The 56,227-nt window shown below is 59.0% G+C and carries 54 protein-coding genes (2 of these 54 running past the window's edge); 34 read left to right on the top strand and 20 right to left on the bottom strand.

All coding sequences use genetic code 11. The features are described from left to right. The 4 genes from GIR22_RS14660 to GIR22_RS14645 form a co-directional block, all read left to right on the top strand. On the top strand, positions 1-63 hold the 3' end of the coding sequence (locus GIR22_RS14660) for a TetR/AcrR family transcriptional regulator (RefSeq protein ID WP_154744025.1). Its footprint begins 639 nt before the window's first position; only the last 63 of its 702 coding nucleotides appear in the window; its start codon lies off the left edge, out of view; the stop codon is at positions 61-63. Between the two features lie 79 nt (positions 64-142). Next, entirely contained in the window at positions 143-1,420 is a 1,278-nt protein-coding gene (locus GIR22_RS14655) for a flavohemoglobin expression-modulating QEGLA motif protein (protein WP_178122258.1), read from the top strand. Between the two features lie 76 nt (positions 1,421-1,496). Next, positions 1,497-2,411, top strand: coding sequence for an alpha/beta hydrolase (locus tag GIR22_RS14650; RefSeq protein WP_154744024.1), 915 nt, complete (start codon positions 1,497-1,499; stop codon positions 2,409-2,411). After that, the gene (locus tag GIR22_RS14645) at positions 2,408-2,734 is read left to right on the top strand and encodes a PA3694 family proteiin (protein ID WP_154744023.1); all 327 of its coding nucleotides are present in this window, start codon (positions 2,408-2,410) and stop codon (positions 2,732-2,734) included. The genes GIR22_RS14650 and GIR22_RS14645 overlap by 4 nt, the downstream gene beginning before the upstream one ends. A gap of 85 nt (positions 2,735-2,819) precedes the next feature. Here the strand turns inward: GIR22_RS14645 and lptF are convergent, their stop codons facing one another. The 3 genes from lptF to GIR22_RS14630 all read right to left on the bottom strand — a co-directional run bounded on the left by lptF (position 2,820) and on the right by GIR22_RS14630 (position 4,713). Further along, positions 2,820-3,605: a lipotoxin F family OmpA-related lipoprotein LptF gene (lptF, locus tag GIR22_RS14640; protein WP_154744022.1), complete on the bottom strand. Its 786-nt coding sequence runs from the start codon at positions 3,603-3,605 to the stop codon at positions 2,820-2,822. Between the two features lie 56 nt (positions 3,606-3,661). Then, positions 3,662-4,084: a DUF4398 domain-containing protein gene (locus GIR22_RS14635; protein WP_154744021.1), complete on the bottom strand. Its 423-nt coding sequence runs from the start codon at positions 4,082-4,084 to the stop codon at positions 3,662-3,664. Positions 4,085-4,368: 284 nt separating this feature from the next. Beyond that, positions 4,369-4,713, bottom strand: a complete 345-nt coding sequence (locus GIR22_RS14630; protein WP_154744020.1) for a pilin assembly protein — start codon at positions 4,711-4,713, stop codon at positions 4,369-4,371. A gap of 197 nt (positions 4,714-4,910) precedes the next feature. Between GIR22_RS14630 and ppc the strand changes: the two genes are divergently transcribed. From ppc to GIR22_RS14595, 7 genes are all read left to right on the top strand, one after another. Then, positions 4,911-7,556: a phosphoenolpyruvate carboxylase gene (gene ppc / locus GIR22_RS14625; protein WP_154744019.1), complete on the top strand. Its 2,646-nt coding sequence runs from the start codon at positions 4,911-4,913 to the stop codon at positions 7,554-7,556. A 277-nt stretch (positions 7,557-7,833) separates the two neighbouring features. After that, on the top strand, positions 7,834-8,481 hold the full coding sequence (gene adk / locus GIR22_RS14620; protein WP_154744018.1) for an adenylate kinase: 648 nt from the start codon (positions 7,834-7,836) through the stop codon (positions 8,479-8,481). A 161-nt stretch (positions 8,482-8,642) separates the two neighbouring features. Next, the gene (gene tsaB, locus GIR22_RS14615) at positions 8,643-9,326 is read left to right on the top strand and encodes a tRNA (adenosine(37)-N6)-threonylcarbamoyltransferase complex dimerization subunit type 1 TsaB (RefSeq protein WP_154744017.1); all 684 of its coding nucleotides are present in this window, start codon (positions 8,643-8,645) and stop codon (positions 9,324-9,326) included. A gap of 162 nt (positions 9,327-9,488) precedes the next feature. Then, on the top strand, positions 9,489-9,809 hold the full coding sequence (locus GIR22_RS14610) for a hypothetical protein (protein ID WP_154744016.1): 321 nt from the start codon (positions 9,489-9,491) through the stop codon (positions 9,807-9,809). Next, positions 9,809-10,669, top strand: coding sequence for a DUF72 domain-containing protein (locus GIR22_RS14605; protein WP_154744015.1), 861 nt, complete (start codon positions 9,809-9,811; stop codon positions 10,667-10,669). Before GIR22_RS14610 ends, GIR22_RS14605 begins: the two co-directional genes overlap by 1 nt. Before the next feature lie 25 nt (positions 10,670-10,694). After that, positions 10,695-11,522, top strand: a complete 828-nt coding sequence (locus tag GIR22_RS14600) for an isocitrate lyase/PEP mutase family protein (RefSeq protein WP_154744014.1) — start codon at positions 10,695-10,697, stop codon at positions 11,520-11,522. Between the two features lie 3 nt (positions 11,523-11,525). Further along, the gene (locus tag GIR22_RS14595) at positions 11,526-12,224 is read left to right on the top strand and encodes an extensin family protein (protein WP_178122257.1); all 699 of its coding nucleotides are present in this window, start codon (positions 11,526-11,528) and stop codon (positions 12,222-12,224) included. 3 nt (positions 12,225-12,227) lie between these two features. Here GIR22_RS14595 and GIR22_RS14590 read toward each other — a convergent pair whose 3' ends face one another. Further along, positions 12,228-12,848, bottom strand: a complete 621-nt coding sequence (locus tag GIR22_RS14590; RefSeq protein WP_154744013.1) for an energy transducer TonB — start codon at positions 12,846-12,848, stop codon at positions 12,228-12,230. 95 nt (positions 12,849-12,943) lie between these two features. Between GIR22_RS14590 and GIR22_RS14585 the strand changes: the two genes are divergently transcribed. Next, positions 12,944-13,726 carry a class I SAM-dependent methyltransferase gene (locus GIR22_RS14585; RefSeq protein WP_154744012.1) on the top strand — a complete coding sequence of 261 codons (783 nt, stop codon included), beginning with the start codon at positions 12,944-12,946 and terminating at the stop codon, positions 13,724-13,726. A 165-nt stretch (positions 13,727-13,891) separates the two neighbouring features. Here the strand turns inward: GIR22_RS14585 and GIR22_RS14580 are convergent, their stop codons facing one another. Beyond that, on the bottom strand, positions 13,892-14,539 hold the full coding sequence (locus GIR22_RS14580) for a TetR/AcrR family transcriptional regulator (protein WP_154744011.1): 648 nt from the start codon (positions 14,537-14,539) through the stop codon (positions 13,892-13,894). A gap of 92 nt (positions 14,540-14,631) precedes the next feature. Here GIR22_RS14580 and GIR22_RS14575 point away from each other — a divergent pair, with 92 nt between their 5' ends. From GIR22_RS14575 to GIR22_RS14565, 3 genes are all read left to right on the top strand, one after another. Next, the gene (locus GIR22_RS14575; RefSeq protein WP_154744010.1) at positions 14,632-15,732 is read left to right on the top strand and encodes an efflux RND transporter periplasmic adaptor subunit; all 1,101 of its coding nucleotides are present in this window, start codon (positions 14,632-14,634) and stop codon (positions 15,730-15,732) included. A 6-nt stretch (positions 15,733-15,738) separates the two neighbouring features. Further along, positions 15,739-18,804, top strand: a complete 3,066-nt coding sequence (locus tag GIR22_RS14570) for an efflux RND transporter permease subunit (RefSeq protein WP_154744009.1) — start codon at positions 15,739-15,741, stop codon at positions 18,802-18,804. 211 nt (positions 18,805-19,015) lie between these two features. Beyond that, entirely contained in the window at positions 19,016-19,243 is a 228-nt protein-coding gene (locus GIR22_RS14565) for a type III secretion protein (protein ID WP_154744008.1), read from the top strand. A gap of 101 nt (positions 19,244-19,344) precedes the next feature. Here GIR22_RS14565 and GIR22_RS14560 read toward each other — a convergent pair whose 3' ends face one another. From GIR22_RS14560 to plsB, 3 genes are read right to left on the bottom strand one after another with little or no spacing between them, the layout of a single operon-like run. After that, positions 19,345-20,031 (bottom strand): DUF4197 domain-containing protein, encoded by a 687-nt coding sequence (locus tag GIR22_RS14560; RefSeq protein WP_154744007.1) that lies wholly within the window; start codon positions 20,029-20,031, stop codon positions 19,345-19,347. 37 nt (positions 20,032-20,068) lie between these two features. Next, entirely contained in the window at positions 20,069-20,470 is a 402-nt protein-coding gene (locus GIR22_RS14555; protein WP_154744006.1) for a YbaY family lipoprotein, read from the bottom strand. A gap of 51 nt (positions 20,471-20,521) precedes the next feature. Then, positions 20,522-23,026 carry a glycerol-3-phosphate 1-O-acyltransferase PlsB gene (gene plsB / locus GIR22_RS14550; protein ID WP_154744005.1) on the bottom strand — a complete coding sequence of 835 codons (2,505 nt, stop codon included), beginning with the start codon at positions 23,024-23,026 and terminating at the stop codon, positions 20,522-20,524. 179 nt (positions 23,027-23,205) lie between these two features. On the opposite strand from plsB, the gene GIR22_RS14545 reads away from it, so the two are divergent. After that, on the top strand, positions 23,206-23,415 hold the full coding sequence (locus GIR22_RS14545; protein ID WP_017844724.1) for a cold-shock protein: 210 nt from the start codon (positions 23,206-23,208) through the stop codon (positions 23,413-23,415). Positions 23,416-23,582: 167 nt separating this feature from the next. Here GIR22_RS14545 and GIR22_RS14540 read toward each other — a convergent pair whose 3' ends face one another. From GIR22_RS14540 to GIR22_RS14525, 4 genes are all read right to left on the bottom strand, one after another. Continuing rightward, a complete protein-coding gene (locus GIR22_RS14540) occupies positions 23,583-23,960 on the bottom strand; it encodes a hypothetical protein (RefSeq protein ID WP_154744004.1) in 378 nt (125 codons plus the stop codon). Between the two features lie 72 nt (positions 23,961-24,032). Further along, positions 24,033-24,842 carry a putative RNA methyltransferase gene (locus GIR22_RS14535; protein WP_154744003.1) on the bottom strand — a complete coding sequence of 270 codons (810 nt, stop codon included), beginning with the start codon at positions 24,840-24,842 and terminating at the stop codon, positions 24,033-24,035. Beyond that, on the bottom strand, positions 24,842-25,993 hold the full coding sequence (dapE, locus tag GIR22_RS14530) for a succinyl-diaminopimelate desuccinylase (protein WP_154744002.1): 1,152 nt from the start codon (positions 25,991-25,993) through the stop codon (positions 24,842-24,844). Before dapE ends, GIR22_RS14535 begins: the two co-directional genes overlap by 1 nt. Before the next feature lie 221 nt (positions 25,994-26,214). Continuing rightward, complete coding sequence (locus tag GIR22_RS14525) at positions 26,215-28,806, bottom strand: glycosyltransferase (RefSeq protein WP_154744001.1); 2,592 nt, start codon at positions 28,804-28,806, stop codon at positions 26,215-26,217. A gap of 218 nt (positions 28,807-29,024) precedes the next feature. On the opposite strand from GIR22_RS14525, the gene tcdA reads away from it, so the two are divergent. Further along, entirely contained in the window at positions 29,025-29,834 is an 810-nt protein-coding gene (tcdA, locus tag GIR22_RS14520) for a tRNA cyclic N6-threonylcarbamoyladenosine(37) synthase TcdA (protein ID WP_178122255.1), read from the top strand. Positions 29,835-29,869: 35 nt separating this feature from the next. Here tcdA and GIR22_RS14515 read toward each other — a convergent pair whose 3' ends face one another. From GIR22_RS14515 to GIR22_RS14500, 4 genes are all read right to left on the bottom strand, one after another. Next, the gene (locus GIR22_RS14515; RefSeq protein WP_154743999.1) at positions 29,870-30,280 is read right to left on the bottom strand and encodes a SufE family protein; all 411 of its coding nucleotides are present in this window, start codon (positions 30,278-30,280) and stop codon (positions 29,870-29,872) included. Then, positions 30,277-31,482, bottom strand: coding sequence for an aminotransferase class V-fold PLP-dependent enzyme (locus GIR22_RS14510; RefSeq protein WP_154743998.1), 1,206 nt, complete (start codon positions 31,480-31,482; stop codon positions 30,277-30,279). The genes GIR22_RS14515 and GIR22_RS14510 overlap by 4 nt, the downstream gene beginning before the upstream one ends. Before the next feature lie 70 nt (positions 31,483-31,552). Further along, a complete protein-coding gene (gene dapD / locus GIR22_RS14505) occupies positions 31,553-32,587 on the bottom strand; it encodes a 2,3,4,5-tetrahydropyridine-2,6-dicarboxylate N-succinyltransferase (RefSeq protein WP_154743997.1) in 1,035 nt (344 codons plus the stop codon). A gap of 33 nt (positions 32,588-32,620) precedes the next feature. Further along, the gene (locus GIR22_RS14500; protein WP_246208360.1) at positions 32,621-32,929 is read right to left on the bottom strand and encodes an arsenate reductase; all 309 of its coding nucleotides are present in this window, start codon (positions 32,927-32,929) and stop codon (positions 32,621-32,623) included. Positions 32,930-33,205: 276 nt separating this feature from the next. Between GIR22_RS14500 and GIR22_RS14495 the strand changes: the two genes are divergently transcribed. Next, positions 33,206-34,849 carry a Na+/H+ antiporter gene (locus GIR22_RS14495; protein WP_154743995.1) on the top strand — a complete coding sequence of 548 codons (1,644 nt, stop codon included), beginning with the start codon at positions 33,206-33,208 and terminating at the stop codon, positions 34,847-34,849. Between the two features lie 24 nt (positions 34,850-34,873). On the opposite strand, the gene GIR22_RS14490 is transcribed toward GIR22_RS14495, so the two are convergent. The 4 genes from GIR22_RS14490 to map form a co-directional block, all read right to left on the bottom strand. Next, positions 34,874-35,584, bottom strand: a complete 711-nt coding sequence (locus tag GIR22_RS14490; protein WP_154743994.1) for a M12 family metallopeptidase — start codon at positions 35,582-35,584, stop codon at positions 34,874-34,876. Between the two features lie 121 nt (positions 35,585-35,705). Continuing rightward, the gene (gene dapC / locus GIR22_RS14485; protein ID WP_154743993.1) at positions 35,706-36,905 is read right to left on the bottom strand and encodes a succinyldiaminopimelate transaminase; all 1,200 of its coding nucleotides are present in this window, start codon (positions 36,903-36,905) and stop codon (positions 35,706-35,708) included. A 60-nt stretch (positions 36,906-36,965) separates the two neighbouring features. Next, on the bottom strand, positions 36,966-39,668 hold the full coding sequence (locus GIR22_RS14480) for a [protein-PII] uridylyltransferase (RefSeq protein WP_154743992.1): 2,703 nt from the start codon (positions 39,666-39,668) through the stop codon (positions 36,966-36,968). A gap of 72 nt (positions 39,669-39,740) precedes the next feature. Beyond that, complete coding sequence (gene map, locus GIR22_RS14475; RefSeq protein WP_154743991.1) at positions 39,741-40,523, bottom strand: type I methionyl aminopeptidase; 783 nt, start codon at positions 40,521-40,523, stop codon at positions 39,741-39,743. Between the two features lie 388 nt (positions 40,524-40,911). Here map and rpsB point away from each other — a divergent pair, with 388 nt between their 5' ends. From rpsB to dnaE, 16 genes are all read left to right on the top strand, one after another. Continuing rightward, positions 40,912-41,649, top strand: a complete 738-nt coding sequence (rpsB, locus tag GIR22_RS14470) for a 30S ribosomal protein S2 (protein ID WP_154743990.1) — start codon at positions 40,912-40,914, stop codon at positions 41,647-41,649. Positions 41,650-41,852: 203 nt separating this feature from the next. Continuing rightward, positions 41,853-42,716, top strand: coding sequence for a translation elongation factor Ts (gene tsf, locus GIR22_RS14465; RefSeq protein ID WP_154743989.1), 864 nt, complete (start codon positions 41,853-41,855; stop codon positions 42,714-42,716). Between the two features lie 211 nt (positions 42,717-42,927). Then, positions 42,928-43,671 (top strand): UMP kinase, encoded by a 744-nt coding sequence (pyrH, locus tag GIR22_RS14460; protein ID WP_019692086.1) that lies wholly within the window; start codon positions 42,928-42,930, stop codon positions 43,669-43,671. Beyond that, positions 43,668-44,225 carry a ribosome recycling factor gene (frr, locus tag GIR22_RS14455; protein ID WP_154743988.1) on the top strand — a complete coding sequence of 186 codons (558 nt, stop codon included), beginning with the start codon at positions 43,668-43,670 and terminating at the stop codon, positions 44,223-44,225. The genes pyrH and frr overlap by 4 nt, the downstream gene beginning before the upstream one ends. Positions 44,226-44,241: 16 nt before the next feature. Then, complete coding sequence (gene uppS, locus GIR22_RS14450) at positions 44,242-44,997, top strand: polyprenyl diphosphate synthase (protein ID WP_154743987.1); 756 nt, start codon at positions 44,242-44,244, stop codon at positions 44,995-44,997. Continuing rightward, positions 44,997-45,803 (top strand): phosphatidate cytidylyltransferase, encoded by an 807-nt coding sequence (locus tag GIR22_RS14445; RefSeq protein ID WP_154743986.1) that lies wholly within the window; start codon positions 44,997-44,999, stop codon positions 45,801-45,803. The genes uppS and GIR22_RS14445 overlap by 1 nt, the downstream gene beginning before the upstream one ends. After that, positions 45,800-46,990: a 1-deoxy-D-xylulose-5-phosphate reductoisomerase gene (gene ispC, locus GIR22_RS14440; RefSeq protein ID WP_178122254.1), complete on the top strand. Its 1,191-nt coding sequence runs from the start codon at positions 45,800-45,802 to the stop codon at positions 46,988-46,990. The genes GIR22_RS14445 and ispC overlap by 4 nt, the downstream gene beginning before the upstream one ends. A gap of 54 nt (positions 46,991-47,044) precedes the next feature. Then, a complete protein-coding gene (rseP, locus tag GIR22_RS14435) occupies positions 47,045-48,397 on the top strand; it encodes a sigma E protease regulator RseP (RefSeq protein WP_154743985.1) in 1,353 nt (450 codons plus the stop codon). Between the two features lie 74 nt (positions 48,398-48,471). Then, on the top strand, positions 48,472-50,859 hold the full coding sequence (gene bamA, locus GIR22_RS14430) for an outer membrane protein assembly factor BamA (protein ID WP_154743984.1): 2,388 nt from the start codon (positions 48,472-48,474) through the stop codon (positions 50,857-50,859). 45 nt (positions 50,860-50,904) lie between these two features. After that, positions 50,905-51,408 (top strand): OmpH family outer membrane protein, encoded by a 504-nt coding sequence (locus GIR22_RS14425; protein ID WP_178122253.1) that lies wholly within the window; start codon positions 50,905-50,907, stop codon positions 51,406-51,408. 3 nt (positions 51,409-51,411) lie between these two features. Continuing rightward, a complete protein-coding gene (lpxD, locus tag GIR22_RS14420; RefSeq protein ID WP_154743983.1) occupies positions 51,412-52,467 on the top strand; it encodes a UDP-3-O-(3-hydroxymyristoyl)glucosamine N-acyltransferase in 1,056 nt (351 codons plus the stop codon). A 109-nt stretch (positions 52,468-52,576) separates the two neighbouring features. Further along, on the top strand, positions 52,577-53,017 hold the full coding sequence (gene fabZ, locus GIR22_RS14415) for a 3-hydroxyacyl-ACP dehydratase FabZ (RefSeq protein WP_154743982.1): 441 nt from the start codon (positions 52,577-52,579) through the stop codon (positions 53,015-53,017). Beyond that, complete coding sequence (gene lpxA, locus GIR22_RS14410) at positions 53,014-53,790, top strand: acyl-ACP--UDP-N-acetylglucosamine O-acyltransferase (protein ID WP_154743981.1); 777 nt, start codon at positions 53,014-53,016, stop codon at positions 53,788-53,790. The genes fabZ and lpxA overlap by 4 nt, the downstream gene beginning before the upstream one ends. Before the next feature lie 2 nt (positions 53,791-53,792). Further along, the gene (gene lpxB, locus GIR22_RS14405; protein WP_154743980.1) at positions 53,793-54,932 is read left to right on the top strand and encodes a lipid-A-disaccharide synthase; all 1,140 of its coding nucleotides are present in this window, start codon (positions 53,793-53,795) and stop codon (positions 54,930-54,932) included. Then, positions 54,929-55,561: a ribonuclease HII gene (gene rnhB / locus GIR22_RS14400; protein WP_154743979.1), complete on the top strand. Its 633-nt coding sequence runs from the start codon at positions 54,929-54,931 to the stop codon at positions 55,559-55,561. Before lpxB ends, rnhB begins: the two co-directional genes overlap by 4 nt. 77 nt (positions 55,562-55,638) lie before the next feature. Next, positions 55,639-56,227 carry the 5' end (the start) of a DNA polymerase III subunit alpha gene (gene dnaE / locus GIR22_RS14395; protein ID WP_154743978.1) on the top strand. The gene runs 2,933 nt beyond the window's last position, so only the first 589 of its 3,522 coding nucleotides appear in the window; it begins with the start codon at positions 55,639-55,641; its stop codon lies off the right edge, out of view.

Genomic DNA, 56,227 nt, shown 5'->3' with positions numbered 1-56,227 from the left:
ACCGCAGAGGAAATGCTGGAAATCCTCAAGCGTTACATGCACCTGGTACTGGCTTCGGTGTAACGATTGGGCAAAAGGTACTACCGTTGAGCCCATGCTCGAGCGGCACGCGGGCACATAACGCTTAAAGAGGGAACACCGGGTGGACGATTACCAGCAGACGATACGCACCTTGTCTGATCGCATTGTGCTGGCGCAAACACCGATTCGTGTTCTTGATGCGGTGAAGTGGGACGAGAATATCCGTATGGGTTTTCTCAAGGCCAAGGGCAAGGAAATGCCAGCGGTGGGCCGCGACTATTACCTGAACCGTCCGCTGTCGTTCGATCCTGGTGCGGTGAAGCTGGAGTTCCAGAACATCGAGCGCGACATCACCCGTACCCTCGGCCAGTTCAACCCGGTGGGGCAGATCATGCGGCGCATGTGCAAGGAATACCGCATGGTAGTGCGCATGCTCGAGGCCCGCGGCACCGCTGATTTCGGCCTGATCTCCCAGGAACTGTATGGCGCCGCCTCCGATGCGTTCCACGCCGGTGATCCCACCCTGGCCGACTTGGGCCTGATGCTCTCCGATTACCTGAACAACATCGACGGCCGTGGCGATCTCAAGGACGAAGCCAAGACCTTGACCGCCAAGGACGCCGTCAGCCTGCTGCAAAGTCGTCTGAACAAAGTGTTTGGCGAGGCCGAGGAGACCATCCGGGTATTTGAGTCCGACGGTATTGTCGCCGATGCGGCGGCAGGAGCCGACTACATCAAGATTCGCGCCGATGCGATGTTCAACAATCGCGACGTGCGAGCGCTGGAAGTCCATGAGGGCCTGGTGCATGTGGGCACAACCCTCAATGGCCAGAATCAGCCGATCTGCACCTTCCTTTCAAAAGGCCCGCCGTCGTCTACCGTCACCCAGGAAGGCCTGGCGATCCTGATGGAGATCATTACCTTCGCCTCCTACCCGAGCCGTCTGCGCAAGTTGACCAACCGCACCCGCGCCATTCATATGGTGGAGGAGGGGGCCGACTTCCTGCAGATCTATGAGTTCTTCCGTGAGCAGGGTTTTGAAATGGCCGAAAGCTACGGCAATGCCAGCCGGGTGTTCCGGGGTTCCGTGCCCGATGGCCTGCCGTTCACCAAGGACCTGTCCTACCTCAAGGGCTTTATCATGGTCTACAACTACATCCAGCTGGCGGTGCGCAAAGGCAAGCTGGAGCAGGTGCCGCTGCTGTTCTGTGGCAAGACCACCCTGGAGGACATGCGCACCTTGCGCCAGTTGGTGGATGAAGGGTTGGTGGTGCCGCCCAAGTACCTGCCCGAGCAGTTTCGCGACATGAATGCATTGGCGGCCTGGATGTGTTTCTCCAACTTCCTTAACCACCTGAGCCTGGACCGGATCGAAGCGGATTACTCTAATATCCTTTGACGCTGAGCATTCCCACGCAGAGCGTGGGAATGCTCATGGGGTGATGATTTTGAGCTACAGAGTGAGGCTTCAACGGATGAGAAACCTCGGCATTCTTTGCCTGCTACTGATGCTTAATGGTTGCAGTTCGTTGTTGTTCTATCCCGAGCCCGGGCTGCCCTTCACCCCGGAAAAAGCCCATCTGCACTACCGCGACGTGACCCTGGTCACCGCCGACGGCCTCAAGCTGCACGCCTGGTGGCTACCCGCCAAGGCCGGTGTGCCGCTCAAGGGTACGGTGTTGCACCTGCACGGCAACGGCGGCAACCTGGCCTGGCACCTGGGCGGCAGTTGGTGGTTGCCGGAGCAGGGTTATCAAGTGCTATTGCTGGACTATCGCGGCTATGGACTTTCCGCAGGCAAACCCACATTGCCCGCGATCTATCAGGACCTCGATGCCGCGTTCAACTGGATCGACAATGCTCCTGAAACCCAGGGTCAGCCGCTGGTCATTCTTGGCCAAAGCCTGGGTGGCGCCCTGGCGGTGCATTACCTGGTGGAGCACCCCGAGCGTCAACGTCAGCTCAAGGCCCTGGTCCTGGATGGCGTGCCGGCCAGTTATCGTGACGTAGGGCAATTCGCCTTGAGCACTTCCTGGTTAACCTGGCCACTCCAGGTGCCGTTGTCCTGGCTGGTGCCGGACGCCGACAGTGCGATCTATGCCATGCCCCGGCTGACAGGCGTGCCAAAATTGCTGTTCCACAGCCTGGATGATCCGGTCGTGCCGCTTTCCAACGGCATTCGCCTGTATCAAGCTGCGCCGCCGCCCAGGGTGCTGCAGTTGACCCGAGGTGGGCATGTGCAGACATTTGCCGACAAGACCTGGCAAACCGTGATGCTGCGTTATCTCGACGACCCGCAGCACTTCAACGGCCTGCGCCGCCTGGGCGAAATTCCCAATTATCCGCTTGCCCCGAACGCCACTATTGAATCATCAGAGAGCCCACAATGAGTGAAGAACGCAACGCCATTCCCCTGATTCTCACCGGTATTGGCACCATCATCGGCACCGTGGGCTGCCTGTGGTACTACGGCTACCTGCACTTCGCCAAGCCTGAGGATGGGTTGTTGCTCAGTGACTTCACCATGCTCAAGACCGTACCGGGCGAAGACTACAAAGTTTCCCTGACGCCGGCAGCCCAGGTGGCGCAATGCGTCGATGGCGTGCTGGTGCTGTTTGATACTGAGCAGAAAGGCCTGACCGGCGTGTTGGTCAATAGCAAGAAACAGGCTGTGCGCTGCATGGGCCAGGAGACGCCACAACTGGAGGAGTAGTCGCCCTCTGTTGATCCGCACCGAGGTAGTGCCAGAACCAAAGAACCCCGCCAATCGGCGGGGTTCTTTATGACGCATCAATCAATCAGTTTGCCACTGAAGAACGTGGTTTGACTGGCTGGTTGTCGTTGGAGATGGTCACTTCCACGCGGCGGTTCATGGCGCGGCCTGATACGCTGGCGTTGTCGGCAACAGGGTAGGACTTGCCATAGCCTGCAGTCACGATGCGGTTTGGATTGACGCCCATCTTGATCAGCGCAACCTGAACCGAAGCGGCGCGGCGCTCGGACAAGCTCTGATTGTAGGAGTCGCTACCGGTGCTGTCGGTGTAACCCTCGACGATCACCTGGCGATCCTGGTTTTCCTGTAGGAACTGCGCCAGTTTGTTGATGTTCACCAAACCGCTGGATTTCAGGTCGGACTTGTTGGTCGCGAACAGCACATCACCAAACGTCACCAGGGTGCCGCGATCGGTCTGCTTGGCATTCAAGCTGCTTTGCAATTGCTTGATCTGCGCGTCACGGGCTTCCAGCAGGGCACGAGCACGTTCATCGCCGGCGTTTTTCAGCTTGGATTCGGACTCGCGCAGGGCGATGGTGTCCTTGGCAACTTCAACACGCTGGTTGGTCAGGTAGGCCAACTGATCGACTTTTTTCTCGTCTTCGTTGTCGCGGTAGGCTTTGTCAGCCTTGTCCAGCCACTCGCTGGCGTCCTTGGTTTCCAGGGCCGCGATCTTTGTGGATTGAGGGTTGGCTTGCAAGGCCGAAAAATTGGTCCGTGCGCTTTCCAGGTTTGCGTTCGGCGGGGTGGAGCAAGCGGCCAAGGCAACGCTCATGGCCAGCAGGGCAGGGATCATCAATTGTTTACGCATAGTAGTGTCGTCCTTTCAATTCGATTTCGGGTGCAATGCAATCAGAGGTCAATGACTTACTGCTGGATAGCAGCCGGACGCATACCTTCGTGACGCAGCTCCTGAACAGCTTTCTGGGAATCCTTCACTGCGTGTTCGGCTTTGGCGGCTTGAGCTTTACGCTCGGCGACGCGAGCATCCCACTCCGCTTGTTCGGCCAGGCGGCGGGCCTCGTCATACTTTTTGTCGTGCATGGCAATTTCGGCTTGCTTGAGTTTGTCCTGGGCCGACTTCATTTCCACGGCCGCGAACTCGGTTCCGCCAGCGCTGACGGCGCTATTCACTGCCGACTGGGTCACGGCGTACTGTTCAGTCGGTGGGTTGCCGGCGCAACCGGCCAATACGAAACTGGTACCGACTGCCAGTGCGGCCAATTTGAGCCCGCGCAGAGGGTTAAACGAGGATTTGGCTGTGCTGGTCTTCATGATCTTCAACTCCATTGGGTAACTCCTGAAAAACATCAAAATCCATCGCAGGTACGCAGTGTGTACAGGCTCTGGCGGTAAAGCCCGGGACGCCTTTCAAACGGCTGTTCCAAGTGATGGCTTATTGGCTGTGACCTGAGGCATTTTTGAATAGTTCAGCGAAAGATGGCGATTTGCCTAAAAAAATGCTGACTGAACGGTCAGCGTCTGGAGGTCGGAACTTTTGCCTGGGCCAGAGGTATTCCGGGCCTGTGAAAGGTCAGGAATGCAGAAGGGTGAAGTTGGGCGGCGCAGGTTTATCAGTGTTTCTGATTGCCCGGCTCATCTGACAGGTCGTGCAGATAACGACGAGACAGTGCAAGGAAACGTGGTGTAGGGCCGACGTCTTCGTACAAAGGATCGCCTTCTTCATCCGTGGCAATCACATGCTGGCCTTTAACATACGGAAAGCTGGTTTCCAGTTCCTCGAGGGCAGCGCCAATCAGTTCGCCTAGCAGCTCTTCGGGGTTGCGCCTTGGGTACATTTCGCAAATAGCCGCGAGCCGGGCGGCGGACTCCACATCCAAATGGATGGCATATTGGGTTTTGGTCAAGCGGCCCTTGGTGTTTTCTTCCCAATGCAGGGTCAATTCTCGAATTTTCATGGCAACCTCGATAAAACTTACGTGAACGGGCGATCCCGCGGGCCGCAGCGCAGCCTCGTGCTTTGGCGGCGGCTACAGTTGAGACTAGCTGCAAGCCACAAGGTTTAAAGCCAATTGTCCTGATCCTTGTAAGAAGTCGGCGCGAGCGGCACTCTTGAGCGTCAAAGCATCCCGGATTTCTGGCTGGAGATTGGCTGATGAGCGATATCGATGCACGTTTGCGTGAAGATGTTCACCTGCTGGGTGAGTTGCTGGGCAATACGATTCGAGAACAGTACGGCGATAAATTTCTCGACAAGATCGAGCAGATTCGCAAGGGCGCCAAGGCTGATCGCCGGGGAGCGGCATCGGAACAGGCCGCCGGCGAAGAACTGAGCGCCAGCCTCAATCAGCTCAAGGAAGATGAGCTGCTACCGGTGGCACGCGCCTTCAATCAGTTTCTCAACCTGGCCAACATCGCCGAGCAGTACCAGTTGATCCATCGCCGTGACGAGTCGACGCCGGCACCCTTTGAGTCGAGGGTATTGCCCGAACTGCTGGCACGTTTGCAGAGCGAAGGTCACAGCAGCGAATCCCTGGCTCGTCAGTTGGGCCGCCTGGACATCGAACTGGTCCTCACCGCCCATCCCACTGAAGTGGCGCGCCGTACCCTGATCCAGAAATACGATGCCATCGCCGCGCAACTGGCCCTGCAGGATCACCGTGACCTCACCCGCGCCGAGCGCGAACAGATCCGCCAACGCCTGCAACGCTTGATTGCCGAAGCCTGGCACACCGAAGAAATCCGCCGTACCCGGCCGACCCCCGTAGACGAAGCCAAATGGGGCTTTGCGGTGATCGAGCACTCCCTGTGGCAGGCTATTCCCAATTACCTGCGCAAGGCTGATCTGGCCTTGCACGCTGCCACTGGCCTGCGTTTGCCCCTGGAAGCGGCCCCGATTCGCTTCGCCTCATGGATGGGCGGCGACCGCGATGGCAATCCCAATGTCACCGCGCCTGTCACCCGCGAAGTGTTGCTGCTGGCCCGCTGGATGGCCGCCGACCTGTATCTGCGCGATATCGACCAGTTGGCGTCGGAACTGTCGATGCAACAGGCCAGCCCTGAGCTCCAGGCCAAGGTTGGCGACAGTGTTGAACCTTACCGGGCGCTGCTCAAACAACTGCGCGAACGCCTGCGCGCCACTCGCCAATGGGCTCACACTTCGTTGACCGCCAGCATCCCGGCGCCTGCCGAGGTGTTGCAAAACAACCGCGACCTGCTGGAGCCGCTGGAGCTGTGTTTTCAGTCGCTGCACGCTTGTGGCATGGGGGTGATTGCCGACGGGCCACTGCTCGATTGCCTGCGCCGGGCGGTCACCTTTGGTCTGTTCCTGGTGCGTCTGGATGTACGCCAGGATTCCAGCCGCCATAGTGCGGCCATGACCGAAATTACCGATTACCTGGGCCTGGGGCGTTACGAGGACTGGGACGAGGACGCACGTATCAGTTTCCTGATGCGCGAACTGGCCAACCGTCGGCCTTTGTTGCCGAGCTATTTCAAACCGTCCGCCGACACCGCCGAAGTACTCAATACCTGCAAGGAGATCGCCGACGCACCGGCAGCATCCCTGGGGTCCTACGTCATTTCCATGGCGGGTGCCGCGTCCGATGTGCTGGCGGTGCAATTGTTGCTCAAGGAGTCAGGTGTGCAGCGGCCGATGCGCGTGGTGCCATTGTTCGAAACCCTGGCCGACCTGGACAACGCCGGCCCGGTGATCGAGCGCCTGTTGCTGCTGCCGGGCTATCGCTCGCGGTTGCAGGGGCCGCAGGAAGTGATGATCGGTTACTCTGATTCGGCCAAGGATGCGGGCACCACCGCCGCCGCTTGGGCGCAATACCGGGCCCAGGAGCGTCTGGTGGACATCTGCCGTGAACAGCAGGTGGAACTGTTGTTGTTCCACGGTCGCGGCGGCACCGTTGGCCGTGGTGGCGGCCCGGCCCACGCGGCGATTCTGTCACAGCCGCCAGGTTCGGTGGCCGGGCGTTTTCGCACCACCGAGCAAGGGGAGATGATCCGCTTTAAGTTCGGCCTGCCGGACATCGCCGAGCAGAACCTCAACCTGTACCTGGCGGCTGTGCTGGAGGCGACCTTGTTGCCACCGCCGCCACCTGAACCCGCATGGCGCAACTTGATGGATGAGTTGGCGGCTGACGGCGTCAGCGCCTATCGCGCGGTGGTTCGGGAAAACCCGCAGTTCGTCGAGTACTTCCGCCAGTCCACCCCGGAACAGGAACTGGGCCGCTTGCCCTTGGGTAGCCGGCCAGCCAAGCGCCGTGCTGGCGGCATCGAGAGCCTGCGGGCGATCCCCTGGATTTTCGGCTGGACCCAGACCCGCCTGATGCTGCCGGCCTGGCTTGGCTGGGAAGCGGCCCTGAGCAAGGCCCTGGAGCGTGGTGAGGGTCAATTGCTGGGGCAGATGCGCGAGCAATGGCCATTCTTCCGCACCCGCATCGATATGCTGGAAATGGTCCTGGCCAAGGCCGACGCTGATATCGCCCGCTTGTATGACGAGCGTCTGGTGCAACCTGACTTGCTGCCATTGGGGGTGCATTTACGCGACCTATTGTCGCAGGCGTGCAGCGTGGTGCTCGGCCTGACCGGCCAATCGCAATTGCTGGCCCATAGTCCGGACACCCTGGAGTTCATCCGCCTGCGCAACACTTACCTCGACCCGTTGCACCTTCTACAGGCAGAGCTGTTGGCCCGCTCCCGACAACAGGACGCGGCCCAAGGCAGCCCTCTGGAACAGGCGTTGCTGGTGTCGGTGGCCGGTATTGCCGCTGGCTTGCGCAACACGGGCTGATATTTCTGACGTGTTCTCAAGGGCTTGCAGACAAAGCCCGGCGTCGTCTCCAAAGAGGCGGCGCGGGGTTTTGTCGCCGGGTTGCGCTTGGCAATACCCGAGTTATAACGCCTGCGTGGCGTGGGTTACTCCTACTTTTGGCGGCTTGTGTGGTTAGGGCCTGCTGTGTATCTTGGTCAGCCTTTGGCCGTTTGGGCGGCCTGGACCCATATTTACGAGATTGGCCCCATGCGGCGAATCCGAGCGTCATCTCTATAAAAAATTGAGGAGCACATCGATGCGCGTCATTCTGCTGGGAGCTCCCGGGGCCGGTAAAGGTACTCAGGCAAAGTTCATCACTGAAAAGTTCGGCATTCCACAAATCTCCACCGGCGACATGCTGCGTGCGGCCGTCAAGGCTGGCACCGAGCTGGGCCTGATCGCCAAGAGCGTGATGGACAGCGGTGGCCTGGTCTCCGATGACCTGATCATCAATTTGGTCAAGGAACGCATCAGCCAGGACGACTGCAAGAACGGTTTCCTGTTCGACGGTTTTCCACGCACCATTCCTCAGGCTGAAGCTTTGGTGAAGGCCGGTGTCGAGTTGGATCACGTGGTTGAAATCGCCGTCGAAGACGAAGAAATCGTCCAGCGTATTGCCGGGCGCCGTGTTCATGAAGCCTCGGGCCGCGTCTACCACATCGTCTACAACCCGCCAAAAGTGGAAGGCAAGGACGACGTTACTGGCGACGAACTGGTACAGCGCAAGGACGACACCGAAGAAACCGTGCGTCATCGCCTGTCGGTCTACCATTCCCAGACTAAGCCGCTGGTGGATTTCTACCAGAAACTGTCGGCTGCCCAAGGCAAGCCGAAGTACAGTCACATCGAAGGTGTGGGTTCGGTTGAAGCCATTACCGGCAAAGTACTGAACGCGTTGAGCTGATAGCTTTGCAGTAATCGTGCAGGAGCCAGTTTGGTCCGAGAAACCGGAGGAATGCGCCATCTTTGGATTTTTCGCGAGCAAGTTCGCTCCTACACAACGGCCCGCTTGCGGGCCGTTGTTGTTTATACTGGCGCACTTTCTCGACTTGGACACAAACCCCGATGAGCACCTTGCTGGCCCTGGACACCGCGACTGAAGCTTGCTCCGTTGCCTTGCTGCACGATGGCAAGGTAACGAGCCACTACGAGGTGATCCCGCGCCTGCATGCGCAAAAGCTGTTGCCGATGATCAAGCAATTGCTGGAAGACGCAGGTACCACCTTGTCGGCGGTGGACGCCATCGCCTTTGGCCGAGGCCCGGGTGCTTTCACCGGCGTGCGGATTGCCATTGGTGTGGTCCAGGGGCTGGCGTTTGCGCTGGAGCGTCCGGTATTGCCGGTGTCCAACCTGGCGGTGTTGGCGCAACGGGCCTTTCGTGAACAGGGTGCAAGTCAGGTCGCTGCGGCCATCGATGCACGCATGGATGAAGTCTATTGGGGCTGCTACCGCGAAACCGCTGGCGAGATGCGCCTGGTAGGTGTTGAAGCCGTGCAGCCGCCGCAAGCAGCTGCCTTGCCGGTTGATGCCAGCGGCGAATGGTTCGGGGCTGGCACCGGTTGGGGTTATGCCGAGCGAATGGGAGTGCAGCTCAGTGGGCAGGATGCGGGCATGTTGCCTCATGCTGAAGACTTGCTGACCCTGGCGCGATTTGCCTGGGCGCGCGGGGAGGCCATCCCGGCTGATCAAGCACAGCCTGTGTATCTGCGCGATAAAGTGGCGAAGACCAAGGCTGAACGCCAGCTTTGACAGCTCGCAAGTCCGCTCCCGCACGTAAAATCATCGCCAACCGTCAGAAAGTATCGGCGCCTTTAAACCTTTATCCATTTATGTGTTCTAGTGATTACCAGAGCATTTGCGCGCCAAGGAAGTGGCCGCTAAATTGCCATCATTGCTACCAGGTCCGCATGCATGCGTATAGACGGTTTTTCATCCCAGCCCTATCCTCTCAAGCGTAAGCCGCGCAAGGCCAGCGTGACGGTAGACGAGTCCGTCGAGGATTCGCCAGACTTTATTGGAACCCAGTCCGACGCGCCAACAGGCTCTGCTGTCTCCACGCGTTCCCAAAGTGCTGGTGGTGCGGGTATAGGTGCGGTTCCTGCCCGTCAGCAAGACATGGTATTCCCGCGCGCCATGAGTAAAAACGTTGCCAACGCCCTGGCCAGCTACCTGACCACCGCCGGCTTTGTCGAATGGGATATGGAAGTGCTGGGTCTCGATATCCACATCTGATGCAATTGCCTTACTACCTCGGTTGCCCGTCCTGGAGTGAAAACGCCTGGCGCGAGTACCTGTACCCGCAAAACGCCCGCTCCAGCGATTACCTTGCCCTCTATTCCCAGGTCTTCAACGCCGTTGAAGGCAACACGACGTTCTATGCCCGCCCTTCGGTGGCTACCGTGCAACGCTGGGCTGAGATCATGCCGGAGCACTTTCGTTTTACCGCCAAGTTTCCCGGCGATATCAGCCATGGCGGTGATTTGCGCGAGCAATTGCCGGCGGCGGAGAGTTTTCTAGGGCTGATGAGCCCTTTGGGGCCGCGAGTTTCACCGTTATGGCTGCAATTACCGGCCAGTTTTGCGCCACAGCGGCTGGCGGAACTGGCCGGGTTTATTGATGGGTTGGAGCGACCCTTGGCGGTAGAAGTACGGCACCCGGAATTTTTTGCCAAGGGCGATGCCGAGCGGATGCTCAACCGTTTGTTACGCGACCGTGGGGTCGAGCGCATTTGCCTGGATCCCCGTGCCTTGTTCAGTTGCACCTCCACCTCGGCGGCGGTGCTCCATGCCCAGTCGAAAAAGCCCAGGGTGCCACCCCGTCCGGCTGCATTGACGCAGTTTCCCCAGGTGCGATTCATCGGCCATCCGGAGCTGGAAGCCAACGACCCGTTCCTGGTGCCGTGGATCGAAAAGGTCGCCGTCTGGATCGAAGAAGGCCGCACGCCCTATGTGTTCCTGCACACCTCTGACAATCGCCTGGCGGCGCAATTGGCCCTGCGTTTCCATGAAAAACTGATGCTGCGTTTGCCTGGCATGCCCGCCTTGCCTGAGCTATACAGGGAACCTGCTGCGGAGCAACTGGGGTTGCTCTGAGGTGCCTTTCTACAAGGAGCGAGCAATGGACCCACAAAACCTTCGTGCCGAATCTTTCAAGGCCTTGCATGAGCGTGACCGCGCGTTCGTCATGCCTAATCCATGGGATGCAGGTTCTGCGATCATGCTCGCCAGTCTGGGCTTCGAAGCACTGGCCACCACCAGCGCGGGTTTTGCCTTCAGCCTCGGGCGTCCGGATGCCGAGGGTGCGCTGTCCCTGGAAGACACCCTGGGGAATGCCGGGATGATCGTCCAGGCGACCGCGTTACCGGTGGCCGCCGACCTGGAGAACGGTTTCAGCGATACGCCCCAAGGCTGTGCCGAGACTATCCTGCAGGCTGCAGCCACGGGCATTGTTGGCGGCTCGATCGAAGATGCCACTGGCATCGCTGTCGACCCGATCTATCCGTTCGAGCTGTCCGTTGAACGTATCGAGGCTGCAGTTGCCGCCGCTCGAAGCTTGCCATTTCCATTCATGCTGACAGCCCGTGCGGAAAACCTCCTGCATGGCAGGCTGGATTTGCCCGACACCATTCGCAGACTGCAGGCCTACGCCGAGGCCGGTGCTGACGTGTTGTATGCGCCGGGCTTGCGCAGTGCCGAAGAAGTGCTGGCGGTGGTACGAGCAGTGGCGCCAAAACCTGTGAATGTATTGATGTCCGGCGGCCTCAGACTCACGGTGGCGCAGTTGAGCGAGATGGGTGTCAAGCGCATCAGTGTTGGCTCGGCCATGGCCCTGGCGGCGTATGGCGAGTTTTTCAGGGCCGCACGGGAAGTTCATGACGTGGGCACCTTCACCTTTACCGAGCGCTCGATGCCATTCAGTCAAGCCAATCAACTGTTCAAAGGCTGAGCTGTGCGCTTTTTCAAAGTGCTGGGCGTGCTGTTGGTGTTAGGCAGTGGGCTGGTCGTAGCCGTGTGGCGCGGCTGGGTGCCGCTGCCCAATGTGTGGAACCCGTGGGCGCCGCTGGACGTGCGTGCGCCGCCGAACCTCTTGAGTCGTTTCAAACTGTGGCGTTTGCAGGACGATCCGGCGTTGTGCGATCAGGTCCTGAAAACCTCCGGCCTGCGGGTCAGCCATCAAGCGGACAGTCCCGCCGATGCGGCGTGCCCGCTGCGCAACACCTTGCGCGTCCAAGGCGGCGAGGTGGGCCTGAGCAGCAGCTTTCTCGCCAGTTGCCCGCTGGCCGTAGCCTTTGCCCTGTTCGAGCGTCATAGCCTGCAACCGGCGGCCCAGGCCGTATTTGGGCAGGCGGTGACGCGGGTGGATCATCTGGGCAGCTTTGCTTGTCGCAATATCTACAACCGTTCCAGCGGGCGGCTCAGCCAGCACGCCTCGGCCAACGCTCTGGATATTGCCGGGTTTCGCCTGGCGGACGGGCGCAGTATCAGCGTGCTCAAGGATTGGCCGGGAGACGGCGAGGGTGCACGTTTCCTGCGTCAGGTCCGCGACGGTGCCTGCAATGATTTCAACGTCGTGTTGAGCCCGGATTACAATGCCGCCCATCACAACCACTTTCACCTGGACATGGGCCGCTGGTGGGTATGTCGCTAAGGGTCAGGCGGCCAGGCGTAGATTGTTGAGGATCAATGGACGTGCCCATTGGCAGTCGTAATCCAATTGCTTCTGCTGCTGCGCCCATTCCTCTGGCGGGAACGGCTCGGCGGCAGGCGGCAGCAGGTCCAGTTCGAACTCGGCAATCGGCAGATGCAACGGCCGTGGTTGTGGTGCCGGGCCAGGTTCTGGCTGCGGTTGGCCGGCGGTCAGCACGAGCGGGCGAACCCAACGGCTATCGAAGCTCTGTTGGTGCTGCTGGGCGACGATTTCTTCTGGCGGGTACGCGGCGGCGGCGGGTGGCAGCAATTGCAGTTCAAATTCGGCGATTGGCAGGAACAGCGGTTCCGGCGGGGCGACTTCAGTGTCTTGTACATCACATTGGCGCTGGGTGACGATTTGCGTCAGCAGGTCGCTGCCGGCCCGGGGTTCTACCGAGGCATCCAGCGGTTCCGGCGTTTTGTTGGCGAGCGCTGCCGAATTTTCACCGAGTTGCTCAGCCAACGCCCGGGCGAAGAAGTCCTGCCACACATGACTGACGCCGGCCAGCGCTTGGGTATTGCGCAGGCCATAGTGGTTGTGGGTCGGCAGTACACCGATGGGATGGGAATGAATGTCTGACATTTCTCTCGGTCGACGCTCAGCTCTGGCAAAATGCCTGATCATTTTTTTATCGGCCGCTTTTTGCCGATCCTTAATATTTTTGAGCGTAGCGACAGATGAACGAACAACCAGCGGCCAGCCGCATTCGAGTCGAAGCCTTGGCCGAGGGCCTTCAAGCCCGGGCCCGGCAGTGGGCTGAACAACTCGGGCTGCCTTTGCAATTGGATGCGGCGGACTTTGCCCTGCAAGTCGGTGAACACGGCTTGCAACTGCAACAGCTGGGGCCTGATGCACCTGGGCCGGTGCGAGTGGACTTTGTCGAGGGTGGCGCTGCTCACCGGCGGTTATACGGTGGCGGCAGCGGACAGATGATTGCCAAGGCCGTGGGCATCGCCCAAGGCGTGCGTCCACGGGTTCTGGATGCCACGGCTGGCTTGGGCAAGGACGCGTTCGTGTTGGCAAGCCTTGGCTGTGAGATGAGCCTGATCGAGCGCCAGCCGTTGATTGGTGCCTTGCTGGAAGATGGCCTGGCCCGAGGCGCGGAAGATTTTGAAGTGGCGCCGATTGTCGCGCGCATGACCTTGCTCAAGGGCAATTCGATTGATGTCATGCGCAACTGGGAGGGTGAGCCGCCCCAGGTGATCTACCTGGACCCGATGTTTCCTCATCGTGAGAAAACCGCCCTGGTGAAGAAGGAAATGCGCCTGTTCCGGCCATTGGTAGGGGATGATCCGGATGCACCGGCGTTGCTCTCGGCCGCATTGGCCCTGGCCAGTCACCGAGTGGTGGTCAAGCGCCCGCGCAAGGCTCCGTGCATTGAAGGACCCAAGCCGAGCCACGCCCTGGATGGCAAGTCCAGTCGGTATGACATTTATCCTAAAAAAGCGCTCAAGAATTAAGCGGCAAGCGGCAAGCGGTGATCGTTCCCACGCTCTGCGTGGGAACGCCGCCTTAGACGCTCTGCGTCCAGCTGGCGACGCAAGGTTCCAACCCTGCGTAATGGTGACGCGGAGCGTCACGGGATGCGTTCCCACGCGGAGCGTGGGAACGATCACCCCTTGCCACTAACCGCTTGCCTCTGCCCTATACGCCCGCATAAACAACCCCACCACATCCTGCACATGCTCCTCGGCTGCTTCGGGGCTCAACTGACCGCCACAGCCATACAGCAACCGAAAATTCGCTGTGCCCTTGAGCAGGCAGAAAAAATGCTCGGCGGCGGTCAGCGGCTTGTCGATGCTCAGGGCGCCGCGTTGGTCAATCTTGGCCAGCAAGCGTTCCATGCCCTGCAACATCCGCTGGGGGCCTGCCTCAAAAAAGATCTGTGACAGCTTTGGGTCCTGGCTGCCGGACGTCATCATCAAACGGTGCAAATTCACCGACTCATCGCTGTTGATCAGCACATGAAAGCCACGAGCAATGTTCAGCAGCACCTTTTCCACGGGCATACCTTCCGGCAGTTCGAAATACATCACCGGCAACTGTTCCTCGCACTTGGCGATCACTGCCGCAGAGAACAGCGTTTCCTTATCGGTAAAGTGGCTGTAGACGGTCAATTTCGATACGCCGGCTTCCACCGCCACGGCATCCATGCTGGTGTTGGCGTAGCCATTGCTCAAGAACAGGTTTTTCGCGGCCTCAAGGACGGCATGGCGTTTTGCCATGTCTTTGGGGCGCCCGGGACTATTAGTGTTTATGAGATTGTCGGACATTTTCACTTTAATACTGGACTGGTGAGTTTGGTATTAATAACATACCGGCCAGTATAATTATTCCTAGCTTCATTAGCGAAAGGTCCTTCAGCATGCGCAGCTTTGTCCTGCCCCTCGCGTTGCCTGTCAGCTTGGCATTCCTGTTAGCTGCGTGTGGCCAGGAAGAGGCCGTGCAAATCACTGTCCGCCCGGCCATGGTGGTTAAGCCAGAGCCCTCGGCACTGGCTTCAGACAGCTACCCAGGGGAGGTTCGCGCCCGCTATGAGCCCGACCTGGCCTTTCGTATTGGTGGCAAAGTCAGCCGACGGCTGGTGGAGGAGGGCGAGCGGGTCAAGGCCAATCAACCTCTGGCAGAACTTGACCCCCAGGACGTGCGCCTGCAACTGGAAGCCACTCGGGCCCAGGTCGCTGCCGCCGAGGCCAATCTGAGCCTGGTGCGCGTCGAGCGTGATCGCTACAAGACCTTGATGGACCGTCAGATGGTCAGCCGCTCTCAGTACGACAATTCCGAAAATATGTACCGCGCAGGTGTTGCTCGCCTCAAGCAGATCAAGGCTGAGTTCAGCGTGGCCAACAATCAGGCCGGTTATGCCGTGTTGCGAGCGCCTCAGGACGGGGTGGTCGCCAGGCGTGTTGTGGAAGTGGGTCAGGTGGTGTCTGCCGGCCAGACCGTGTTCACCCTGGCCACCGATGGCGAGCGCGAAGTGCTGATCAGCCTGCCGGAACAGAACTTTGGCCGCTTCAAGATTGGCCAGCCCGTATCCGTCGAGTTGTGGAGTCAGCCGGACCAGCGTTTCGAGGGGCGCATTCGCGAACTGTCGCCCGCGGCGGATCCAAAGTCCCGGACTTTCGCAGCCCGTGTGGCCTTCACCGGCGGCAAAGTCCCGGCGGAGTTGGGGCAGAGCGCCCGAGTATTCATACAAACCGACGGCATCATTCCTTTGTCGGTACCGCTGTCAGCCCTCAGTGCAGAGAACGGTGCCCCCTACGTCTGGCGAGTACAACCTGACAACACCCTCAAGCGGGTACCTGTACGCATCGGAGCTTTTGGCGAGAACAGCGTGCCGGTGCTGGAAGGCCTGAATCCCACCGATTGGGTGATTGCTGCCGGCGTTCATGTGCTCCATGAGGGCCAGCAAGTGCGCCCGGTGGATCGCTCCAATCAGGTGGTGAACCTGGCGGCCAAGGAGTAGTCCCCGATGGGTTTCAATCTTTCCGAATGGGCGTTGCGTAATCGCCAGATTGTACTGTTTCTGATGATCCTGCTGGCGGTGGTCGGCACGTTGTCCTACACCAAGCTGGGGCAAAGCGAAGATCCGCCGTTCACCTTCAAGGCCATGGTCATCAAGACCAACTGGCCGGGCGCTACTGCCCAGGAAGTTTCGCGCCAGGTCACCGAACGCATTGAAAAGAAACTGATGGAGACCGGTGACTACGAGCGCATCGTTTCCTTCTCGCGGCCCGGTGAATCCCAGGTCACCTTCATGGCCCGGGACTCCATGCATTCGGCGCAGATTCCCGACCTCTGGTATCAGGTACGCAAGAAGATCAGCGACATTCGTCAAACCTTGCCGCCGGATATTCAGGGGCCGTTCTTCAACGATGAGTTCGGTACCACCTTCGGTAATATCTACGCCCTGACCGGTGATGGCTTCGACTATGCCGTGCTCAAGGACTACGCCGATCGCGTCCAGATTCAGCTGCAACGAGTGGCGGACGTGGGCAAGGTCGAGTTGCTGGGATTGCAGGACGAGAAGATCTGGATCGAGCTGTCGAACCTCAAGCTGGCCACCCTCGGCTTGCCCTTGGCTGCCGTGCAACAGGCTTTGCAAGAGCAGAACGCCGTGTCCACCGCCGGTTTCTTTGAAACCCCCAGCGAGCGCGTGCAACTGCGGGTATCCGGCAATTTCAAGACCGTGGAAGATATCCGCAATTTCCCGATTCGTGTCGGGGATCGCACCTTCCGCATCGGCGATGTGGCCGAGATTCACCGAGGTTTCAACGACCCACCGGCCCCGCGCATGCGTTATATGGGCGACGATGCTATCGGCCTGGCAGTGGCCATGCGCGACGGCGGCGATATTCTGGTGTTGGGCAAGGCCCTTGAGAACGAATTCGCACGTGTGCAGAAGAACCTTCCGGCCGGCATGGAGCTGCGCAAGGTGTCCGACCAGCCGGCGGCGGTGAAAACCAGCGTCGCAGAATTCGTCCAGGTCCTGGCAGAGGCCTTGGCCATCGTGCTGCTGGTGAGTTTCTTCTCGCTGGGCGTGCGCACCGGGATGGTTGTCGCGCTGGCGATTCCGTTGGTCCTGGCGATGACCTTCGCCAGCATGTATTACCTGGGGATCGGCCTGCACAAGATTTCCCTCGGCGCCTTGGTATTGGCCTTGGGCTTGCTGGTGGATGACGCCATCATTGCCGTGGAAATGATGGCGATCAAAATGGAGCAGGGTTACGACCGGCTCAAGGCTGCCAGCTTCGCCTGGACCAGCACCGCGTTTCCGATGCTCACCGGTACCTTGATTACCGCAGCCGGCTTCCTGCCGATTGCCACTGCGCAGTCGAGTACCGGCGAATATACCCGTTCGATCTTTCAGGTGGTGACCATTGCGCTGCTGGCCTCCTGGGTCGCCGCCGTGGTGTTCGTGCCGTACCTGGGGGAAAAATTCCTGCCAGACCTAGCGAAGATTCATGCGGCCAAACATGGCGCCGACGGCCCGGATCCCTATGGCACCCCTTTCTATCAAAGGGTAAGGCGCTTGGTGGAGTGGTGCGTGCGACGCCGCAAGACGGTGATCGTGCTGACCTTGCTACTGTTTATCGGTTCGGTGGGGTTGTTCCGCTTTGTGCCCCAGCAGTTCTTTCCGGCCTCTGGGCGCCTGGAACTGATGGTCGACCTGAAACTGGCCGAAGGCGCCTCCTTGAGCAACACCGCCGACCAGGTCAAACGCTTGGAAGGCCTGCTCCAGAAACATGCCGGGATCGAAAATTATGTGGCCTATGTCGGCAGTGGTTCGCCGCGTTTCTACTTACCTCTGGACCAGCAGTTGCCGGCGGCGAGCTTTGCCCAGTTTGTGGTCCTGGCCAAGACCATCGAGGAGCGCGAAAGCTTGCGCACCTGGCTGATCGTAACCCTCAACGAACAATTTCCAGACCTGCGCTCACGGGTCACCCGTCTTGAGAACGGCCCACCTGTAGGCTACCCGGTGCAGTTCCGGGTCACCGGCGAGCACATTGAAGAAGTCCGGGCGCTGGCGCGGAAAGTGGCGGCCAAGGTTCGCGAAAATACCCATGTGGCCAATGTTCACCTGGATTGGGAAGAGCCCAGCAAGATCGTTTATCTCAATGTCGACCAGGACCGTGCGCGTGCCTTGGGCGTCAGCACCGCCAACTTGTCGAAGTTCCTCCAGAGCTCCCTCACCGGCTCCAGTGTCAGCCAGTACCGCGAAGACAACGAGTTGATCGAAATCCTCCTGCGCGGCACCGCGCATGAGCGTACGGAGCTGTCGTTGCTGCCTAGCCTGGCGGTTCCGACCGAGAACGGCGCAAGCGTTGCGCTGTCGCAGATCGCGACCCTGGAATACGGCTTTGAAGAAGGCATCATCTGGCACCGTAACCGCCTGCCGACTGTCACCATTCGCGCTGATATCTATGGCAAGGAACAACCGGCGACCTTGATCCAGCAGATACTGCCGACCCTGGAAGGCGTGCGTGCCGAGCTGCCTGACGGTTACCTGCTGGAAGTCGGTGGCACGGTAGAGGACTCCGCCCGCGGGCAGAACTCGGTCAAGGCCGGAGTGCCGCTGTTTATCGTGGTGGTGCTGACTTTGCTGATGCTGCAGTTGCGCAGTTTCTCGCGGACGGTCATGGTTTTTCTCACCGCGCCGTTGGGCCTGATCGGGGTGACGCTATTCCTGCTGGTGTTCCGCCAGCCCTTTGGTTTTGTCGCCATGTTGGGGACCATCGCCTTGTCGGGCATGATCATGCGCAATTCAGTGATTCTGGTGGATCAAATCGAGCAGGACATCAAGGCTGGGCTTGCGCCTTGGCAGGCAATTATCGAAGCGACGGTACGCCGATTCCGCCCCATCGTGCTGACCGCTCTGGCAGCGGTATTGGCGATGATCCCGCTGTCTCGCAGTGTGTTCTTCGGGCCAATGGCGGTGGCGATCATGGGTGGGCTGATTGTGGCGACTGCGTTGACGCTGCTGTTCTTGCCAGCGTTGTATGCGGCGTGGTTCAGGGTGAGGAAGGATATTGTGTAAGCCTTTGAGTAACGGTCTGAGTAGTGACTTGCCTGATAGGCGGTTTTCTTGAAGGCCTTATAAAGTGCCGAACGCCTTGTTTGGAAAGTTGAGAGGGAACCTTTTTTTCGTCTGTACCACATAAGGTTACCTGATAGGCAGGTGCTTTATTCTGTCGGTTTGATCGGAAGAGTAAGGATTCCCGGAAACTCATAGAGGTGGATATAAGGTGATGTTACAAGCATTGGGCAATTTCTATATGGGATTTGGCAAACTGTTAGGTGGTGGTTCCAACCAACAGCACTGCCAGCAAAATAAACCTGGCGACTCTGCGCGCCTGCGTGAGCTTGAAACAAAAATGCAGTCTCTTACATCTGCATCCGTTAACTACGGTCATCCGCAGCCGCAAAACAATATTATGATTAATAACAGCAACACCAACACCCTCGTCAGTCGCTGAATGCCTTGATTGGGAACGTGCTTGTTTTCATGTTCAGCAAATGCAAACGCCCCGAAGCTATCGGGGCGTTTGCATTTTGACGGTAAATCCCAGCCTCTGGGTTATAACGTCCCGAACACTTTCTTGGCCAGGCTGGTAGCTGCTGCTGCCGGATCCTTGCGAATAGTCTCTTCCTGCTGGGCGATCATCTTGAACAACCCGTCCAGTGCCTGCTCGGTCACGTAGTTTTCGATGCTGGCGCTCTTGTCGCCCAGCAAGCCCATGGGCGCTTTTTTGGCGAGGGCGTTGTACTGCTGGGCCACGCCGACCTTGTCGGTGGACTGCTTGACGATTGGCAGGAACTTGGCGCGGATCTGATCGCGGCTGCTCTTGTCCAGATACTGGGTCGCCGAATCCTGGCCACCGCTGAGAATGCCCTTGGCATCGCTCACGCTCATCTTTTTCACGGCATCCACCAGAATCGGCTGGGCCTGAACAACGGCGGATTCAGCGGCCGTGTTCATGCTGGTTTCCAGTTGCGTGAGCTGGTCGCCCATGCCGAGCATTTTCAGCGCACCGGCGGCTTTATCCAATTTGCCCGGCAAGCCGATTTTTACCTCGGGGTTATTGCTGAAACCACCCGGTACGCCCAGTTGCTTGACGGCAATCTGCGCACCCTGGGTCAAGGCATCCTTGAGGCCGCCCGTGGCGTCGCCCTGAGAGAGATCACCCAGGGACAAGGCCATGGCATTGGCGCCGAGCAGCAGGCCGGCGCATAGGGCAGTAAGGCGAAGAGGGTTACGGAGCATGGAGGCTTCCTTATATTCGATTGAGTCTGGCGTTAAATCAGTGTGCGACGGCATCGACGCGCAGGCGCAACGGCTGTGGATCCTGGCCATTGAGCTGCACTGAATGCCGTTCGGTGGTGATAAACAGTAGCTTGCCATCCAGCTCGATGCGAGCGCTGACCGAATAACTGTGGCCGGGTTTGACCTGGGCCGGGTCGTAGCTCAAGTGAAACGGCAGCGGCACCTGGCCTTTGACCGGGCCTTTCTGCTCGGCCAGCGTTACGGCTGGAGCATCCATCAGCGACACGTCTTGCAGGCTGACACTCAAGGTCGCGGACGGCGGCAGCGCGATACGTTGCAGGTAGAACACTTCGCCGTCGAGGCTGGCTGTGGTAGTGGGGTTCATGGTTTGGCAAGCTCCCAGCAAGGCGGTCAGGCCCAGGAGGATGATTTTTTTCATGGTGAAACTCCTTGTCAACGGCGCCAGAAATATCCTGGCGCCAGGGTAAATCTAGCGGGTTTCTTCAGTGGCTACCGCCTTATCTGCCACCTCTTCATTACGATGCAAGGCTACCTGGCGAATCGACAGGCGAATCTCTGCCGACAGCACCCGTTTGGCGGCACCTTCAGCCAGTTCGCCGAGCAGGTCGTGGTAACTCAATTTGCCGGCTTCATCGCGGCGCAGCACATCTTGCTCCAGCAGCGTCTGGATAAAATGTCGGAAAAGGCTCTTGTCGAAAAACTCCGGGGCATTCAGGCCATGCAGGATCGACAAGCGCTGGGCCATGACCGTGCACAAGTCTTCCAGCTCTTCGGCACTGATGCTGTTCTGGCCGCTGTTGAGCAGGAGCGAGATGGCCATGTAGAAGCGTTGCAGGGTCTGGGCGATGCTTTTGGACAGCAGGGTCAGCAACACAAAGTTGCGTGAACTCGGCGCCGGGCGCAGGTAGATGTTGTTTTCAAAGCGCAGCAGTCCTTGCTCGACGAGGGCTTCGAGCCACTGATCGACCACGGCGTCCAACTCATCCAGGGACCAGCGGATAAACAACTCCGATTGCAGGTACGGATAGAGCGCCCGGGTGTAGCGCAGGATCTGTTCGCGGCTCATGCGCGAGCTGCTCTGGAAGAAACTGGCCAGCAGCGCGGGCAGGGCGAAGATATGCAGTACGTTGTTGCGGTAGTAGGTCATCAGGACGGCATTTTGCTCGTCCAGGTACAGAATCTTGCCCAAGGCGTCGCTCTGTTCCGACAACAGGTGCATGTCCTTGACGTATTTGATCAGCGCCTGGCCATCGCCCTCGGGCAGGGTGGTATGCGGCGAGTAGGGCACCTTGCGCAGCAGCGCCAGGTACAAATCCAGCACCCGCGCCATGGACTGGTCGTCCAGGGCCAGGCGGCTGGTGGACAGCAACGCCAGGGCCACCAGGTTGACCGGATTGATTGCCGCGGCTTCATTGAGATGCTGGGCCACGCGCTCACCGAGACGGTTGGTGGTTTCATTCAGCCAGGCCGGCTTGAAGTTCGGGCCCAACTCCTGGGTGCGCCAGTCCGGTTGTTCCTGATCGAGGAACTCTGCCAGCTTGATCGGTTCGCCGAAATTGACCGCGACCTGGCCGAAGCGCTGCTTCAAGGCGCCAATGACCTTGAAGATGTCAAAAATCGACTCTTTCTTTTTACTCGCGCCGCGAAGCTCGCCAAGGTAGGTGCGGCCCTCCAGCACGCGTTCATAACCGATATACACCGGCACAAATACAATCGGCATGCGCGAAGAGCGCAGGAAACTGCGCAGGGTAATCGCCAGCATCCCGGTTTTCGGTTGCAGCATGCGCCCGGTGCGCGAGCGCCCGCCCTCGACGAAGTACTCCACCGGGAAGCCTTTGGTGAACAGTGTATGCAGGTATTCGTTGAACACCGAGGTGTACAGCGGGTTGCCCTTGAACGTGCGACGCATGAAAAATGCCCCGCCACGGCGCAGCAGGCTGCCGATCACCGGCATGTTGAGGTTGATCCCGGCGGCGACGTGCGGTGGGGTCAGGCCGTTTTTGAACAGCAAGTAGGACAGCAACAGGTAGTCGATATGACTGCGGTGGCAGGGTACATAGATCACCTCGTAACCCTGGGCGACCTTTTGCACACCTTCGATGTTGTTGACCTTGATGCCGTCGTAGATCTTGTTCCAGAACCAGCTCAGCACCACTTCCAGGAAGCGGATCGCGGTGTAGGTGTAGTCCGAAGCGATTTCGTTGCCGTAGCGCAGGGCTTGGGCCTTGGCTTTTTCCGGGGTGATGTTTTCCCGTTCGGCTTCGTCGAGGATCGCCTGGCGTACCAGCGGCATATTGACCAGGCCCTTCACCAGATTGCGCCGGTGGGACAAGTCGGGGCCGATCACGGCGGTCTTCAGGTTGCGAAAGTGTACCCGCAGGATGCGTTGGGCCATGCGCACGGTGCGTTCGTGGCCTTTATTGTGCTCGATCAATTCACGCAGGTTGATGGGCGCGGAGAATTGCACCCGGGTCTTGCGCCCCAGGATCAGGATGCCCAGCAGTCGGCGCAGGCGGCCGGTGACGGCCCAGCTATCGGCGAACAGCAGCTTCCAGGGGCTCGATTCGCTGGCTGGCGACTGGCCCCAGAACACGCTGACCGGAATGATTTGTGCATTCTCTTCGGCGTGTTCGGTCAAGGTGTTGACCAGTCGCGTCAGGGTCGGCGGCGCGCCGCGCTTGTCTTGGCGGCCAAGCCAGTCCGGGGCCGGCGTGAGGTAGAAGAATGCCGCAGGCTCCAACAGCGGGCCAACCGACACCGGCAGCACCGGGCGCGGCAGGCCGGCCTTGGTGCACTCGGTATCGACGACGGCCAACTCTGTGAGCGAGGGCGATTGCAGCACGTAAAACACCGGCCGGCTGAGGTCCAGGTTGAGGGTAAGAGACGACTGGTTGATCGTCTCCGAGCGAACCCAGAGGTACAACAGTCGGCGCAAGGTGCCAAACACCAGGCGGCGGAACGGGGAGCGGGTCATAGGCGTGCTGCTTTGAGTGAGGAAAACCGAGCAGTTGCTCGGGCCGCTAGTGTGCCGTATTCATCGAAAATCGGCAAAAAGCGCCGAAGTAAACTGGAGTTGAAGGTTTTTGAGCCTGTCATATACTCGGCAGTTCAATTGCACTGACTCAACAATAAAATGCAAGTGGGAGTAAACAGATGACAACGCGCGAGACCGGTAATGTGAAGTGGTTCAATGATGCCAAAGGCTATGGCTTTATTCAGCGTGAAGACGGCAAGGATGTGTTTGTCCACTACCGCGCTATTCGTGGTGAAGGGCACCGCTCGCTGGCCGAAGGGCAGCAGGTGGAATACGCCGTGGTGAGCGGCGAGAAGGGCTTGCAGGCTGAGGACGTGGTGGGGCTGTAAAGACAGCGGCAAGCTGCCAGCGCTTTGGTTGTTCCCACGCTCCGCGTGGGAACGCCTCTCTGGACGCTCCGCGTCCGCTTTGAATCGTGACGCGGAGCGTCACAGGCTGCATTCCCTCGCAGAGCGTGGGAGCGTCTTCATCTGGCAGCTTGAACCTGCCGCTGCTCTTATGCCGTCTTCCAGGTGATCTGTTCTTCACCGTCTTCGCTGATACGAATCCAGGTGTCAGCGCTGTCTTCACCTTCTTCCTCGACCCAGCTTCCCGGCGCGCAGCGCACTTCGACGTTCAATGCGCTGAAGGCTGCACGAGCGCAAGCGATGTCGTCTTCCCATGGGGTCTGGTCGCTTTCCAGGTACAGGCTGTTCCATTTGCCCACAGCCTTGGGCAGCCAGGTGACAGGTACGTTACCGGCCTTGCACTTGTAGGTCTGGCCCTTCTGCACCCAGTCGGTGCAAGGCCCCAGCGCGGCGCCTAGCCAGGCGGCGATGGCCTTGTAGTCGACGTCGGTGTCCTTGAGGTAAATCTCGATATCAGGTTGGCGCATGGATGTTCCTCGTTGCGGGATTTTGAAAATCCATTCGCGGATTCAGGGTGGGCTGTAGCGCCCGGAAGTCGGTTATTGAAGCACGAAATAATCGTAGCGCATCGACACCGTGACCAGCAGCGGTTCGGCGTGTTCGATGACCTGGGCCCGGCGCTCGGCGCTGGCGCGCCAGCCATGGGGCGTCATGGCCAGCAGGTTGGCGCGGTCTTTGGGGTCGGCCAGGCTGAGTCTGAACTCCAGGGTTTCGCTGTGTTGCAGGCTCATGCCTTCCGGCACCAGGGCCAGGTGCTTGTCATCAGTGTATTCACGCACTTCGTCGTAGAGGCGCTCGCGCAGTTCCATCAGGTGGCCGCGGGTCGGTCCGACCTTCATCAGGCCGCCACCGGGGCTGAGCAGGCGCTTGGCCTCCAGCCAGTCCAGCGGGCTGAACACGCTGGCGAGAAACTGGCAACTGGCATCGGCCAGCGGCACACGGGCCATGCTGGCGATCAACCAGGTCAGCGTAGGATTGCGTTTGCAGGCGCGCTTGACCGCTTCCTTGGAGATATCCAGGGCATAGCCATCGGCGCGCAACAGGGCGTCGGCGATTTGCGCGGTGTAGTAACCCTCGCCGCAACCGATGTCCAGCCAGCGCTGGGGTTTGCGCTGCGCGGCCAACTCGGCCAGGCGCCTGGCCACCGGTGCGTAATGCCCGGCGTTGAGAAAGTCGCGACGGGCTTCAACCATCGCCAGGTTGTCGCCCGGGTCGCGGCTGTTCTTGTGCTGCACCGGCAACAGGTTCAGGTAGCCCTGGCGCGCCCGGTCGAAACGATGGCCCGCCGGGCAGGCCACGCCGTTGTCCATGTCGTTCAACGGCGCGCTGCAAATGGGACAGGCGAGCATCAGGCGAGCAACTTGATCAGGGTCTGGTAGTAGATTTCGGTCAGCACATCGAGGTCGCTGGCGAGGATGCGCTCGTTGACCTGATGGATCGTCGCATTGACCGGACCCAATTCCACCACCTGTGTGCCGAGGGTCGCAATGAAGCGCCCATCGGAGGTGCCGCCGCTGGTGGAAGCCTTGGTTTCGCGACCGGTGACCGCCTTGATGCTGAGGGAGACAGCATCCAGCAGCGCGCCCGGCTCGGTGAGGAACGGCAGGCCCGACAGCGCCCATTCCACATGCCAGTCCAGGCCATGTTTGTCGAAAATCGCTGCGACCCGCTGCTGCAGGCCTTCGACGGTGGACTCGGTAGAGAAGCGGAAGTTGAACACTGCCGTCAGGTCACCGGGGATCACATTGGTGGCGCCGGTGCCGGAATTGAGGTTGGAAATCTGGAAGCTGGTGGGCGGGAAGAACGTGTTGCCATCATCCCAGTGCTCGGCAGCCAATTCGGCCAGGGCCGGTGCCACCAGATGGATCGGGTTCTTCGCCAGGTGCGGGTAGGCCACGTGGCCTTGCACGCCGCGCACGGTCAGGGTGGCACCGAGGGAGCCACGACGGCCGTTTTTCACCACGTCACCCACCAGGGTGGTGCTCGACGGCTCGCCGACGATGCACCAGTCCAGACGCTCCTTGCGCGCCGCCAGGCGCTCGATCACGGCTTTGGTGCCATGGTGTGCCGGGCCTTCTTCGTCGCTGGTGATCAGGAACGCCACCGAACCCTTGTGGTCCGGATAGTCCTTCACGAAGCGCTCCGAGGCCACCAGCATCGCAGCCAGGCTGCCTTTCATGTCCGCCGCGCCACGGCCGCAAAGCATGCCGTTTTCATCGATCAGTGCGTCGAACGGATCGTTCTGCCAAGCCTGCACCGGGCCGGTGGGCACCACGTCGGTGTGGCCGGCGAAGCACAGTACTGGGCCTTCGTGCTTGCCGTGAGTGGCCCAGAAGTTGTCCACATCCTCGATGCGCATTGGCTCGAGGTGGAAGCCGGCGTCGCCTAATCGCTGCATCATCAGCTTCTGGCAATCGGCGTCGACCGGGGTCACCGACGGGCGACGGATCAGGTCGATGGCGAGTTGGAGGGTCGGCGAAAGGTCGGCATGGGCCGTCATGGGGGAACTCCGAAAATCGAGGCGGCGACGTTCAAATTGTAGGAGCGAGTTTACTCGCGAAAAACGCAAGGGCACCGCGTACTTCCAGGATGCGCGCGATACCGTTAACGATTTTCGCGAGCAAGCTCGCTCCTACAGTCATGTGCAAGGCGCACAAAAGGGCCGTTATCTTATAGCAAAACGGCGACCAGAGGCCGCCGTTTAGTGCATTGCACAGGTTTTTACGCTGCTGTGGCAGGCACAGGCTTCGCAGCAGGTTTAGGCAGCGACGACAGAAATGCCATGATCAACGCGGCCACATACGGCAGTGACTGCACCAGCAACATGACCACCCAGAAACGCATGTCATTGCTCGGCAGGCCTTGCACCAGGTAAATCCCCAAAGCAGCGCCCCACAGCAGCAGCATGATGAACATCTCTTCCCTGGCTTCGGAAATGGCTACCCAGAAACCGTGGTTATCGGCGTTTTTTGGCGTGCGAAAGAACGGAATACTGGTGGTGAAGAAGCCATACAGCACCGCCTTGGCGATGGTGTGGGACAACGCCAGGCCGGCCAGGGCCGCGCAGAACGCATCCTTGAGGTTCACGCCAACGGCGCGGCGGTAGAGGAAGATAATCTTGCCGACCTTGAAGAAAAATAGCGCCAGCGGCGGGATCGCAAAGATCAGCAGCGGCGGGTCAACCCGCGTTGGCACGATAATCATCGCCGCCGACCACAGCAGCGCACCCACGGTGAAGAAGATGTTCATGCCATCCGCCACCCAGGGCAGCCAGCCCGCCAGGAAGTGATAACGCTGGCCACGGGTCAGTTCGGTGCCCTTGCCACGCAGCAGGCTGGCGGTATGGCGCTTGATGATCTGAATCGCCCCGTAGGCCCAGCGGAAACGCTGTTTCTTGAAGTCGATAAAGGTATCGGGCATCAGGCCCTTGCCGTAGCTGTCATGGTAATACGCCGCCGACAGGCCTTTTTCGAAGACTCGCAGGCCCAGCTCGGCATCCTCGCAGATGCACCAGTCGGCCCAGCCCAGCTCTTCAAGCACCGAGCGGCGGGTCATGGTCATGGTGCCGTGTTGGATGATCGCATCACGGTCGTTGCGGGTAACCATGCCGATATGGAAGAAGCCCTTGTATTCGGCGTAGCACAGCTTCTTGAAGGTACTTTCGTTCTGGTCGCGATAATCCTGGGGTGATTGCACCACGGCGATTTTCGGGTCGGCGAAGTGCGGCACCATGTGTTTGAGCCAGTTCGGTGAGACGCAGTAGTCCGAGTCGATCACCGCGATCACTTCGGCATCCTTGGCGGTGTGTGGGATCAAATAGTTCAACGCACCGCCCTTGAAACCCGCCAGGGGTGCAACATGGAAGAACTTGAAGCGCTCGCCCAAGGTGGCGCAGTAGTCGCGCACCGGCTCCCAGACGGCGGGATCCTTGGTGTTGTTGTCGATGATCAGGACTTCATAATCCGGATAGTCAAGCGCGGCCAGGGCGTCGAGGGTCTGTTTGACCATCTCCGGCGGTTCGTTGTAGCAGGGCACGTGGATCGAGACTTTCGGGCGGTAGTGCGAATTACCTTCAACGGGCAGGAATTCACGACGGCGTTTGTGAGTCCAGACCGCTTCCGCCAGTTCGTGAGCCTCGGTCAGCAGCACGATAAACACTCCGAGGGCGCCGAGCGCGAGCAGGAACCCCACTGTCAGGCTGAACCAGGTGCTGTATTGCTGGCTGTAGTCGTAGCCGATCCAGACCAGTACCGAACCACAAAGGAACGCGGTAAAGGTCAGGAAGGTTCGGCCACGTTGGCGCAAGGCCGAGCCGTCGATCATCAGCAGGGTCAGCGACAGTAGCGCCAGGACCACCGAGCCGACGGCCAGCACTCGCCATTGCGGAATCGCGACAACCGGGCCTTCAAAGTTGAATTTTTGCTGGCGCGCGGCGTTGAACACGCCCCAATAGGCGCCTACCGAACCTTCGTCGCTGGCTTTCCAGGGCTGGTCGAAGGCTTCGATCACAAAATAGTTGTAGCCCTGGCGGTTCAGTTTGTTCACCAGCGTGCGCAGGTAAATCGCCTGGTCTGCGGGGGAAGCATCCGCTCCGCCGCGCATTCGGCCATTGCTTGGCCAGCCAACTTCGGACAGTAACAGCGGCTTTTTCGGGAAGGTCTTCTTCAGGTCCCGGGCGCGGTCGAGGACAAACTGCCCGGCCTTATCCACAGGGATATGTTCCCAGTACGGCAGAATGTGCGCGGCGATCAGGTCCACATGCTTGGCCAGTTGCGGGTTATGTTCCCAGATGTGCCATTGCTCGGAGGTGGTCACTGGCACCTTGACGGCGGCGCGCACGCGATCAAGCAGGACAATCAGCGCTTCGGGAGTGATTTCTTCGCGGAACAAGGCTTCGTTGCCCACCACCACCCGCACCACACTCCGGGAACTGTTGGCGATTTCGATGGCGCGCTCGATCTCGCGCTCGTTGCGCTCAAGGTCCGGGCTGATCCATATCCCCAAGGTCACCCGCAGGCCGAGTTCTTCCGCCAGCTTGGGGATATCCCCCAGAGGGCCGTCGACCGAGTAGGTACGGATGCTGTCCGTCAACTTGCTCATGATCTCAAGGTCCCGATGCATCTGCTCGTCGGTCGGGTACTGGTCTTTCTGTGGGTACTGGCCTTGCTGGAACGGCGAGTAGGAAAATCCGGAGATCTGTTCAGGCCAGTTGGGGGCAGTGACCGGACGATTGACCAGCGCCCAGAAGCCGGTGAACAGCGCGGCAATTGCCAGCACTACCACCAGGTTGAGTCCAAATTTACGCGATGACATAGCTATTTCGGGTTCCAAAGGGTGTGGAACGAAAAGAGGTATCGGCCTGCGCCGAACGGCGCGCATCCTACACTGGCCTTTCACTGACCGTACAGCAAGCCGAGAAAAACCGGACATTAGTCTGCGAAAGCCCTGCTTAGTTCTTTACTTGTAGCTTGAAGCTTCGAACTTGTCGCTGCGAAGCCCTATAATGCGCGCCGGTTTTTGGGGTAATGGTCATGAGTACAGAAGATCCACGGTTTGCTGGCGTCGCCCGCTTGTATGGCATTGATGGCCTGGAACGCTTGAAGGCGGCCCATGTGGCGATCGTCGGTGTCGGCGGTGTTGGCTCCTGGGCGGCGGAAGCCATCGCCCGTTGTGGTGTGGGCGAGATCTCGCTGTTCGACCTGGACGATGTCTGCGTCAGCAACAGCAACCGCCAACTGCACGCGCTGGACAGCACCGTGGGCAAGGCCAAGGTGGCGGTGATGGCCGAGCGTTTGCGCGGGATCAATCCGGACTGCAACGTGCATGCGGTGGCGGACTTTGTCACCCGCGAGACCATGGCCGAGTACATCACCCCCGACATTGATTGCGTGATCGACTGCATCGACAGCGTCAACGCCAAGGCGGCGCTGATTGCCTGGTGCAAGCGGCGCAAGATCCAGATCATCACCACCGGCGGTGCGGGTGGGCAGATTGATCCGACGCTGATTCAGGTCTGCGACTTGAACCGCACCTTCAACGATCCGTTGGCATCGAAAGTGCGCTCCACCTTACGCCGTGACTATGGCTTTTCCCGCACCGTGACCCGGCATTACAGCGTGCCCTGTGTGTTTTCCACGGAGCAACTGCGCTATCCAAAGCCGGACGGCAGCATCTGTTTGCAGAAGAGTTTTGTGGGCGACGGCGTCAAGCTGGACTGCGCCGGTGGGTTTGGCGCGGTGATGATGGTCACCGCGACCTTTGGCATGGTGGCGGCGACCAAAGCGGTGGACAAGATCGTGGCGGGGGCGCGCAGGCCTTCGGAGCGGGTCAAGTCCACCTGAGTGATCGTTCCCACACAGGTAGGAACGATCAACGATCATGGGGCGCGGCTTAATTCCCGCATGCGCTGCAATACTGCATTCAGGCCGTTGCTGCGCGACGGTGACAATTGCCGCGACAGCCCCAGCCGTTCAAACCAGCCAGGCAAGTCGACGGCTTGCAACTCGGCTGTCGACAGCCCATTGACCCGCGCCAGCAGCAACGCCACCAGCCCACGAATCAACCGTGCCTCGCTGTTGGCGGCAAATTGCCAATGCCCGTTTTGCAAGTGTCCCACCAGCCACACCAGGCTTTCACAGCCCTGCACCAGATTGGCGTCGACCTTGTCCGCGTCAGGCAGCACAGGCAACCGCTCACCCCATTGCATCAACAGCCGCGCCCGTTGCTCCCAACTGCCGACGGCTTGAAAAGCCTCCAGCGCGGCAACTGCCTCCGTGGGCAAGCTCATCGCAGCAGGCCCAATGCCTGATCCAGCGCTTCAAAGAACCGTTCCAGATCATCGGAATCGTTGTACAACGCCAGGGACACGCGGATCGCTCCGGGCAGTTGCATGTGTTTAAGTAATGGCATCGCACAATGATGCCCGGCGCGTACGGAAATGCCTTGTTCGGTCAGCAGGTGGGCAAGGTCGGCGTTATGCACGCCGTCTACCACGAAGCTGGCCAGCGCTACTTGAGGTGAACCCAACAGGCGCACGCCGTTGCGTGCCTGCAAGCCCCGCAACAGATAATCGTGCAGCGCGGCTTCGTGGCTCATTACCGCCTGTTGGTCCAGCGAACTCAGGTAATCCAGGGTTGCCCCTAGGCCAATCACCCCGGCAATCGGCGGTGTTCCCGCTTCAAAGCCCAGGGGCGCCGGACGAAAGCTGGCGCTGTGATAATCAGCCTGTTGCACCATTTCGCCACCAAACTGCCAGTGGCGCAGGTGGTGCAAGGTTTCGGTACGGCCGTAAAGTACGCCGACGCCGTCCGGGCCGTAGAGCTTATGGCTGGAAAATACATAGAAGTCGCAGCCCATGGCTTGTACGTCGTGGCGGCCGTGGACAATGCCCTGGGCGCCATCGACCACGGTCAACGCATCGTGGGCCTTGGCCATCGCCAGCAAAGGTGTCACCGGCTGCCAGACACCGAGCACGTTGGACAGCTGGCTCACCGCCAGCAGTCGAGTACGCGGGCCTATCAGTCGGGTGGCGGCCTCAAGGTCGATAGAACCGTCGGGGTCGAGTGGCAATACCACCAACTCGAGCTCGCGGCGTTTGGCCAACTGCTGCCAGGGCAGCAGATTAGCGTGATGCTCCAGGGCGCTGATGACAATCTCATCGCCCGGGTTGAAAAGGTGCTCGAGGCCGTAGGCCAGGAGGTTCAGCGCCGAAGTTGCGCCGTGGGTGAAGATGATCTGCCCGTCGTCGCCAGCATTGAGCCACTGCGCCACCTTAATGCGGCTGTTCTCAAACGCCTGGGTCGCGTGGGCGCCGGGCAAATGCTGGGCGCGGTGCACATTGGCTGCGCCGTTGGCGTAGTAATGGCTGATGGCGTCCAACAAGGCTTGAGGTTTTTGCGTGGTGGCGGCGTTGTCCAGATAGGTCTGGTCTTGCCGTTGCAGGGTGGCGATGGCCGGAAAGTCGGCGCGCCAGGGAGAGGGCACAAGCATGGTGTTCAAGACTCGTTTGAGTGGGTCGCGTGTTGAGGCGCGGCCCACTCCGGTGGCATCGAGTTGCTGCTTAGTTGTGAGCGTGCAGCGCTGCGTTCAGTTCGATGGCCGATTTGTGGGTTTTGCACTCCACGGCACCGGTCTCGGAGTTACGGCGGAACAATAGGTCAGGCTGGCCAGCCAGCTCGCGAGCCTTGACTACCTTGACCAGTTGGTTTTGTTCGTCGAGCAGTGCCACCTTGGTCCCGGCGGTCACGTACAGGCCCGACTCCACGGTGTTGCGGTCGCCCAGCGGGATACCGATACCGGCGTTGGCGCCGATCAGGCAGCCTTCGCCGACCTTGATCACGATATTACCGCCGCCTGACAGAGTGCCCATGGTGGAGCAGCCGCCGCCCAGGTCCGAGCCCTTGCCGACGAAGACGCCAGCCGACACGCGGCCTTCGATCATGCCTGGGCCTTCGGTGCCGGCGTTGAAGTTGACGAAACCTTCGTGCATCACGGTGGTGCCTTCGCCCACATAGGCGCCCAGGCGGATCCGCGCGGCATCAGCGATACGCACGCCGCTTGGCACCACGTAGTCGGTCATTTTCGGGAACTTGTCCACCGAGAATACTTCCAGCAACTCGCCACGCAGGCGAGCTTCCAGTTGGCGCTCGGACAGCTCGGCGATGTCGATGGCACCCAGGCTGGTCCAGGCGACGTTCGGCAGTTGCGGGAACACGCCGGCCAGGCTCAGGCCATGGGGCTTGACCAGGCGGTGGGAGAGTAAATGCAGCTTGAGGTAGGCCTCGGGAGTGGACGTCAGCGCGGCATCTTCGGCCAGCAGCGTGGCAACCAGTGGCTTGTGGCTTTCAGCCAGGCGGGTGAGCAGGGCGGCTTGGGCAGCGTCGACGCCTTTGAGCGCATCAGCCAGTTGTGAAGCCTGGGCGATGGTGAATGTAATCGCCTGGTTGCCTTCGCTGTAACCGAGGATTGGCGCGATGGCGGCGATGATTTCAGCCGACGGATTGAGCAAGGGTTGTGCGTAGAACACTTCCAGCCAGGCACCTTGACGGTTCTGGGTGCCGACGCCGAAGCCCAGGCTGAATAGGGAGTTGGACATGCTGTTACCTCTACAAAAATGAAATGGGCTGGCCTACTTGAGGGCCGCCGAATAACTATCTGGCTTGAAGCCAATCAGGGTCCTGTCACCGACATCAAGCACCGGGCGCTTGATCATCGAGGGTTGTGCGAGCATCAATTCAATGGCTTTCGCTTGGTCGAGATCGGCTTTTTGTTCGTCGTCGAGTTTGCGAAAGGTGGTGCCCGCACGGTTCAAAACCACCTGCCAACCGTGCTCGTTGCACCATTGGGTCAAGTGTTCACGGTCGATACCGACCGTTTTGTAGTCATGAAACTCATAGTTGATGCCGTGCTCTTCGAGCCAGGTGCGCGCCTTTTTCATGGTGTCGCACGCTTTGATGCCGAAAAGGTGCAATGTTTTGCTTGAAACGGTCAAGGAATTGCCCCCCTTTGGGCCACTGGAAAGCGCTACAGGAAACGAAAGACCACGGATTATGCCACGACCGGAAGGAATCGGTGCCGATCCTCACCCCTTGGTGTTTATGCGTGCGACTTTTGTACAACGGTCAGCGGCAGCATAGGCGGCTAATATGGCACTACAATGGCGAGTTGTTGCCTGATGTGTTGTTGCAAGTCGATTGCCTGGGAATCCCGCGTTATGCAAACCGCCTACACCGTTCTTATCCTGTTAATGCTGGTCAGCGTTTCGCGCTTGGTAGGGCGTGTCATTCCATTGCCATTGCCGTTGGTCCAGATCGCCGCCGGAGCTTTGCTGGCCTGGCCGACCCTGGGGCTGCATGTGGCGTTGGACCCGGAGCTGTTTCTTTTTCTGTTTCTGCCGCCACTGCTGTTTTCCGACGGTTGGCGCATGCCCAAGCGCGCCTTGTGGCGCTTGCGTGGGCCGATTCTGACCCTGGCGGTGGGACTGGTGCTGTTCACCGTGGTGGGCGCCGGTTATTTCATTCATTGGTTGTTGCCGAGCATTCCCCTGCCGGTGGCCTTCGCCCTCGCGGCGGTGTTGTCGCCGACGGACGCGGTGGCGGTGGCGGCGATTTCCCAGAACCGCTTGCCCACGCCGTTGATGCATATGCTTCAGGGCGAAGCCTTGATGAATGATGCCACGGGCCTTGTGACTTTCAAGTTCGCCCTCGTGGCGGCGCTGACCGGGGTATTTTCCCTGGCCGATGCCAGTCTGACCTTTGTGTTGGTGGCGGTTGGCGGCTTGGCCACCGGCGTGGCCTTGAGTTGGCTGGTGGGCCGCCTGCGGGCCTGGATGATTGCCCGGGGCTGGGACGATCCGGCCACCCATGTAGTGTTTATGTTGCTGCTGCCGTTTGCCGCTTATGTGCTGGCTGAGCGTTTGGGAGCTTCGGGGATTCTCTCGGCGGTGGCCGCGGGCATGATGCAAAGTTGGCTCGATTTGCTGCCGCGCCAGACCAGCACGCGCTTGCTCAACCGCAGCGTCTGGTCGTTGCTGGAGTTTGCCTTCAACGGCCTTATCTTCCTGCTGCTGGGCTTGCAACTGCCGGACATCATCAAGGCCGTCACCAGTCATGAGGCGACACTGTGGCCAACCTTGTTCTACCGCTGCCTGGAGGTGATTGCGATCTTCCTGGTGTTGCTGGTGCTGCGTTTTATCTGGGTGCAGAGCATCTGGCGCTTGTCAGGCCTGCTGCGCCGCCTGCGCGGTAAAGGTGAGCTGACGCTGGTGCCCACAGCCCGTTCCTGCTGGTTGTTGACGGTGGGCGGCGTGCGCGGAGCGGTGACCCTGGCGGGCGTGATGTCGGTGCCGTTGCTGATGGCGCCCGGTCAGGCATTTGCCGAGCGTGACCTTTTGATTTTCATTGCCGCCGGGGTGATTCTGCTGTCATTGGTGGCAGCCTGCATCGCTTTGCCGCTGTTACTGCGCGGGATTGAAAAAAGTCCGGATGACAAGCGCCACGCCGAAGTGCGCGAGGCCTGGAAGAAAACCGCTGAGGCGGCGATTCATGCCCTTGAGGTTGAGGAGCCGGCTGACGCTGCGCCTCAGGACGCCGCCCAGGCCGCGCTGGCGGCGGAACTCAAGGCGAGGCTCATGTCGGAATACCGCCATCAACTGGATGTATTCAACGACTCGGCCGAAGCCCAGGCGCTGGCGTTGCAGATGGATCAATTGGAACGCAAGTTGCGGCTTAAGGCTCTGCGGGCGCAGCGCCTTGAACTGTACAACCTGAGCCGTCAGCACCAGATTGGCGATGACGTACTGCGGGAGGTGTTGGCGGACCTGGATATGAGTGAGGCCAATCTAGGGTTGCAGAAGTAGCCTCAGCCGCAAGCCTGTGATGTTTCAGGAAACAGGCGGTTTAGGGTAGGCCTTCTTGGCCCAGTCGATATCATCGGCGCTGAGCGTCGCGTTTCTCGACCGCCACGTATTGTCAGTGACCCAAGCGGGATCAATGGAGTAATGCATGACTGAGTCGCCGTCGTAGGGCGAAAAATCATAGGTATCGTTGCGGGGCAGGGGTAGGAAGTTGACTTGCTGCTGTTGCGGCGTGAAGCGCGCGTCAAGGCTGGCCTGATTCCAGGGAATATTGGCATCGGGATGTTGATGCTCGTGATGGGCGCCCAGCATGTGCCCGAATTCGTGCAGCACAACCAGTTCGAATGAGGCCGCCGTATGATCCATCGGCAGGCTCATGGTTGGGTATGGGAGTGATGTGTTTTTTGCGTCGATTCCCACTTCTGAGCCGCCACTATTGTCGCCAGGCAGGTTCTGCGTGATGCGAACGTCGCCGTCTTCTCCAGAAACAAATTCAAAGTTCAGGTTGATATGGGCCTGCCACTGGCTGGCGGCATTTTTGACCGCCTGCACGTAAGGATCGTCCATTGGGCAGTCATATATAGTGATTTTAATGGTGCTGTTCTGCGGCCAGTATTTACCCGGTTCGCCGACACTGCGTCGATTTCTTGAAAGGCTGGCGGCTTGAGCGGCGCTGGTGTCGTTTAGCGGATGACTAGGCGGTGGAGAGGGGCTGGCGAGGTAAGTACCACTGATCATGACGTTTCTCCTGTTGCGTATCAGAGACGAAGCTGATTGTTGATTCGTCCTGAAGGCGAAACAGGTTCCGGAACCGTTTGTATAGGCCTGTAACTGTCCGCAAACAGCACAGGCCCTTCGGTCAGTGCTTACGCAGGATAAACGCGCTGATTCGGTGCGCCGCCTCCACACATTCGGCCAGCGGCGCGACCAGTGCCAAACGCACGCGTCCGGCGCCGGGGTTGAGGCCGTCGACTTCCCGCGACAGGTACGAACCCGGTACCACAGTCACGTGTTCTTCCTCGAACAGGTCGCGACAAAAAGCTGCGTCATCACCTTTCACATTCGGCCACAGATAAAAGCCACCGTCCGGGTTTTGTACGTCCAATACTGGCTTGAGAATCGCCAGCACCGCGTCGAACTTTTCCCGGTACAGGTCACGGTTGGCCTGTACGTGAGCTTCGTCCTGCCAGGCGGCAATGCTGGCCAGTTGGGTTTGTACCGGCATGGCGCAGCCGTGGTAGGTGCGATACAGCAGAAAAGCCTTGAGAATTTCGGCATCACCGGCCACGAAGCCCGAGCGCAGGCCCGGCAGGTTGGAGCGTTTGGACAGGCTGTGGAACACCACGCAGCGCTTGAAGTCCTGGCGACCCAGTTCGACGCAGGCGCTGAGCAGGCCCGGCGGCGGGGTTTGTTCGTCGAAATACAGTTCGCTGTAGCACTCGTCGGCGGCGATCACGAAATCGTATTCGTCAGCCAGGGCGATCAGCTTTTTCAGGGTGGCGACGGGGATCAGAGCGCCGGTCGGGTTGCCTGGGGAGCACAGGAACAGAATCTGGCAGCGTTTCCAGACGTCGGCCGAGACCGCATCGAAATCCGGGTTGAAGCCGTTTTCATCCAGGCATGGCAGGTAGTGCGGTTTGGCCCCGGCGAGGAAGGCTGCGCCTTCGTAGATCTGATAGAACGGGTTCGGGCTGACCACCAGCGCATCGTCGCCACGGTTGACCACGGTTTGGGTGAAGGCGAACAGCGCTTCGCGGGTGCCGTTGACCGGCAGGATGTTGCGCGCCGGGTCCAGCCAGCCCTTGGGCACGTTGAAGCGGCGCTCGCACCAGGCACCAATGGCTTCGCGCAAGGCTGGGATGCCCAGGGTGGTCGGGTACACTGCCATCTGGTCGAGGTTGCTGGCCAAGGCCTCGGCAACGAAAGCCGGAGACTTGTGCTTGGGTTCGCCGATGGACAACGCGATCGGGCGCTTGTCCGGGTTCGGCGTGACGCTGCCCAGCAGGACGCGCAGTTTCTCGAACGGGTAGGGCTGCAATTGGTTCAGGGCGTTGTTCATCGGTGGATCTCGTGCAAGGCATTAAAAACTAGGCAGAGGGGCGGTATGACTGCCCGTCGGTCAAATACTCAGTCGCGACAACTCAATCCCGGGCTCTTGGTTCACGCTCAATTGCTCGACGATTGCATCCTGCAATCGACGACAAAGCTCGGGGTCGGAAAGCGGCTGGTTGTTCGCATCGGTGAGAAAGAACACGTCTTCCACCCGTTCACCCAGGGTCGCAATCTTGGCGTTCTGCAACGATAGGTCGAACTCCAGGAAAATCGTGCCGATACGCGCCAGCAGGCCTGGGCGATCGGGCGCGCTGAGTTCCAGCACCGTCACCGGACGCTGGGCGTCGTTGGAAATGGTCACCTGGGGCGCAAAGGCAAAGTGCTTGAGCTGGCGCGGGACCCGACGCTGGATAATGGTCGGGTAGTCGTCGGGGTTGCGCAGGGCGTCGGTAAGGCCGTCGCGGATCTGCTTGACGCGGGTCGGGTTGTTACCGATCGAGTCGCCGTCAGTGTCGAGCACGATGTAGGTGTCGAGGGTGAACTGGCTGCTGGAAGTGATAACCCGCGCGTCGTGAATGTTCAGGTTGAGCTGGTCCATGGCCGCCACGGTCACGGCGAAGAAGTCGTGCTGGTCCGGTGCGTAGATGAAGATTTGCGTGCCGCCCTCGAATTCGCGCTGGGTGGTTTCCTTGATCAGCACCAGCGGGCCGCCGTCGGCCGGTTGCTGCAGGATGGCGTCGCTGTGCCAGGCGACATCGCCGGCGGTGTGGCGCAGGAAATAGTCATCTCCCAATTGCGACCAGAGTTGTTCGACATCGTCCGGATCATTGCCCCCGCGCACCAGGATGTCCAAGGCCGCGCTTTGGGTGCGGCGGATCTGTTCTTCGCGGTCCACCGGGTTCTCCAGGCCGCGACGCAAGGCGCGCTTGGTTTCGGTGTAGAGCTGGCGCAACAGGCTGGCGCGCCAGGAGTTCCACAATGTGGGGTTGGTAGCGTTGATGTCGGAGACGGTCAGCACATACAGGTAATCGAGATGGGTTTCATCGAGGATGATCTGGGCGAAGTCGTGGATCACCTGCGGGTCGGACAAGTCCTTGCGCTGGGCGGTGGTGGACATCACCAGGTGGTTTTGTACCAGCCAGACAATCAGGCGGCTGTCCCACAGGGGCAACTGGTGCCGCTGGCAGAACGCTTCAGCATCCACGGCGCCGATTTCCGAGTGGTCACCGTGACGGCCCTTTCCGATGTCGTGGTACAGGCCGGCGAGGTAGACCAATTCGGGCTTGGGCAGCCGTGCCATGAGCTTGCTGGCCAAGGGGAATTTTTCCGATACCTGGGTGTACTGCATTTTACGCAGATGCTTGATCAGGTTCAGGGTATGGGCGTCCACCGTATAAATGTGGAACAGGTCGTGCTGCATTTGCCCAACGATAAAGCCGAACTCCGGCAAATAGCGTCCGAGAATGCCGTAGCGGTTCATTCGTCGCAGGTTGCGGTGGATACCGATCTTGCACTTGAACAGCTCGATAAACAGGCTGGTGTTGCGAATGTCATTGCGAAAATCATCGTCGATCAGGTGACGATTTTCCCGCAATAGACGAATGGTATCGGCCCGCACGCCTTTGATTTCCGGTTGCTGGGCCATCAGCACGAAGATTTCCAGCATGGCGAACGGGGTGCGCTTGAACACATTGTGGTGACACGCTTCGATGTAGCCGTCATGTAGCTGGAAGCGCGAGTTGATCGGTTGCGGTGGTGTTTCGTCCTCCGGGGCGAGGATGACTTCTTCGAAATGCTGGATGATCAGGTCGCTGAGTTGGGCAATGCTCATGACCACCCGGTAATACTGCTGCATGAAACTTTCGATGCTGGTCTTGGCATCTTCGCCTTCGAACCCCAGCAGAGTAGCGATGGAACGCTGGTGGTCGAACAACAAGCGGTCCTCGGAGCGCCTGGCAAGCATGTGCAGGGCGTAGCGTACCTTCCACAGGAACTCCTGGGACGAGGCCAGCAGGGCGTTTTCACTCTCCACCAGAAACCCTTCGCCGGCCAGGGCACGCAGGTTCAGGGTGCCGTATTGGCGCCGTGCGACCCACAAAATCGTCTGGATATCCCGTAGTCCACCAGGGGAGCCCTTGACGTTGGGTTCCAGGTTGTATTCGGTATCGTTGTATTTATGGTGCCGGGCTTTCTGCTCGGCACGCTTGGCCAGGAAGAAGTCCTTGCTCGGCCACATGTGTGCGGTGCTGGTCACTTCCAGCATGCGCTGGCGCAGGCGCTCGGGGCCGCTGATAGTGCGGCTTTCCATTAGGTTGGTGACCACCGTCAGGTCGGCGCGGGCTTCTTCGGCACACTCATCCACCGAGCGCACGCTTTGGCCGACTTCCAGGCCGATGTCCCACAACAGCGTCAGAAAACGCTCGATGGAATCGCGAAAAACTTCATGATCGGCACTGTCCAGCAGGATCAGCAGATCGATATCCGAGTAGGGGTGCAGTTCACCTCGACCGTAACCGCCGACCGCCACCAGGGCGATGTCGGCGTCTTCGCTCCAACTGAATTGTTCCCAGGCTTTTTGCAGGATGTTGTCGACGAACCAAGCGCGGTCCTCGATCAGCCTACGGATGTCCCGGCCACTGCGAAAACGCTCATCAAGCACCTCGTGGGCCTGGCGGATGGCTTTCTTGAAGGCGGCGATAGGGCTTGCCTTCAGCGCCAGTTCAGCCTGGAACTGGCCGCGGTCGAAGAGTTCGGGGTCCACCTGGGGCATCGATCGGCTTTCCTTTCTATCTATAGGTTGCAACCGGTGTGCGAAAACCGAGGCCCGCCAGTATAAAAAAGCCTAGGCCGAAATGCGAGAAATCGTGTCGTCAGCGCGCAGGGTGAAGATCTCGTAGCCGGTCTCGGTGACCAACAAGGTGTGTTCCCATTGGGCCGAGAGCTTGCGGTCCTTAGTGATGGCGGTCCAGCCGTCGCCCAGTACCTTGGTGTCGGCCTTGCCCTGGTTGATCATCGGCTCGATGGTGAAGGTCATGCCAGCCTTGAGTTCCATGCCGGTGCCGGCGCGGCCGTAGTGCAGGATCTGCGGTTCTTCGTGGAATACCTTGCCGATGCCATGGCCGCAGAATTCGCGAACTACCGAGAAACCGTTCTTTTCCGCATGCTTCTGGATCACTTCACCGATATCCCCCAGGCGGCAGCCGGGCTTGACCAGTTCGATGGCCTTGTACATGCATTCCTGGGTGATCTGCGACAGGCGCTCGGCCCATACCGGCACACTGCCGACGTGGAACATGCGACTGGTGTCACCGTGGTAGCCGTTCTTGATCACCGTCACGTCGATATTCAGGGTATCGCCGTCTTTAAGGGGCTTGTCGCCGGGAATTCCGTGGCATACCACGTGGTTGATCGAGGTGCAGATCGACTTGGGGAAGCCCTTGTAGTTCAGCGGCGCAGGGATGGCCTTTTGCACATCGACAATATAGTCGTGGCAGATACGGTCCAATTCCTCAGTGGTGACGCCGGGCTTGACGTGTTCTGCAATCATTTCCAGCACGTCGGCAGCCAGTTTTCCGGCAACGCGCATGCCTGCGATGTCTTCGGCGGTTTTCAAAGTAACGGTCATACAGGCTCTCTCTAGCGCGACGCGCTGCAATCAATACGGTTTACGGGCGTGCGACAAAAGGTTACAGAATTCACACAAACCCAAAAAACGCGATTCTATCAGACGTCGGTGGCAAACCATGAGCGCCTGGCTATCGCTTCTCTCTATAAGGATGGGGGTATTCTGGCTCTATTCAAAGGCTTGCGCAAAAGGGGTGGCGGGTAAATGTGATTGCGTGTTTCGTTTTTGCCCTTCCTATGGTATAAAATGCGCCGCTTTCCGGGGATACCCCGCAAAGCTTAAATCCACACACGTGTCGACACGATGACCTGGGTGCCGGAAGCTTAAATGCTGCTGGTTGGTCATTGGGATACGTGGAGGCCAAACCCGACTTACTTAAGGAACTATCATGTCCCAAGTCAACATGCGCGATATGCTGAAGGCCGGTGTGCACTTCGGTCACCAGACCCGTTACTGGAACCCGAAAATGGGTAAGTACATTTTCGGCGCGCGTAACAAGATCCACATTATCAACCTTGAAAAAACCCTGCCAATGTTCAACGAAGCTCTGACTTTCGTAGAGCGCCTGGCCCAGGGCAAAAACAAGATTCTGTTCGTCGGCACCAAGCGTTCCGCTGGCAAGATCGTTGCTGAAGAAGCAGCACGTTGCGGTTCGCCGTACGTCGATCACCGCTGGTTGGGCGGCATGCTGACCAACTTCAAGACTATCCGTGCTTCCATCAAGCGTCTGCGTGACCTTGAAGTGCAAGCCGAAGACGGTACTTTCGCCAAGCTGACCAAGAAAGAGGCGCTGATGCGCACTCGCGACCTGGAAAAGCTGGATCGTTCCCTGGGTGGTATCAAGGATATGGGCGGTCTGCCTGACGCACTGTTCGTTATCGACGTTGATCACGAGCGTATCGCGATCACCGAAGCCAACAAGCTGGGTATCCCGGTTATCGGCGTAGTCGATACCAACAGCAGCCCGGAAGGCGTTGACTACATCATCCCAGGCAACGATGACGCAATTCGTGCCATCCAGTTGTACATGGGTTCGATGGCTGACGCTGTAATCCGTGGCCGCAACCACGTTGCTGGCGGCACCGAGCAGTTCGTTGAAGAAACTCCGGTAGCAGCAGCTGAGTAATTGACGCCTTGGCGTTGACTCAGTAAGCAAAAAGGGGGCTTGGCCCCCTTTTTGCCACCTCGAAAACCATTTGTCGGCGCCCACTTGTAGCGGTGCAATATTGCAGCTGTAACGTGCAGCAGTCTACAAGGGTGATTCGGGAAGAATTGATCGCCCGGTTGATCGGGTGGAATGGTTGAAAACCTATCCAAGAGGATTTTGAAATGGCAGAGATTACTGCAGCGTTGGTTAAAGAACTGCGTGAGCGTACTGGCGAAGGCATGATGGATTGCAAAAAGGCCTTGACCAAGGCCGGCGGCGACATCGAAAAAGCCATTGATGACATGCGTGCTTCCGGCGCCATCAAGGCTGCCAAGAAAGCAGGCAACGTAGCTGCTGAAGGCGCTATCGCCCTGAAGGAAGACGGTAAAACCGCAGTCCTGCTGGAAGTGAACTCGCAAACTGACTTCCTGGCTCTGCAGGACGACTTCAAGGCATTTGTTGCTGCAAGCGTTGAAAAAGCGTTCGCCGACAAGCTGACTGACGTCGCTCCGCTGATCGAAGCTCAAGAAGCTGCTCGCCTGGTATTGGTTGGCAAGGTTGGCGAAAACGTCAACATCCGTCGCCTGGCTCGCGTTGAAGGTGATGTGGTTGGTGGTTACCTGCACGGTAACAAGATCGGCGTTGTAGTTGCCCTTAAAGGCGGCAGCGTTGAGTTGGCCAAAGACATCGCTATGCACGTAGCGGCCAGCAACCCTGAATTCCTGCTGCCATCGGAAGTGTCCGCTGATGCAATCGAACGCGAAAAAACCGTATTCCTGAGCCTCAACGCTGACAAGATCGCCGGCAAGCCAGAAAACATCGTTGAAAACATGATCAAGGGTCGTATCAGCAAGTTCCTGGCTGAAGCGAGCCTGGTTGAGCAGGCGTTCGTCAAGAACCCTGAAATCAAGGTTGGCGAACTGGCCAAGAAAGCCGGTGCTGAAATCGTTTCCTTCACCTACTTCAAAGTAGGCGACGGTATCGAGAAGCCGGTCGACAACTTCGCTGAAGAAGTTGCTGCCCAGCTGGCTGCCGCCAAGCAATAAGACGGTTTTTAACTGTCGCCCAAAAGAGGCTGCCCGCTCACGCGCGCAGCCTCTTTTCAGGTGGGGTGATCAATTTTATTTGGCTTCCCTCCGGAACTGGCTTGCAAAGCCGTGTTCCGATGGCGCGGTGGCAGTGTCCAGCTAGAGTGAACGCAGGCCGTTAACGGCTTGCCAAGAATTTTTTAAAAATACGCCGCAGGAGAGATTCGCAATGGCTCAGCAGGGCAGTGGTTATCAGGCTCGCTATAAACGCATTCTACTCAAACTTAGCGGCGAGGCCCTGATGGGCTCGGAAGAGTTCGGGATCGACCCGAAGGTGCTCGACCGCATGGCATTGGAAGTCGGCCAGTTGGTGGGCATCGGTGTTCAGGTCGGTCTGGTGATCGGTGGTGGCAACTTGTTCCGCGGTGCGGCGCTCAGCGCGGCTGGCATGGATCGGGTAACCGGTGACCATATGGGCATGTTGGCCACTGTGATGAACGCCTTGGCGATGCGCGACGCTCTGGAGCGTGCCAATATCTCGGCTATCGTGATGTCGGCTATCTCCATGGTTGGCGTGACCGATCACTATGACCGCCGCAAGGCCATGCGCCACCTGAACGCCAAAGAAGTGGTGATCTTTGCCGCCGGCACGGGTAATCCGTTCTTCACCACCGACTCGGCGGCTTGCTTGCGTGCTATCGAAATCGATGCTGACGTGGTGCTCAAGGCCACCAAGGTGGATGGCGTGTACACTGCCGACCCGTTCAAAGACCCGCATGCCGAGAAGTTCGATCATCTGACTTATGATGAAGTGCTGGATCGCAAGCTGGGTGTGATGGACCTGACGGCTATTTGCCTGTGCCGCGACCACAAGATGCCGCTGCGCGTATTTAACATGAACAAGCCCGGTGCCCTGCTGAATATCGTACACGGCGGCGCGGAAGGGACTCTGATCGAGGAAGGCGAACAATGATCAACGAAATCAAGAAAGACGCTCAAGCGCGTATGCAAAAGTCCCTGGAGTCTCTGAGCCACGCGTTTGGCCAGATTCGTACTGGCAAGGCACACCCGAGCATCCTGGGTAGCGTGATGGTGCCTTATTACGGCGCCGATACCCCGATCAGCCAGGTGGCCAACGTCACGGTCAAGGATTCCCGTACCCTGCAAGTCGTGGCCTTTGAGCGCAACATGCTCGGCGCCGTCGACAAGGCCATCCAGAGCGCTGGCCTCAACCTCAATCCGACCAACCTGGGCGAATTGCTGTTGATCTCCATGCCGGCCTTGACCGAGGAAACTCGCAAGGTGTTTGCCAAGCAGGCTCGTGATGCTGCCGAAGATGCGCGGATCGCCGTGCGCAACATCCGTCGCGATGCATTGAGCCAATTGAAGGACCTGGTCAAGGAAAAGGAAATCAGCGAAGACGAAGAGCGTCGTGCTGCTGATGACGTGCAGAAGCTGACCGACAAGGCCGTGGCTGATATCGAAGCCGCCACCAAGCAAAAAGAAGCGGATCTGATGGCCGTATAAGGGTCAGGACGCCTTCATGGAAAAGACCAAGCAATCCGTACCCTTTGTGGTGCCGCGCCATGTCGCGATCATCATGGATGGGAATAATCGCTGGGCGAAAAAACGCTTTATGCCGGGTGTCGCCGGGCATAAGGCGGGTGTCGACGCTGTACGTGCGGTCATTGAGGTGTGTGCCGAAGCCAAGGTCGAGGTGCTGACCTTGTTCGCGTTCTCCAGTGAAAACTGGCAGCGGCCGGCCGAAGAAGTCAGTGCCTTGATGGATCTGTTCTTCAAGGCATTGCGTCGTGAGGCCAAGCGGCTGAACGAGAACAATATAAGCCTGCGTATCATTGGTGACCGCTCACGGTTTCACCCCGAGTTGCAAGCGGCGATGCGTGAAGCCGAGGCAATCACTGTCGGCAGCAACCGCTTTGTGCTGCAGGTTGCGGCCAATTATGGGGGGCAATGGGATATCGCCCAGGCTGCCCAGCGTCTGGCTCGCGAAGTACAGGCCGGTCATATGAAGCCAGAAGACATCACGCCTGAGCTGTTGCAAACCTGCCTAGTAACCGGTGACCTGCCGTTGCCAGACTTGTGTATTCGTACCGGTGGTGAGCATCGCATCAGCAATTTCCTATTGTGGCAGTTGGCCTATACCGAACTGTACTTCTCCGACCTGTTCTGGCCGGACTTCAAACACGATGCCATGCGCAACGCGCTGGCCGATTATGCTTCCCGTCAGCGTCGCTTCGGTAAAACGAGCGAGCAGATTGAAGCTGGAGCCCGGGTTTAATGCTTAAACAACGAATCATCACGGCGCTGATCCTGCTGCCGATTGCCTTGTGTGGGTTTTTCCTGCTGCAAGGTTCCGGCTTTGCGCTGTTCATCGGCCTGGTTGTCACCGTGGGTGCCTGGGAATGGGCGAGGTTGGCAGGTTTTGCCGAACAGTTGCCACGCGTGCTGTACGCCGCCGTAGTGGCATTGCTGCTGTTCCTGATGTACATCCTGCCGGGCCTCGCTCTCTGGGTGCTGGGGGCGGCGGTGCTGTGGTGGTTGCTGGCGACTTTCCTGGTGCTGACCTATCCGGGCACCAGTGACCACTGGTCCAGCGTTGCCTGCAAACTGGTGATTGGTCTGTTGATTCTGCTACCGGCCTGGCAAGGCCTGGTGCTGATCAAGCAATCGCCGATGGGTAATTGGTTGATCATGGCTGTGATGGTGTTGGTCTGGGGCGCTGATATTGGCGCCTACTTCTCCGGCCGAGCCTTCGGTAAGCGCAAGCTGGCACCGGCTGTCAGTCCGGGCAAGAGCTGGGAAGGTGTGTATGGCGGCCTTGTCTTGACGCTGGTGATCACCCTTATTGTCGGTTTCGTACGTGGTTGGACGATGAAAGAAATGCTCCTGGCCCTGGTGGGGGCGGCGGTGGTCGTATTCATCTCGGTGGTGGGTGACCTCACCGAAAGCATGTTCAAGCGCCAGGCTGGAATCAAGGACAGCAGCAATCTGCTGCCTGGTCACGGCGGCGTGCTGGATCGCATCGACAGCCTGACCGCGGCCATCCCGATCTTTGCCGTGCTGTTGTGGATGACGGCTTCGTGAGTCGCCTGCAACAGGTGACCGTGCTGGGGGCTACCGGCTCGGTGGGGCTGAGTACCCTGGATGTCATTGCGCGCCATCCTGAACGCTACCAAGTGTTCGCCTTGACCGGTTTCAGCCGCCTGAGTGAGTTGCTGGCGCTGTGTGTCCGACATACGCCACGCTATGCGGTGGTGCCTGAAGCGGCGGTTGCGCGGAGCTTGCAGAACGATTTGCGTGCTGCGGGCTTGGCTACTCACGTATTGGTTGGGGAGGAAGGGTTGTGTCAGGTATCGGCCGATCCTGAGGTCGACACGGTTGTCGCGGCGATTGTCGGTGCTGCGGGCCTGCGTCCGACCCTCGCCGCTGTCGATGCGGGCAAGAAGATCCTGCTGGCCAACAAGGAGGCGCTGGTCATGTCCGGCGCGCTTTTTATGCAGGCTGTACGCAAGAGTGGTGCGGTGCTGTTGCCTCTGGACAGTGAGCACAATGCGATTTTCCAGTGCATGCCCGGGGATTTTGCCCGTGGCCTGAGCCAGGTGGGTGTGCGCCGGATCCTGCTGACCGCTTCCGGCGGCCCGTTCCGGCAGACGCCATTGGCTGAGCTGGAAAGCGTATCTCCCGATCAAGCCTGTGCCCATCCCAATTGGTCCATGGGCCGCAAAATCTCGGTAGATTCGGCAAGCATGATGAACAAAGGCCTGGAGCTGATCGAGGCGTGCTGGTTGTTCGATGCCAGGCCTGACCAGGTCGAGGTGGTGATTCACCCGCAAAGCGTGATTCACTCTCTGGTCGATTACGTGGACGGCTCGGTGTTGGCCCAGTTGGGCAATCCCGACATGCGTACGCCGATCGCCAATGCCTTGGCCTGGCCGGAACGGATCGATTCAGGTGTCGCGCCGTTGGACCTGTTTGCGATTGCCCGCCTGGACTTCGAGGCGCCGGATGAGCAGCGCTTTCCTTGCTTGCGTCTGGCGCGCGAAGCGGCCGAGGCGGGTAACAGCGCGCCGGCAATGCTTAATGCGGCCAATGAAGTGGCAGTAGCGGCGTTTCTCGAAAGGCGCATCCGTTTCCCGGAGATCGCGAGTATCATCGAGGAGGTCCTCAGTCGCGAGCCGGTAGTTGCCGTGAATGACTTGGGGGCGGTGTTCGAGGCGGATGCAAAGGCCCGTACGCTGACCAGGCAATGGTTGAGCCGCAACGCGCGTTAGTCTTGGGGTGTATTTGAGCCTGCGGGGCACTGGATTGGAATGCGGAGAAATTAGATGAGTGCGCTCTACATGATTATCGGCACCCTGGTTGCTCTGGGTGTGCTGGTCACCTTCCACGAGTTCGGCCATTTTTGGGTGGCACGTCGTTGCGGCGTCAAGGTACTGCGCTTTTCCGTCGGTTTTGGCATGCCGTTGCTGCGCTGGCACGACCGCCGCGGCACCGAATTTGTGATCGCGGCGATTCCCTTGGGCGGCTACGTCAAGATGCTCGACGAGCGCGAAGGCGAAGTGCCGGCCGATCAACTGGATCAATCCTTTAATCGCAAGACCGTTCGTCAGCGTATTGCCATTGTTGCCGCCGGCCCTATCGCCAACTTTTTGCTCGCGATGGTGTTTTTCTGGGCGCTGGCGATGCTCGGTAGCCAGCAAGTGCGCCCGGTCATCGGTGCGGTCGAGGCGGGTAGCATTGCAGCGAAGGCTGGCCTGAGCGCAGGCCAGGAAATTGTTGCAATAGATGGCGAGCCGACCACCGGTTGGGGAGCGGTCAACCTGCAGTTGGTGCGTCGCCTGGGAGAAAGCGGCACCGTGAAGCTGGTGGTGCGCGAGCAGGATTCTACCGCCGAGACGCCACGTGAGCTGATCCTGGACCAATGGTTGAAGGGGGCAGATGAGCCCGACCCGATCAAGTCCCTTGGGATTCGCCCGTGGCGCCCGGCCTTGCCGCCGGTGCTGGCGGAGTTGGATCCCAAGGGGCCGGCACAGGCTGCCGGGCTGAAAACCGGCGATCGGCTATTGGCCCTGGATGGTCAGGCGCTGACTGATTGGCAGCAAGTTGTCGATCGGGTTCGCGTACGTCCTGATACCAGAATTGTGCTGAAAGTTGAGCGCGACGGTGCTCAAATCGACGTTCCAGTTGTATTGGCGGTTCGCGGAGAAGCCAAGGCGGCCGGGGGCTATCTCGGGGCCGGGGTGAAAGGTGTCGAGTGGCCGCCATCCATGGTGCGCGAGATCAGCTTCGGGCCATTGGCAGCAATTGGCGAGGGTGCGCGACGCACTTGGACCATGAGTGTGCTGACCCTCGATTCCCTCAAGAAAATGTTGTTCGGTGAGCTCTCGGTAAAAAACTTGAGTGGACCGATAACCATTGCTAAAGTGGCGGGCGCTTCTGCCCAGTCGGGCATGGCTGATTTCCTGAATTTCCTGGCTTATCTGAGTATTAGCCTGGGGGTTCTGAATTTGTTGCCCATTCCAGTATTGGATGGGGGGCATCTGTTGTTTTATCTGGTCGAGTGGGTGCGTGGTCGCCCCTTGTCGGATCGGGTGCAGGGTTGGGGGATACAGATCGGTATCAGTTTGGTGGTCGGAGTGATGTTATTAGCTCTGGTCAACGATCTGGGTCGACTGTAACGCTTCGCTGAATTGCGAATCTGCCGCATTTTGCGGCAGTTTGTTTATTGCCAGTTGGAATAAGAAAGGACTTCATGAAACGTCTGCTGCTAACTGCGGTTCTCACCGTATTGATGATCGCCGAAGTTCACGCCGAGTCCTTCACTATCTCCGATATTCGCGTCAACGGCCTCCAGCGGGTTTCCGCGGGTAGCGTCTTTGGTGCCTTGCCGTTGAACGTCGGGGAACAGGCTGATGACCGTCGCCTGGTGGAATCCACTCGTGCGCTGTTCAAAACCGGTTTCTTTCAAGACATCCAACTGGGCCGCGAAGGTAACGTCCTGGTCATCACCGTGGTCGAGCGACCCTCCGTCGCCAGTATCGAGATCGAAGGCAACAAGGCGATCTCTACTGAAGACCTGATGAAAGGCCTCAAGCAATCCGGTCTTGCCGAAGGCGAGATCTTCCAGCGCGCCACCCTCGAAGGCGTGCGTAACGAACTGCAGCGCCAGTACGTTGCCCAGGGGCGTTATTCAGCCTCCGTGGAAACCGAAGTGGTGCCGCAGCCACGCAACCGTGTCGGCTTGAAGGTAAATATCAACGAAGGGACCGTGGCGGCTATCCAGCACATCAATGTGGTGGGTAACACCAAGTTTGCCGACGATGACCTGATCGACCTGTTCGAGCTCAAGACCACCAACTGGCTGTCGTTCTTCAAGAACGATGACAAGTACGCCCGTGAAAAGCTTTCCGGTGACCTGGAGCGTCTGCGCTCCTACTACCTGGATCGTGGCTACATCAACATGGATATTGCCTCGACCCAGGTGTCCATCACCCCGGACAAGAAGCACGTCTATATCACCGTCAACGTCAACGAAGGCGAGAAGTACCGCGTTCGTGACGTGAAACTCAGCGGCGACTTGAAAGTTCCCGAGGATCAGGTCAAGTCCCTGTTGCTGGTGCAGAAAGACCAGGTGTTCTCGCGCAAGCTGATGACCACCACTTCCGAACTGATCACTCGTCGCCTGGGTAACGAGGGCTACACCTTCGCCAACGTCAACGGCGTGCCTACCCCGAATGATGATGACCACACCGTGGACGTCACCTTTGTTGTCGATCCTGGCAAGCGGGCCTATGTAAATCGCATCAACTTCCGTGGCAACACCAAGTCGGCGGACGAAGTGCTGCGCCGTGAAATGCGTCAGATGGAAGGCGGCTGGGCCTCGACTTACCTGATCGACCAGTCCAAGACCCGTCTTGAACGCCTGGGCTTCTTCAAGGAAGTCAACGTGGAAACCCCGGCCGTACCGGGTGTGGATGACCAGGTTGACGTGAACTACGCTGTGGAAGAGCAAGCGTCCGGCTCGATCACCGCCAGCGTCGGCTTTGCCCAGAGCGCCGGCCTGATCCTGGGCGGCTCGATCACCCAGAACAACTTCCTGGGTACCGGTAACAAGGTCAGCATCGGTTTGACCCGAAGCGAATACCAGAGCCGCTATAACTTCGGTTATGTCGACCCCTACTGGACTGCTGATGGTGTGAGCCTGGGCTACAACGCTTTCTATCGCACGACTGACTACGACGACCTCGATGTCGACGTTGCAAGCTATGCGATCGATAGCCTGGGCGCTGGTGTCAACGTCGGTTACCCGATCAGTGAGACCTCGCGCCTGACCTTCGGCCTGACCGCGCAACAGGATGAGATCAAGACGGGTGTGTACACCGTGGATGAGATCTTCGACTTCACCCGTCGGGAAGGTGACAAGTTCCTGAACTTCAAGGCCTCGGCCGGCTGGTCCGAGTCGACGCTGAACAAAGGCGTGCTGGCAACCCGCGGTCACTCCCAGAGCCTGACCCTGGAAGCCACCACCCCAGGCAGCGACCTGTCATTCTTCAAGCTCGATTATCGTGGCCAGTTGTTCATGCCATTGAGCGACAACTACACCATGCGCCTGCACACGGAACTGGGCTATGGTGACGGTTATGGTTCGACCGATGGCTTGCCGTTCTACGAGAACTACTACGCGGGTGGTTTCAACTCGGTACGTGGTTTCAAGGACAGCACCCTGGGCCCTCGTGGTACACCGAGTCGTGGTTTTGCCAAGACTGGTAACGCCGGGACCGAAGTGGACACGGACGATGATCCGCTGCCATTCGGTGGTAACGTGCTGATTCAAGGTGGTGTCGAGGTCTTGTTCCCGCTGCCATTTGTCAAGGATCAACGCTCCCTGCGTACCTCGGTCTTCTGGGATGTGGGTAACGTGTTCGACTCCAAGTGCGACCAGATCACCAATCCGAGCGGCTTGAAGTCAAACACCCAGTGCAACGACGTCAGTCTGAGCAATCTGGCCAGTTCGGTAGGTGTGGGCGTGACCTGGATTACTGCATTGGGCCCATTGAGCTTTGCTCTGGCCATGCCGATCAAGAAACCGGATAACGCTGAAACCCAGATATTCCAATTCTCCCTCGGCCAGACTTTCTAATAGCCTGACCCAAGATAACGACAACGGATTCTGTAGGAGTACATCGTGCGTAAGTTGACTCAATTGGTTCTCCTGGCGACTGTCCTGGTAGCAACCCCGGCTTTTGCCGAAATGAAAATTGCCGTCCTGAACTATCAGATGGCCCTGTTGGAATCCGATGCGGCCAAGAAGTACGCCGTGGATGCCGAGAAGAAATTTGGCCCGCAATTGACCAAGCTCAAAAGCCTGGAAAGCAGTGCCAAGGGTATCCAGGATCGTCTGGTTGCCGGTGGCGACAAGATGCAGACAGGCGAGCGCGAGCGTCTAGAGCTTGAATTCAAGCAAAAGGCCCGTGATTACCAGTTCCAGTCCAAGGAGCTGAACGAAGCCAAGGCTGTTGCTGACCGCGAAATGCTCAAGCAGCTCAAGCCGAAACTCGATAGCGCCGTAGAAGAAGTTATCAAGAAAGGTGCCTTTGACCTGGTCTTCGAGCGTGGCGCTGTGATTGACGTCAAACCTCAGTACGACATCACCCGTAAGGTGATCGAGCGTATGAATCAGCTGAAGTAACCCATGACCGCGACTATCAAACTCGGCCAATTGGCCGAGTTCCTGGGGGCCACCTTGCATGGCTCCCCGGAGAAAGAAATCACTGGGCTAGCCACCTTGCAGGAGGCTGGCCCAGCTCAGTTGAGCTTTCTGGCAAATCCCCAATACCGTAAATACCTGGGCGACAGCCAGGCCGCAGCCGTGTTGCTGAAGGCCGCTGATGCCGAGGGGTTTGCAGGGGATGCGCTGATCGTAGCTAACCCGTACCTGTCTTATGCACGAGTGTCGCACCTGTTTGATCCCAAGCCCAAGGCGCCTGTCGGGATTCACCCCTCGGCGGTGATTGCCGAAGACGCACAGGTTGATCCTGCCGCGAGTATTGGTGCTTTTGTGGTGATCGAAAGTGGTGCGTATATCGCTGCCGGCGTGACTGTAGGCGCCCACTGTTTTATCGGTGCGCGCAGCGAAATTGGTACCGGCGGTTGGCTCGCGCCCCGCGTGACCCTGTACCACGACGTGCGTATTGGCGAGCGTGTGGTGATTCAGTCCGGCGCAGTGATTGGTGGCGAAGGTTTTGGTTTCGCCACTGAAAAGGGTATCTGGCACAAGATCGCCCAGGTGGGCGGGGTGCTGATTGGCGACGATGTGGAAATTGGCGTCAATACTGCTATTGATCGCGGTGCCCTGGCTGATACCGTCATTGGTAATGGCGTGAAGCTGGACAACCAGATTCAGATCGCCCACAACGTCCAGATTGGTGACCATACGGCCATGGCTGCGTGTGTGGGAATTTCCGGCAGCGCGAAGATCGGCAAGCATTGCATGCTGGCAGGTGGCGTTGGCCTGGTTGGTCATATCGATATTTGTGACAACGTATTTATCACCGGGATGACCATGGTGACCCATTCGATTACCGAACCTGGGTCCTATTCTTCCGGTACGGCCATGCAGCCTGCGGCCGAATGGCGCAAGAGCGCGGCTCGTCTGAGGCAGCTCGACGACATTGCTCGACGCCTGAAACATCTGGAAAAGCGTGTTGGGGACGTGACCCCTGGCGGTAATGCTTCATCAGATGGCTGATACCATTTCCATATCAAGTGTGCACAGCCGCTAGACTGCCTCCTTGATTTGCTAGAGGAGCGTGCCTTAGTCCGCGCGCTCCCAATCTTTATTACAGGCTTCCCCCGAAATGATGGACATTAACGAGATTCGCGAATACCTGCCTCACCGTTACCCGTTCCTGCTGGTGGACCGCGTAGTGGAGCTGAATGTTGAGGAAAAGCGCATTCGTGCCTACAAGAATGTCAGCATCAACGAACCGTTCTTCAATGGTCACTTCCCTGCGCATCCAATCATGCCAGGCGTATTGATCATCGAGGCAATGGCCCAGGCTGCCGGTATCCTTGGTTTCAAAATGCTCGACTTGAAGCCTGTCGATGGCACGCTCTACTATTTCGTGGGTTCCGACAAGTTGCGTTTCCGCAACCCGGTCACCCCAGGTGATCAGTTGATCCTTGAAGCCAAGTTCATCAGCTGTAAACGCCAGATCTGGAAGTTCGAATGCCAGGCTTCCGTCGATGGCAAGCCTGTATGCTCCGCTGAAATCATCTGCGCGGAACGCAAACTATGAGTTTGATTGACCCTCGCGCAATCATCGATCCGACGGCCGTCCTGGCCGCCGACGTTGAGGTCGGCCCATGGTCGATCATCGGCGCAGGTGTGGAAATCGGCGAGGGGACAGTCATCGGGCCGCACGTGATCCTCAAAGGCCCGACGCGGATTGGCAAACACAATCGCATCTATCAGTTTTCCTCGATCGGCGAAGACACCCCGGACATGAAGTACAAGGGTGAAGAAACGCGTCTGGTAATCGGTGATCACAACATCATCCGTGAAGGCGTGACCATTCATCGCGGTACCGTCCAGGATCGCGCGGAAACCACGCTGGGTGACCACAACCTGGTAATGGCCTACGCCCATATCGGACATGACAGTGTGATCGGCAACCACTGTATTCTGGTCAACAACACTGCACTGGCCGGCCATGTACACGTCGATGACTGGGCGATCCTGTCCGGTTTCACCCTGGTTCACCAGTACTGCCATATCGGTGCCCACAGCTTTTCCGGCATGGGTACGGCCATCGGAAAAGATGTTCCGGCATTTGTCACGGTCTTCGGCAATCCTGCACAAGCTCGCAGCATGAACTTTGAAGGCATGCGTCGTCGTGGTTTCAGCGAGGACGCGATCCATGCCCTGCGCCGTGCCTACAAGGTGGTTTATCGCCAGGGGCTGACCGTCGACCAGGCCCTGGCCGGATTGGCCGAGCCAGCTTCGTTGTACCCGGAAGTCGCGGTGTTCCGTGACTCCATCCAGTCTTCGACTCGCGGCATCACCCGCTAATCATGGCCAGCTTGCGTATTGCGCTGGTGGCCGGAGAAGCTTCCGGCGATATCCTGGGTGCAGGTCTGATGCGGGCACTCAAGGCCCAGCATCCGGCAGTCGAGTTTATCGGCGTTGGCGGCCCGTTGATGCAGGCCGAAGGCCTGACGTCCTATTTCCCCATGGAGCGCCTGTCGGTCATGGGGTTGGTTGAGGTGCTGGGTCGCTTGCGTGAACTGTTGGCTCGCCGCAAAAAGCTGATTCAGACTCTGATCGAAGAAAAGCCTGACGCCTTTATCGGTATCGATGCTCCGGACTTTACCCTCAACATTGAACTCAAGTTGCGCCAGGTCGGGATCAAGACCGTGCATTACGTCAGTCCGTCCGTCTGGGCGTGGCGACAAAAGCGCGTGCTGAAAATTCGCGAAGGTTGTGACTTGATGTTGACCCTGCTGCCATTCGAGGCCAGGTTCTACGAAGAGAAGGGCGTGCCGGTGCGGTTTGTCGGCCATACCCTGGCTGACACTATTCCTCTGCAAGCGGATCGAGCAGCAGCCCGTGCCGAGTTGGGCTTGCCTGACGGCCCGCTGGTGGCGCTGATGCCTGGCAGCCGTGGTGGTGAAGTCGGTCGTCTCGGCGCGTTGTTCTTCGATGCCGCCGAGCGCTTGCAAGTCTTGAGGCCGGGTGTGCGCTTTGTGTTGCCGTGCGCCAGCCCCCAGCGTCGTGCGCAAATCGAAGCATTGCTGGTAGGGCGCAGCTTGCCGTTGACACTACTTGATGGCGGTTCGCACCTGGCTCTGGCTGCGTGCGATGCGGTGCTGATCGCCTCCGGTACAGCGACCCTCGAGGCCTTGCTCTACAAGCGCCCCATGGTCGTGGCTTATCGCCTGGCGCCGCTGACCTACTGGATTCTCAAGCGTATGGTCAAAAGCCCTTACATCTCTTTGCCCAATTTGTTGGCCCAGCGTCTGTTGGTACCCGAGTTGCTGCAGGATGATGCAACGCCTGAGGCCTTGGCGCTGACCTTGCTCCCCTTGATCGAAGGTGGCGAAGAACAGACTCGTGGTTTTGACGAAATTCACCGGATCTTGCGCCGCGATGCGTCGAACCAGGCAGCTGGTGCCGTGCTGACCTTGATTGGCCAAAAACAGGAAGCGCTATGAAGACGCAAATGGGCCTGGATTTCAGCCTGGTCGCCGATGCCTTTGATCTGGTGGCGGGTGTCGATGAAGTGGGCCGCGGCCCACTCTGTGGGGCGGTTGTCACGGCCGCTGTGATCCTCGATCCAAGCCGCCCGATTATCGGTCTCAACGATTCGAAGAAACTCACCGAAGCCCGTCGCGAAAAACTCTACGACGAGATCTGCGAGAAGGCCCTGAGCTGGCATATCGCCCGGGCTGAAGTCGAAGAAATCGATGAGCTGAACATCCTTCACGCCACCATGCTTGCCATGCAGCGTGCCGTAGAAGGACTGCACATCACTCCGAAACTGGCGATGATCGACGGCAATCGTTGTCCGAAACTGGCTATGCCGGCCGAAGCGGTGGTCAAGGGTGACAGTAAGGTTCCAGCGATTGCGGCTGCGTCGATATTGGCCAAGGTCAGCCGTGACCGTGAAATGGCTGCTTTCGAATTGATCTACCCAGGTTATGGCATTGGCGGCCACAAGGGCTACCCGACGCCCGTTCATCTGGAAGCCTTGGCTCGTCTGGGCCCGACTCAGATTCATCGCCGCTCGTTTGCCCCGGTACGTCAGGCTTACGAGGCGCGGGAGAGTCTCAGCGAGGTTTAGTCGCAGGCTGATGTTTGGCTCAAGGCCCGGTACAATCCGGGCCTTGTTGTTTTCACACGTATCTAGACAGGATCACTATGCCGGCTTCATTCGTTCACCTGCGCCTGCACACTGAATATTCCCTGGTCGACGGCCTGGTACGGATCAAACCGCTGGTCAAAAATCTGGTGGGCATGAATATGCCGGCCGTGGCGGTCACTGACCAGAACAACATGTGTTCCCTGGTCAAGTTCTACAAGGCTGCCATGGGCGCCGGTATCAAGCCGATCTGTGGTGCCGACCTGTGGCTGTCGAACAAGGACCCGGATAATGCACTGAGTCGCATCAGTCTGCTGGCGATGAACGCCGTAGGTTATCGCAACCTCACGGAGCTGATTTCCCGTGGTTTTATCGATGGTCAGCGCAATGGCTCGGTGATCATTGAGCGTGAGTGGGTGGCCGAGGCCAGCGAAGGGCTGATCATGCTCTCGGCGGCCAAAGAAGGTGAAATCGGTATCGCATTGCTGGGCGGTAATCCTCACGAGGCTGAAGTCCTCGCCCGTGAATGGATGGCCGTCTTCCCCGGCCGTTTCTACCTGGAAATCCAGCGCACCAACCGTCCCAACGATGAAGAGCAGTTACATGCCGCCGTTGCCCTGGCCGAGAGCCTGGGGGCGCCGCTGGTGG

This window comes from Pseudomonas karstica (assembly GCF_009707515.1).
Lineage (GTDB): Bacteria > Pseudomonadota > Gammaproteobacteria > Pseudomonadales > Pseudomonadaceae > Aquipseudomonas > Aquipseudomonas karstica.
The sequence above is the reverse complement of the archived record's forward strand: the minus strand, read 5'-3'. Positions and strand labels throughout refer to the sequence as shown.

Excerpts from the sequence above, each read along its gene's own strand:
- GIR22_RS14650 (WP_154744024.1), top strand. The coding sequence starts at position 1,497 with ATGAGAAACCTCGGCATTCTTTGCCTGCTACTGATGCTTAATGGTTGC.
- GIR22_RS14645 (WP_154744023.1), top strand. The coding sequence starts at position 2,408 with ATGAGTGAAGAACGCAACGCCATTCCCCTGATTCTCACCGGTATTGGC.
- lptF (WP_154744022.1), bottom strand. The coding sequence starts at position 3,605 with ATGCGTAAACAATTGATGATCCCTGCCCTGCTGGCCATGAGCGTTGCC.
- GIR22_RS14635 (WP_154744021.1), bottom strand. The coding sequence starts at position 4,084 with ATGGAGTTGAAGATCATGAAGACCAGCACAGCCAAATCCTCGTTTAAC.
- GIR22_RS14630 (WP_154744020.1), bottom strand. The coding sequence starts at position 4,713 with ATGAAAATTCGAGAATTGACCCTGCATTGGGAAGAAAACACCAAGGGC.
- ppc (WP_154744019.1), top strand. The coding sequence starts at position 4,911 with ATGAGCGATATCGATGCACGTTTGCGTGAAGATGTTCACCTGCTGGGT.
- adk (WP_154744018.1), top strand. The coding sequence starts at position 7,834 with ATGCGCGTCATTCTGCTGGGAGCTCCCGGGGCCGGTAAAGGTACTCAG.
- tsaB (WP_154744017.1), top strand. The coding sequence starts at position 8,643 with ATGAGCACCTTGCTGGCCCTGGACACCGCGACTGAAGCTTGCTCCGTT.
- GIR22_RS14610 (WP_154744016.1), top strand. The coding sequence starts at position 9,489 with ATGCGTATAGACGGTTTTTCATCCCAGCCCTATCCTCTCAAGCGTAAG.
- GIR22_RS14605 (WP_154744015.1), top strand. The coding sequence starts at position 9,809 with ATGCAATTGCCTTACTACCTCGGTTGCCCGTCCTGGAGTGAAAACGCC.
- GIR22_RS14600 (WP_154744014.1), top strand. The coding sequence starts at position 10,695 with ATGGACCCACAAAACCTTCGTGCCGAATCTTTCAAGGCCTTGCATGAG.
- GIR22_RS14590 (WP_154744013.1), bottom strand. The coding sequence starts at position 12,848 with ATGTCAGACATTCATTCCCATCCCATCGGTGTACTGCCGACCCACAAC.
- GIR22_RS14585 (WP_154744012.1), top strand. The coding sequence starts at position 12,944 with ATGAACGAACAACCAGCGGCCAGCCGCATTCGAGTCGAAGCCTTGGCC.
- GIR22_RS14580 (WP_154744011.1), bottom strand. The coding sequence starts at position 14,539 with ATGTCCGACAATCTCATAAACACTAATAGTCCCGGGCGCCCCAAAGAC.
- GIR22_RS14575 (WP_154744010.1), top strand. The coding sequence starts at position 14,632 with ATGCGCAGCTTTGTCCTGCCCCTCGCGTTGCCTGTCAGCTTGGCATTC.
- GIR22_RS14570 (WP_154744009.1), top strand. The coding sequence starts at position 15,739 with ATGGGTTTCAATCTTTCCGAATGGGCGTTGCGTAATCGCCAGATTGTA.
- GIR22_RS14565 (WP_154744008.1), top strand. The coding sequence starts at position 19,016 with ATGTTACAAGCATTGGGCAATTTCTATATGGGATTTGGCAAACTGTTA.
- GIR22_RS14560 (WP_154744007.1), bottom strand. The coding sequence starts at position 20,031 with ATGCTCCGTAACCCTCTTCGCCTTACTGCCCTATGCGCCGGCCTGCTG.
- GIR22_RS14555 (WP_154744006.1), bottom strand. The coding sequence starts at position 20,470 with ATGAAAAAAATCATCCTCCTGGGCCTGACCGCCTTGCTGGGAGCTTGC.
- plsB (WP_154744005.1), bottom strand. The coding sequence starts at position 23,026 with ATGACCCGCTCCCCGTTCCGCCGCCTGGTGTTTGGCACCTTGCGCCGA.
- GIR22_RS14545 (WP_017844724.1), top strand. The coding sequence starts at position 23,206 with ATGACAACGCGCGAGACCGGTAATGTGAAGTGGTTCAATGATGCCAAA.
- GIR22_RS14540 (WP_154744004.1), bottom strand. The coding sequence starts at position 23,960 with ATGCGCCAACCTGATATCGAGATTTACCTCAAGGACACCGACGTCGAC.
- GIR22_RS14535 (WP_154744003.1), bottom strand. The coding sequence starts at position 24,842 with ATGCTCGCCTGTCCCATTTGCAGCGCGCCGTTGAACGACATGGACAAC.
- dapE (WP_154744002.1), bottom strand. The coding sequence starts at position 25,993 with ATGACGGCCCATGCCGACCTTTCGCCGACCCTCCAACTCGCCATCGAC.
- GIR22_RS14525 (WP_154744001.1), bottom strand. The coding sequence starts at position 28,806 with ATGTCATCGCGTAAATTTGGACTCAACCTGGTGGTAGTGCTGGCAATT.
- tcdA (WP_178122255.1), top strand. The coding sequence starts at position 29,025 with ATGAGTACAGAAGATCCACGGTTTGCTGGCGTCGCCCGCTTGTATGGC.
- GIR22_RS14515 (WP_154743999.1), bottom strand. The coding sequence starts at position 30,280 with ATGAGCTTGCCCACGGAGGCAGTTGCCGCGCTGGAGGCTTTTCAAGCC.
- GIR22_RS14510 (WP_154743998.1), bottom strand. The coding sequence starts at position 31,482 with ATGCTTGTGCCCTCTCCCTGGCGCGCCGACTTTCCGGCCATCGCCACC.
- dapD (WP_154743997.1), bottom strand. The coding sequence starts at position 32,587 with ATGTCCAACTCCCTATTCAGCCTGGGCTTCGGCGTCGGCACCCAGAAC.
- GIR22_RS14500 (WP_246208360.1), bottom strand. The coding sequence starts at position 32,929 with ATGAAAAAGGCGCGCACCTGGCTCGAAGAGCACGGCATCAACTATGAG.
- GIR22_RS14495 (WP_154743995.1), top strand. The coding sequence starts at position 33,206 with ATGCAAACCGCCTACACCGTTCTTATCCTGTTAATGCTGGTCAGCGTT.
- GIR22_RS14490 (WP_154743994.1), bottom strand. The coding sequence starts at position 35,584 with ATGATCAGTGGTACTTACCTCGCCAGCCCCTCTCCACCGCCTAGTCAT.
- dapC (WP_154743993.1), bottom strand. The coding sequence starts at position 36,905 with ATGAACAACGCCCTGAACCAATTGCAGCCCTACCCGTTCGAGAAACTG.
- GIR22_RS14480 (WP_154743992.1), bottom strand. The coding sequence starts at position 39,668 with ATGCCCCAGGTGGACCCCGAACTCTTCGACCGCGGCCAGTTCCAGGCT.
- map (WP_154743991.1), bottom strand. The coding sequence starts at position 40,523 with ATGACCGTTACTTTGAAAACCGCCGAAGACATCGCAGGCATGCGCGTT.
- rpsB (WP_154743990.1), top strand. The coding sequence starts at position 40,912 with ATGTCCCAAGTCAACATGCGCGATATGCTGAAGGCCGGTGTGCACTTC.
- tsf (WP_154743989.1), top strand. The coding sequence starts at position 41,853 with ATGGCAGAGATTACTGCAGCGTTGGTTAAAGAACTGCGTGAGCGTACT.
- pyrH (WP_019692086.1), top strand. The coding sequence starts at position 42,928 with ATGGCTCAGCAGGGCAGTGGTTATCAGGCTCGCTATAAACGCATTCTA.
- frr (WP_154743988.1), top strand. The coding sequence starts at position 43,668 with ATGATCAACGAAATCAAGAAAGACGCTCAAGCGCGTATGCAAAAGTCC.
- uppS (WP_154743987.1), top strand. The coding sequence starts at position 44,242 with ATGGAAAAGACCAAGCAATCCGTACCCTTTGTGGTGCCGCGCCATGTC.
- GIR22_RS14445 (WP_154743986.1), top strand. The coding sequence starts at position 44,997 with ATGCTTAAACAACGAATCATCACGGCGCTGATCCTGCTGCCGATTGCC.
- rseP (WP_154743985.1), top strand. The coding sequence starts at position 47,045 with ATGAGTGCGCTCTACATGATTATCGGCACCCTGGTTGCTCTGGGTGTG.
- bamA (WP_154743984.1), top strand. The coding sequence starts at position 48,472 with ATGAAACGTCTGCTGCTAACTGCGGTTCTCACCGTATTGATGATCGCC.
- lpxD (WP_154743983.1), top strand. The coding sequence starts at position 51,412 with ATGACCGCGACTATCAAACTCGGCCAATTGGCCGAGTTCCTGGGGGCC.
- fabZ (WP_154743982.1), top strand. The coding sequence starts at position 52,577 with ATGATGGACATTAACGAGATTCGCGAATACCTGCCTCACCGTTACCCG.
- lpxA (WP_154743981.1), top strand. The coding sequence starts at position 53,014 with ATGAGTTTGATTGACCCTCGCGCAATCATCGATCCGACGGCCGTCCTG.
- lpxB (WP_154743980.1), top strand. The coding sequence starts at position 53,793 with ATGGCCAGCTTGCGTATTGCGCTGGTGGCCGGAGAAGCTTCCGGCGAT.
- rnhB (WP_154743979.1), top strand. The coding sequence starts at position 54,929 with ATGAAGACGCAAATGGGCCTGGATTTCAGCCTGGTCGCCGATGCCTTT.